Source organism: Streptomyces sp. NPDC000410 (assembly GCF_040300305.1).
GTDB lineage: Bacteria > Actinomycetota > Actinomycetes > Streptomycetales > Streptomycetaceae > Streptomyces.
The window spans coordinates 1-49,356 of sequence record NZ_JBEPDM010000001.1 but is presented as its reverse complement, the minus strand read 5'-3'; the positions used below and the strand labels follow the sequence as shown (position 1 = coordinate 49,356).

Here is a 49,356-nt window from a genome sequence, read left to right as displayed (position 1 = left end):
ATGACGCATCCATGCCGGCGCCGGGGCCGGCCCGCGGCGCGGGACTCGGAGACGGGCCCCATGACGCATCCGCACCCCTCGACCCCGAAACCGCCGTCACCCTCCTCACCTCCCCCCTCGGCGGCATGGACACCGCCGACCTCCGCCGCCTCGGGCGCGCCCTCCGCGACGAGGAGCGTGCCGCGGGCAACAAGATCCCGCCGCCGTCGGACACGCTCATCGCCCGTGCCCTCGCCGAGCCCGAGCGGCTCACCGTCCACGACTCCGCCTACACCCGCCGCGCCCACCACCTCGGCACGCTCCTGCGCAAGGCGCGCGAACTCCTCGACGGAGGCGGCACCGCCGAAGAGGCACTCTGGGAGCTCTGGAACGGCACCTCCTGGCCGCAGCGGCTCCAGCGCGCCTCCCTCCGCGGCGGCGCCGCCGGCCGCAACGCCGACCGCGACCTCGACGCCGTCTGCGCGCTCTTCGAGACCGCCGCGCGCGCCGAGGAGCGCACCGGTGGCCGCGGCGCCCTCAACTTCCTGGACGAGCTGGAGGCCCAGGACATCGCCGCCTCCACCCTCACCAGGAGGAGCTCACGCCCGGCCGCCGTACGCCTCATGACCGCCCACCGCTCCAAGGGCCTCGAATGGGGCCTCGTCGTCATCGCCGGCGTACAGGAAGGCCTCTGGCCCGATCTGCGCCGCCGCGGCTCCCTCCTCGAAGCCGACCGCATCGGCCGTGACGGCCTCGCCGAGCCCCTCACCCCCGGCGCCCTCCTCGCCGAGGAACGACGCCTCTTCTACGTCGCCGCCACCCGCGCCCGCCACCGCCTCGTCGTCACCGCCGTCAAGGCACCCGCCGACGACGGTGACCAGCCCTCCCGCTTCCTCACCGAACTCGGCCCGGAGCCGAAGGACGTCACCGGCCGCCCCCGCCGCCCCCTCGCCGTCGCCCCGCTCGTCGCCGAACTGCGCGCCACCACCGTCGACCCCGACGCCTCCCCCGCCCTGCGCGACGCGGCCGCCCGCCGCCTCGCCCGCCTCGCCGCGCTCACCGACGACGAAGGCCAGCCGCTCGTCCCCGCCGCTCACCCCCAGCGCTGGTGGGGATTGAACGAACCGACCCACAGCCGGGTTCCCCTGCGCGACCGCGATCACCCGGTCGCGCTCTCCGGCAGCGCCCTCGACCAGCTCGCCAACACCTGCGCCCTCCAGTGGTTCCTGGGCCGCGAGGTCAAGGCGGACGCCCCCGCCACCGCCGCCCAGGGCTTCGGCAACGTCGTCCACGTCCTCGCCGACGAGGTCGCGTCCGGCCGCACCCCCGCCGACCTCGCCGTCCTGATGGAGCGCCTCGACTCCGTCTGGGACGGGCTCGTCTTCGACGCCCCCTGGAAGTCGGCCCAGGAGAAGGAGCACGCCCGCGCCGCCCTCGAACGCTTCCTCCGCTGGCACGTCATGGACCGCGCGGGCCGCACCCCCGCCGCCACGGAGCACGGATTCGACGTGACCCTCGAAGCGGGTCCGTACGAAGTACGGATCCGCGGCTCCATGGACCGCGTCGAACAGGACGAGCACGGCCGCGCCTACGTCGTCGACTTCAAGACCGGCAAGCAGGCCCCGACCAAGGACGAGGTCGCCCACCACCCCCAGCTCGCCGTCTACCAGCTCGCCGTCCGCGAGGGCGCGGTCGACGATGTGTTCGACGGCCGCCGCCCCGAGCCCGGCGGCGCCGAGCTCGTACAGCTGCGCCAGCCCGCCCCCAAGAAGGAGGGCGGCGAAGCCCTGCCGAAGATCCAGTCCCAGGAGCCCCTCAGCGGGGAATGGGTCGGCGACCTCCTCGCCACCGCCGCCGGCCGCGTACTCGACGAACGCTTCACCCCCACCACGGGCACCCACTGCGGCCACTGCTCCTTCCGCGCCTCGTGCAGCGCCCAGCCCGAGGGCCGCCACACCGTCGAATGACGAGCCGGACGAGGAGCCGGACGACGAGCCGGGCGGCGAGCCGGGCGGCGGGCGCGGGATCACGGGCCGGAGAAAGACCGGTCGCGATGCAGACCGGTTGGATGCAGATCGGCCGGAGGAAGACCGGCCGGAGCAAGATCGGCCGAATGAGGATTGTCAGCGGGGCCCATTAGCCTCTTTGGGGTGTCCGCACACATCACCGACCCCGAGCAGCTCAAAGAGCTCCTCGACATCCCGTTCACCCCGGAGCAGACGGCCTGCATCACCGCGCCGCCCGCCCCGCAGGTCATCGTGGCCGGAGCCGGGTCGGGCAAGACGACGGTGATGGCCGCGCGCGTGGTGTGGCTCGTGGGCACGGGCCAGGTCGCCCCGGAGCAGGTCCTCGGCCTGACCTTCACCAACAAGGCGGCGGGCGAGCTCGCCGAGCGCGTCCGCGCCGCGCTCGTACGGGCAGGGGTCACCGACCCCGACGTGATCGACCCGGACAACCCACCCGGCGAGCCCCGCATCTCCACGTACCACGCCTTCGCCGGGCAGCTCCTCACCGATCACGGCCTGCGCATCGGGCTCGAGCCGACCTCCCGGCTCCTCGCCGACGCCACCCGCTTCCAGCTCGCCGCCCGAGTGCTGCGCGAAGCCCCCGGCCCCTACCCCGCGCTGACCAAGTCCTTCCCCTCCCTGGTCAGCGATCTGCTCGCGCTCGACGCCGAGCTCGCGGAGCACCTCGTACGCCCGGAGCGACTGCGCGCGTACGACTCCGACCTGCTGAGCGCCCTCGAATCCGCCAAACTCACCAACGCCGACCTGCGCAAGATCCCCGAGACCGCGGCCGCCCGCCGCGAGCTCCTGGACCTCACCGAGCGCTACCGCACGGCCAAGCGCGCCCGCGACCTCCTCGACTTCGGCGACCAGATCGCCCTGTCCGCCGAGCTCGCGCTCACCCGCCCCGAAGTGAGCCGCATCCTGCGCGAGGAGTTCCGCGTCGTCCTCCTCGACGAGTACCAGGACACCTCCGTGGCGCAGCGCCTGCTGCTCTCCGGCCTGTTCGGCGGGGGCACCGGCCATGCCGTGACCGCCGTCGGCGACCCCTGCCAGGCGATCTACGGCTGGCGCGGCGCGTCCGTCGCCAACCTGGACGACTTCCCGGAGCACTTCCCGCACGCGGACGGCAGCCCCGCCACCCGCTTCTCACTCAGCGAGAACCGCCGCAGCGGCGGCCGCCTCCTCGACCTCGCCAACGGCCTCGCCGAGCCGCTGCGCGCGATGCACGAAGGCGTCGAAGCGCTGCGGCCGGCCCCCGGCGCCGAGCTCAACGGCTCCGTACGGATCGCCCTGCTGCCCACCCACGCCGAGGAGATCGAGTGGCTCGCCGACTCGATCGCGCACCTCGTCCGCACCGGCAGGGAGCCGGGCGGGATCGCCGTCCTGTGCCGTACGGCAGGGGACTTCGCCGAGATCCAGGGCGCCCTGGTCGCCCGTGACATCCCCGTGGAGGTCGTCGGCCTCTCGGGACTGCTCCACCTCCCGGAGGTCGCCGACCTGGTCGCGGTCTGCGAAGTCCTCCAGGACCCGGGGGCGAACGCCTCGCTCGTACGGCTCCTCACCGGCCCCCGCTGGCGCATCGGCCCCCGCGACCTGGCCCTGCTCGGCCGCCGCGCCCGCCTCCTCGTGCACCGCGCGCAGGACGACGGCCAGGACCCCGACCAGCGCCTCGCCGCGGCCGTCGAAGGCACCGACCCCGCCGAGGTGATCTCACTCGCCGACGCGCTCGACACCTTCCTGGAGGCGGCCGAACCGGACGACGGCCTGCCGTTCTCCGCGGAGGCCCGCGTCCGCTTCGCGCACCTCGCCCAGGAACTCCGCGACCTGCGCCGCTCGCTGGCCGACCCGCTCATGGACGTCCTGCACCGGGTCCTGGCCACCACCGGCCTGGAGGTCGAGCTCTCCGCCTCGCCGCGCGCCCTGGCGGCCCGCCGCCGCGAGACCCTCGCGAACTTCCTGGACACCGCCGCCTCCTTCGCCGCACTCGACGGCGACGCCAGCCTTCTCGCCTTCCTCGGCTTCCTGCGCACCGCCGAGCAGTACGAGAAGGGCCTCGACAACGCCCTGCCCGGCGGGGACAACACGGTCAAGGTGCTCACCGCCCACAAGTCCAAAGGACTCGAGTGGGACGTCGTCGCCGTCCCCGGCCTCGTCACCGACCAGTTCCCGAGCACCCGAGCCCGCGAGTCCTGGACCTCCCAGGCCAAGGTCCTCCCGCACGCGCTGCGCGGCGACGCCGACACACTCCCGGACATCACCTCCTGGGACGCGAAGAGCCTCAAAGCCTTCAAGGAGGAGATGAAGAGCCATCAGCACACGGAGGAACTCCGCCTGGGCTACGTGACGTTCACCCGCCCCCGCTCGCTGCTCCTCGGATCGGCCCACTGGTGGGGCCCGACCCAGAAGCGCCGCCGCGGCCCCTCGGCCTTCCTGAACGCCCTGTACGACCACTGCGCGGCCGGCTTCGGCGAGATCGAGGCCTGGGCCGACGAGCCCGAGGAGGACGCGGAGAACCCGGCCCTCCACGCGACGACGGCGGAGTACGCCTGGCCCCTGCCCCTGGACCCCACGGCCATGGCCCGCCGCCGCAAGGCGGCGGACCTGGTCTTCGCGCACCTGAACGCCCCGGGCCCGGCCACGCCGTCCACGCCCGCACCGGAGGCGCCGGAGGAGGACCTGTGGGACGAACAGGCATGGGAGGAGGAATTCGCCCACGACCCCGAAGAGGCGTGGCCCGAGGAGCCCGACGCATTCGAGGACGCGTACGTATCCGGGGACGCGTACGTACCCGAGGACGGCGGCGCCCCCGAGGACGCCCACGCACCCGCGGACCGCGACGTACCCGAGGACGCCGACGCGCACGGCGATCGCGACGTACCTGCGGACCGCAACGCACCCGCCGACCGCGGCGTACCCGAGCGCCCCGACGACGAGCAGCTGTGGCCGTCCGACGGGCACGAGCATGCCCCCACCCCTCCCCGTACGCCCCATCTCCCCGCCCAGCGGGCCGAGCCGCTCACCCCTGAGGAAGCCCGCACCATCGCCTCCTGGGACCGCGATCTCGACGCGCTCACCGGCGAACTGCGCCGCGCCCGCGCGTCCGTGCGCGACGTGCTCGTACCGCCGTCGCTGTCCGCCTCCCAGCTGCTGCGGCTCGCCTCCGACCCGGACGGCTTCGCCCAGGAGCTGGCCCGCCCCATGCCGCGCCCGCCGCAGCGGGCGGCCCGCCGCGGCACCCGGTTCCACGCCTGGGTGGAGTCGCGGTTCGAGGAGCTGCCACTGCCCATGCTCGGCCCCGACGAGCTGCCGGGCCGCGACCCGGACGACCCGGACGAGGCGGAGATCGCCGATGAGCGCGACCTGGCCGTACTCAAGGAGGCGTTCGAGCGCACCCCGTACGCCCGGCGCACGCCGTACCGCGTGGAGGCGCCCGTCCAGGTCACGCTCGCGGGCCGCGTCATCAGAGGACGGATCGACGCCGTCTACCGGGACGACGCCACCGGTGCGTTCGAGATCGTCGACTGGAAGACCAGCCGGGCCCAGGACGCCGACCCGCTCCAGCTCGCCGTCTACCGACTCGCCTGGGCCGAACGCCACGGCCTGCCGCCCGACTCCGTGACGGCCGCCTTCGTGTACGTCCGCACAGGAGAGATCGTCCGCCCCGAGGAGCTGCCCGACCGGGCCGCCCTGGAGCGGCTGCTCCTCGACGACCCCGAGCCCGTGCGGGACCGGGCCGGCGAACCCGCCTCCGGCGCCGGTTAGGCTCAAGGCCATGAGCGCCACCCCGGACACCGCCGTCCGTACGTACATCGAGCAGCACAGCGCGGCCTTCCTCGACGACCTCGCCGCGTGGCTGCGCATCCCCTCCGTCTCGGCCCAGCCCGAACACGACGGGGACGTACGGCTCAGCGCAGAGTGGCTCACGGCCAAGCTCAAGGAGACCGGCTTCCCGACCGCCGAGATCTGGCCGACGGACGGCGCGCCCGCCGTCTTCGCCGAATGGCCCTCCACCGACCCGGACGCCCCGACCGTCCTCGTCTACGGCCACCACGACGTCCAGCCCGCCGCCCGCGAGGACGGCTGGCACACCGACCCGTTCGAGCCCGTCGTCAAGGACGGCCGGATGTACGCACGGGGCGCGGCCGACGACAAGGGCCAGGTCTTCTTCCACACCCTGGGCGTCCGCGCCCACCTCGCCGTCACCGGCCGCACCGCCCCCGCCGTCAACCTGAAGCTCCTCGTCGAGGGTGAGGAGGAGTCCGGCTCGCCGCACTTCCGCGCCCTCGTCGAGCAGCACCGCGACCGGCTCACCGCCGACGCCGTGATCGTCTCCGACACCGGCATGTGGTCCGAGACGACGCCCACCGTCTGCACCGGCATGCGCGGCCTCGCCGACTGCGAGATCGCGCTGTACGGCCCCGACCAGGACATCCACTCCGGCTCCTTCGGCGGCGCCGTACCCAACCCGGCCACGGTCGCCGCCCGCCTGGTCGCCGGGCTCCACGACGAGGACGAGCACGTCGCGATCCCGGGCTTCTACGACGGCATCGTGGAACTGACGGACGCCGAGCGCGCGCTCCTCGCCGAGCTGCCCTTCGACGAGGCCGAGTGGCTGCGTACGGCCAAGTCGTACGCGACCCTCGGCGAGGCCGGACACTCCACGCTGGAGCGCATCTGGGCCCGGCCGACCGCCGAGGTCAACGGCATCGGCGGCGGCTACCAGGGCCCCGGCGGAAAGACGATCATCCCGTCCTCCGCCCAGCTGAAGCTCTCCTTCCGCCTGGTCGCCGGCCAGGACCCGGACCGTGTCGAGGAAGCGGTCCGCGACTGGGTCGCCACTCGGATCCCCGCGGGAATCCGGCACGAGATCACCTTCGGTGCCGCGACCCGCCCCTGCCTGACCCCGCTGGACCACCCCGCACTCCAGGCGGTCGCCCGGTCCATGGGACGTGCCTTCGACGGCCGGAAGATCCGCTTCACCCGCGAGGGCGGCTCCGGCCCGGCGGCGGACCTCCAGGACGTGCTCGGGGCACCCGTACTCTTCCTGGGCATCTCCGTTCCGTCCGACGGCTGGCACGCGCCCAACGAGAAAGTCGAGCTGGACCTGCTGCTCAAGGGTGTCGAGACGACCGCCTACCTGTGGGGCGACCTCGCAGATGCCCTCCGCTGACCAGACACCCACCCGGGGGAGTTGGAAGTACCTGTGACCACCTTCGATCACGTCGTTGACCGCCGTCCCATCGGCCTCACCGCACCGAGCGGCATCGACCGCGCGGCGCACCACCGGCTCGACGAGGCCTGGCTCGCGGCGGCCTGGAGCCACCCGACGACCCGGGTGTTCGTGATCTCCGGCGGACAGGCGCTCATCGACGACACCCCCGACGGCGGTACCGAACTCGTCATGACGCCGGCCTTCGAGGCCCCCCTCACCGAGACCCACCGCTACTTCCTCGGCACCGACGAGGAGGGCGTCAGCTATTTCGCCCTGCAGAAGGACGCCCTGCCCGGACGCATGGACCAGTCCGCCCGCGCCGCCGGCCTGCGCGAGGCGGGACTGCTGCTCTCGCCGCGCGATGCCGGGCTGATGGTGCACGCGGTCGCGCTGGAGAACTGGCAGCGCCTCCACCGCTTCTGCTCACGCTGCGGCGAACGCACGGTCATCGCCGCCGCCGGACACATCCGCCGCTGCCCCGCCTGCGGCGCCGAGCACTACCCCCGCACCGACCCCGCGGTGATCATGCTGGTCACGGACGAGGAGGACCGCGCCCTGCTCGGCCGTCAGGTGCACTGGCCGGAGGGCCGCTTCTCCACGCTCGCGGGCTTCGTCGAGCCCGGGGAGTCCATCGAGCAGTCGGTGGTCCGCGAGGTGTTCGAGGAGGCCGGTGTCCGGGTCGGCGAGGTCGAGTACGTGGCCAGCCAGCCCTGGCCCTTCCCGTACAGCCTGATGCTGGGCTTCATGGCACGCGCCAGCTCGTCGGAGATCAACGTCGACGGCGAGGAGATCGAGGAGGCGCGCTGGTTCTCGCGGGAAGAGCTGGGTGCCGCCTTCGAGTCCGGGGAGGTGCTGCCTCCCTACGGAATCTCGATTGCGGCCCGCCTCATCGAGCTCTGGTACGGCAAGCCCCTGCCGAAGCCGTCGCACTGACGCCCCGGCCCGTTGAGCCGGTGCCCTGGGGCGTCCGGTGCAATGCGATGGTCTTTTCGTGTGCTTATCTCCCCGGAAGCGCGGTGCGGTCCCTGCCAGCGGGGAGTCTGTGCCTCGACACAGACCGCTTCGCAGAAAGGGAAAACCGCGAAATGGAATCCGAGCGCAGCCGCACGCCTCGTCGGCACAGCCCGGCCGGGCGCTTGGGCTGGACTGTCAGAACTCTGTCGGCAGTGACGGGTGCCGTCCTCGCAGGGGCCCTCCTGGTCCCGCAGGCAGCCGCCATGGGTATCGACGGGTACAAGGACAAGGACAAGCAGAAGAAGTGCGGAAAACTATCCACCAGCCTCGCGGTGGTCGACTTCGGTACGTCTTTCCAGGGCACAGAGTTCCGCGTCACATCCGACCGCGAGGGCGAGGCGTTCCTCAATGACGACCGCAACCCGGGCGTCTGGGTAGACCTCGACGTCGTCCCCGGTGCCCCGCCCTGTGTGGTGGACACCGCTGTGGCGGTGACCGAACCCGGCTCGGGCACCAACCCGCCCCGCACGGCTCAGCGCCTCCATGTGGACCTGCTGACCGACACGGGAATCCTCTACGAGGCCGAGTGCAGGTACGACGGGACTCCGTTCGACGCGTCGAACCTGGCGGCGGCTTGTGGGGCGGGGTTCACCCCGGTTCCGGGTACGCCCGTGTGACATAGGCCCCCCTCCCTGGTGGCCACACGGCACGAGGGCATGTGAAAGCCCCCGCCTCGGCGGGGGCTTCTCCATGCGTGAGGTCCACGTCATGGGTCAACGGGAGCGTCAGACGGCCAGGGCCTGCTTCACCTGGGCAAGGCTCGGGTTCGTCATCACGATCTCCGCGCCACCGTCGGCGGGAACCACCCGAACCGTCGGAACCGTCTGGTTTCCACCGTTCGCCTTCTCGACGAAGGCCGCGGACTGCGGGTCCTCCTCGATGTTGACCTCGACGTACGAGATGCCTTCCCGGTCGAGCTGGCTCTTCAGCCGACGGCAGTAGCCGCACCAGGTCGTGCTGTACATCGTCAGAGTTCCCTGCATGTCCGTCCCGCTCCTTCGACTCTTGGGGTGTCCGGGTAGTCGAACGTACGCGACCCCGGCCGCCATTCCCGGACACCCTCCCGGTGTCCTCTCCCGGCACCCGTACCTCCCGGCACCCGCATTAGTACGACCGCAACGGACCCGCTGTGGACAACGGTCTCGGTGATCTCACCGAACCTGGCAGCATGGCGGGGTGACAGCAGCAACGCACTCCACTCTCTTCCCTCAGGTCCCCGAGTCGGCGGACGCGGTGCTCGACGGGCTCGACCCCGAGCAGCGCGCGGTCGCCACGGCCCTGACCGGTCCGGTGTGCGTCCTGGCGGGCGCGGGCACCGGCAAGACGCGGGCGATCACCCATCGCATCGCGTACGGGGTGCGCGCCGGGATACTCCCGCCCGCGAGTGTGCTGGCCGTCACGTTCACCAACCGTGCCGCGGGAGAGATGAGGGGCCGGCTGCGACAGCTCGGCGCGGGCGGCGTACAGGCTCGCACCTTCCACTCGGCAGCCCTCCGCCAGCTCCAGTACTTCTGGCCGAAAGTCGTCGGAGGCGATCTGCCCCGACTGCTGGAACGTAAGATCCAGCTCGTCGCCGAGGCCGCCGCGCGCTGCCGCATCCGGCTCGACCGCAATGAGCTCAGGGACGTGACCAGCGAGATCGAGTGGGCCAAGGTCACCCAGACCGTGCCCGCCGACTATCCCGCCGCCGTCGCCAAGACGCTGCGGGACGCTCCTCGCGACGCGGCCGAGATTGGCCAGATCTACGCCATGTACGAGCAGCTCAAGCGCGACCGCTCGGTGATCGACTTCGAGGACGTCCTGCTGCTCACGGTCGGCATCCTCCAGGACCGCCACGACATCGCCGACCAGATCCGCCGCCAGTACCAGCACTTCGTGGTGGACGAGTACCAGGACGTGTCGCCACTCCAGCAGCGCCTGCTGGAGCTGTGGCTCGGCGACCGGGACAGCCTCTGCGTCGTCGGCGACGCCAGCCAGACGATCTACTCCTTCACCGGTGCCACCCCCGACCACCTGCTGAACTTCCGCACCCGCCACCCGGGCGCGACGGTCGTGAAACTCGTGCGGGACTACCGCTCCACCCCCCAGGTGGTGCATCTCGCCAACGGACTGCTGAGCCAGGCCCGGGGCCGCGCCGCCGAGCACCGCCTCGAGCTGATCTCCCAGCGCGACCCCGGCCCCGAACCGGCCTACACGGAGTACGCGGACGAGCCCGCCGAGGCCGAGGGCACCGCCCGCCGGATCCGCGACCTGATCGCCGCGGGTGTCCCGGCCGGTGAGATCGCCGTGCTCTACCGGATCAACGCCCAGTCCGAGGTCTACGAACAGGCCCTCGCCGACGCCGGCGTGCCCTACCAGCTGCGCGGCGCCGAGCGGTTCTTCGAGCGCGCCGAGGTGCGGGAGGCGGGCGTCGCCCTGCGCGGCGCTGCCCGGGCCGGCGGGAACGACACCCTCCTGGACGACGCCGAGGATCTGCCCTCCCAGGTCAGAGCGGTGCTCTCGACCAAGGGCTGGACCAGCGAGCCCCCGGCCGGATCCGGCGCGGTCCGCGACCGCTGGGAGTCGCTGGCCTCGCTGGTCCGGCTCGCCGAGGACTTCGCCCGGGCCAAGCCGGGGGCGAGCCTCTCCGATCTCGTCGCCGAACTCGACGAACGGGCAGCGGCCCAGCACGCCCCCACGGTCCAGGGCGTCACCCTCGCCTCGCTGCACTCCGCGAAGGGCCTGGAATGGGATGCCGTCTTCCTGGTCGGCCTCACCGAAGGCATGATGCCGATCACCTACGCCAAGACCGACGAGCAGGTGGAGGAAGAGCGCAGGCTGCTCTACGTCGGCGTCACCCGCGCCCGGCTGCATCTGTCGCTGTCCTGGGCCCTGTCCCGTGCACCGGGCGGCCGGGCCTCCCGCCGCCCGACCCGATTCCTGAACGGACTGCGCCCGGGCTCCGCGGCGCCCGGTGCACGCGGCGCGGGCGGTGGCGGCGGCGTCGAGCGCGGCAGCGGGTCCACCGGTCGGCGCAAGCGCCGCGGCCCGGTGCTGTGCCGGGTGTGTGGCAAGACACTCACCGACGCCGGTGAGATGAAACTGATGCGCTGCGAGGACTGCCCCTCCGACATGGACGAGGCACTGTACGAGCGCCTCCGCGAGTGGCGCTCCGACCAGGCGAAGGAGCTGGGCCAGCCCGCGTACTGCGTCTTCACCGACAAGACCCTGATGGCGATCGCCGAGGCGGTCCCCGGCAGCGAGGGGGAGCTGGCAGGCATCTCCGGGGTGGGCGGCCGCAAGCTGGAGCGCTTCGGAGCCGATGTCCTGGCCATCTGTGCAGGTCAGGAGCTTGGGGAGGGCGATGAAGAGGACTGATGCAAACTCGTCGAAAAAATAGTTTGCGCCCGCCCCAGTCATCCCCATAGGTTCTTAACCACGGGAACAGCGACTTCTCTGAAGCCCTGTCCTCGTGCTGTACTTATCCGAATACGCGTGACCGGCCCGGCCGGTCCCCGAGACGCCGAGAGGAGGCGATTCCAGTGATCAGCACCAACACCAGCTTCATTCGCACCACCGCCAAAATGACCGATCGCTCGGTCGTCTCCGCCTGCTCGCTCGGCCTCTCCGGTTCGGCGTTCATTGGCGCCGGTCTGTCCGGCTTCGCAGCCGTCCTTCCGGTCTCCCTTCCCACGGGTCTGCCCGTCCGGGAGCGCAATGAGCGACCGACCAAGGCACTGGAAGCAGGAGTAGCAGCAGCAGAGGCCAAGGCCTACGCGCTCGCGGCGGCCAGTGCCGAAACCCAGAAGCAGCAGACGACGCAGCACCACCACACGATGTGGGCCTTCCGTGGGCTCGAACCCTGGAGTGATCCAGCCTGATCCAGCATCAGGCCGGCGCCTTCAGGGCCGCGGAACCCCACCCGGGATCCGCGGCCCTTCTGTTTTCCCTGATGAGGAAGACGGAACGAAGGGGCCTCGGGACCAGCAAGACCCGGTACCAGCAGAAGCCCGGTCAACCGACCGGAACGACAGACGAGGAAAACACCACCGTGCAACTCGAAGCGCACGCCCCGTCCGTACCGCCTTCCGAAACGATCCCCCCGCCCGGCCTCACGGAGGACTCCGCCTTGATCCCGCTCACCGCGCTGACCGCGCTCGACGACGCCATCGAGAACCTCGGCGTACCCGTCCCCTGCCGTTCCTACGACCCGGAGGTCTTCTTCGCGGAGTCGCCGGCCGACGTCGAGTACGCCAAGTCCCTCTGCCGCACCTGCCCGCTGATGGAGGCCTGCCTCGCCGGTGCCAAGGAGCGGCGCGAGCCGTGGGGCGTCTGGGGCGGAGAGCTGTTCGTCCAGGGCGTGGTCGTCGCCCGCAAGCGGCCGCGTGGTCGCCCGCGCAAGAACCCGGTCGCGGCATGAACGCCCTGAAGCGCACCGGAACCATCGACCGTCCCCTCACGCACGATCCCCAGAAGCAGGCCCCGATGACCTCTTCCACCAGCGAGCCGTCCGGCTCCGCGACCCCAGCTGTCACCACCATCGGCGCGAACGCCTCGCGTCAGAACAGGACCCGTGAGATGCAACTCATTCCAGAAGCCCTGGCACGTGCTCATATGCATGAGCGCCTGCGGGAAGCCGGTGCGGAACGCCAGGCCGCGCGCCTGATCGCCGCCCGGCGGATGCAGCGGCGCGCCGAGCGCGTCTCCATGCGCGCCCGCCGCGCGCTCGCCATGGCCGTCATGCACTGAACCGACGACCCGGCAGCACGCACCGTGCACAGCTCCTACCGCGGGGGCCGGTCCGAACGGACCGGCCCCCGCGGTGCGTTGTCCCTGCCCCGGCCCCGTGCGGGTTTATTGTCACGAGGTGGACCAGCAGACTCATCACCCTGAGGAGCCGGGTGCCGAGAACGTCGTGTGTTCCCGGTGCGGCAAGGTTGCCGAGGGCCCTCCGCCAACCTGGATCTGTTCCGTGGAGAAGGGCCGGCGCCACTACTTCTGCGACGAATGCGCCCGCGCCAACATCAGGTCCATCGAGGGCCGCCTCGACTCCGCCTGGTGGTGACGCAGGGGGGCCCTCCCCCTCCCCCGCCGCCCTCCCCTCCCGGATGTTTCTAGGCCTGCGCGGCGACGTCATCCGGTTCCGGGAGGAAACCGGGGAGCCAGGCCTCCAGCTCGTCGCGGAGGCGTACCGTCGCGTTCAGCTGGCAGAGCACGCCGATCGTGCTCAGTGTCACGCGGTGGATCAGCAGATACGCGGGCGGCAGGTTGAGCTGCTTGCCCAGCTGGTGCGCGGGGGAGCGAGGATCGGCGATTCGCGCTGCCTGGGTGCGCAGCCAGCCGCGGGTGAAGGTGAAGGCATCAGCCTCGGCGGGCTCGATGATCGGCAGCAGATACTCCAGCACCGCGTCCGGGTCGAGTTCTATCGACTCCTTGACGAAGCCTTCCTCGCAGAGCAGCCCGTAGACCGTTTCGGCCTCGCCTTCCAGAGTCATCCGCAACGACTCGCCGATGGTCGCGGGCAGCCCGCCCGGCAGTCGGTCGACGGTGCCGAAGTCCAGCACGCCGAGGCGCCATTCGCCGTCGCCGTCGCCGTCGGCGGGGAGCAGTCGGAAGTTCCCTGGGTGCGGGTCCGCGTGCAGCAGGCCCGTGCGGGCGGGGCCGGAGAAGAGGAAACGGGCCAACAGCTGGCCCGCGCGGTCCCGCTGCTCGGGCGTGCCCTCGTTGATCACCTCGGACAGAGGTATCCCGTCGATCCACTCGGTCACCAGTATCTGGTCGGTCTGGTGCACCACCTCCGGCACGACCACATCGGGATCGTCCGCGAACTCCTCCGCGTGCTCCTGCTGGGCCTGTGCCTCCAGGGCGTAGTCCAGCTCCTCCGAGACCCTGTCGCGCAACTCGGTGATCAGCGGCTTGATGTCCATGCCCGGTATCAGTGGCCCGAGCAGCCGGGCGAACCGGCTCAACTGGGCCAAATCGGATAGAAGTGCCTCGCCGGCTCCCGGGTACTGCACCTTCACCGCGACCTCGCGCCCGTCGTGCCATACGGCGCGGTGGACCTGGCCTATCGAGGCGGCGGCCGCGGGCTTGTCCTCGAACTCCAGGAAGAGGTCCCGCCAGTCCTCGCCCAGCCGCTCCGCGAGCACCTCGTGAACGGTGCGCGTCGGCATCGGCGGAGCTGCCTCCTGCAGCTTGGTCAGCGCGGCCCGGTAGGGGCCGGCCACCTCCTCGGGCAGGGCGGACTCGAAGACGGACATGGCCTGTCCGAACTTCATCGCACCCCCCTTGAGCTCGCCCAGCACCTTGAACAGCTGCTCCGCCGTCCGCTGTTGCAGCTCACGGGCCACGATCTCCGCCGACTTGCCGCCGATGCGCTTACCCAGGCCCCACGTGGCACGGCCGGCGAAGCTCAATGGCAGAGCGGCCAACTTGGCGGTACGGGTGACCGCTTTCCGGGGAAGATCAGACATGCGCCCCTCCAAATCCCAGATGCCGTGCCGCGTGTGCCCAACGGCATGGCTCCGTTGGCAGCGGCTACCCGGCCATTGTGTCGTGCCTTGTCCCGGCACCCGAGGCGCGCTCCCCCTCAGTCTGCCCAGCCGCACCGCAGGGACAGTCGTGACGGGCGCCGATCTGCTCCGATCGCCAGCCCAGCAGGGGCAGCGACGTCTCCCACCGGGCACCCGTGCTCGTTGGCAGATCGCCGTCCAGGAACGACAGCGCGTGTGCGGCCGCCATGCCGGCGACCGCTGTGGCGAGGGCGAGGTCGCACCCCTCGGCCGCGGGCCGGCGCCCCGACCGCCACTGCGCCAGCATCCTCGGCCACACCGGATCCCGCTCTGCCCGGCCCAGCGCCAGACATCCCGCACAGGCCGTGCCGCCCGGTAGCACCAGAGGGCCCACCACCCCCGTGGCCTCCACAACCCCCGCGTACAGATGGGGAGTCCCAGAGGTGATCCAGCTCTCGGCCGCCGCCGGATCGGGGGCGTAGGCGGCGAGGCCGTCCCTGGGGGCGACGACGACCAGGGAAAGGGCCGGTTCGTCGGGAGCGCTGTCGTCCAGGGGCGGGCCGCCCGCCGGACGCCGTTTCGACCGTGGGGTCGTGCCCGGAGCGGACCGCCGCACCAGCTGCCGTGCCGCCGAGGCCCGGCGCTCACCCACCGCATCCGCCGGCAGCCCGCCGGGAGCCACGTCCCACGGCTCCGCACACCCTCCGTCCAGGACATCGACCCGGCCCACCCCGGAGGCGGACAGCACCGCCGCGATCGCCGCCCCGACCCGGCCCGCGCCCCGGACCTGGACCCGCATGGCACCGCGCGCCGCCAACCGGCGCATCCCGCCGCCCGGTTCCGGATGGACGACGCAGAGCGAGGCGAGATCGGCGCGCAGCCGGTCCAGCGCGCCGGTCCGCTGCCGTAACGCATCGGCCGGTGGGCCACCGCCCGTCGCGTCGTCGACCAGGCCGGCCGCGGTCAACCGGCCCAGCACCGCGTCCACGTGACCGTCGGGCAGACCTATCGCCCGGGCCTCCTCGCGCAGCCGGGGCAGTCCCCGGACCCCGTCGAACAGCGAGAGGAGACTTCCGGTCGCCGTGTCCACCGGGCCGACTAGCACCGCGTGCGCCGGTGCCACCCCGAACTGCACGTACTGAAGGTCCCGCCAGGCGCGCCGCAGCGCGGGCTTCACCATGGGATGCATATCCGTCCCCCGTTTCGTTCCCATCCGTTCCCGGCCGTTCCCAGCTCGGTTTGCTGCGTTGTCGCATCAGAATGCAGGGGACGGGCGGCGGGCGCGGAAAGTTATCCACAGGCAGGGGGTATTAGTCGTTCAAATGGTGCACGCCGTCGAGTGGATCACGTTCGAACCGGGCCGGAGGCGGGACTTCCCGCACTGACAGCGGGTAACGTCGGGGCGTGTCCGCCGACCCACCGCACAGCGCCGAGAGCCAGCAGCGCAGCGTGACCAGACATACCTCCCGTTCCTCCGCGACGAGCGCGGTCGAGGTCCGCAGAAGCACCCGGCGCAGCAGAACGGTCTCCGCGTACCGGGAGGGTGACCGGACCATCGTGCTGATCCCGGCGCGGATGTCCGAGGCGGAGGAGCGGCGCTGGGTGACGGTCATGCTCGACAAGCTCGCGGCCCAGGAGAGCAAGCGCACCCTGGGGGACGCGGAACTGGCCGAGCGCGCGGAGCGCTTGTCCGAGCAGTACTTCGACGGGCGGGCCCGGCCCACATCGGTGCGATGGGTGACCAATCAGAACACCCGCTGGGGGTCGTGTACTCCGGCGGAGGGCAGCATCCGCCTGTCGCACCGGCTGCAGGGCATGCCCGAGTACGTCATCGACTACGTGCTCGTCCACGAGCTCGCCCACCTGCTCGTGCCGGGCCACGGACCGCGGTTCTGGCGGCTGCTGGAGGCGTACCCCCGCACCGAGCGGGCCCGCGGCTACCTCGAAGGTGTGGTCGCGGCCGACCGGCTTCCGCAGCTGCCCGCCGCGCGCGAAGAGTGACTTCCGAGAGTGACGTTCGCCGATCCTGTACCGAATGTGTCCCGACTTGGCTGATTGTCGTTCCAAGCCGTTAGCCTGGCGCGACGGATTCGGATTCGGGATGGGGGACGGTCGTTACGCATGGCCAGGGAATTCCAACGCGGCCACAAGGCCAAGATCAGTGATCTTACTCCGGGTACCGATCTGTACGTAGGCGTGCAGATCGCGGCGCCCGGACTGACCTTCGACATCAGCTGCTTCGGCCTCGACGCCAATGAGCAGCTCTCGGACGACCGGTATTTCATCTTCTTCAATCAGCCGAAGTCGCCCGAGGAGTCCATCCAGCTGCTGGGCGCCCAGTCCGGCGACACCGAGTCGTTCCGCGTCACGCTGGACCGCATCCCGGAGAGCATCCAGAAGCTGTCCTTCACCGCGACCGTCGACGGTGCGGGCCAGATGTCGCAGGTCGGCCCGGGGTACATCCGGATCGTCGCGGGCGGTGAGGAAGTCGTCCGGTATGCGTTCACCGGCTCGGAGTTCACCACCGAGCGCGCCGTGATGCTGGGTGATTTCTACCTGAAGGACGTCTGGCGGTTCGCCGCCGTCGGCCAGGGCTTCGACGGCGGACTGGAGGCGCTGCTGAAGAACTTCGGCGGAGAGGTCGCCGAGGAGCAGCCCGCGGCGGCTCCGCAGCCGCAGCAGGGCGCCGCCGTCCCGGGGTTCGCCCCGCCGCCTCAGGCACCCCAACCCGCCCCGTCGTTCGGCGCGCCCGCCGCGCAGACTCCGGCGCCCGCCCAGGCCCCTGCCCCCGCGAGCCCGCAGATGCATGCCGCGCCGACCCTCGCCGCGCCCATGACCCCGCCCGTCGCCGTGCCCGCGCCCTTCGCGCCCGCAGCGCTGGGAGCACCGGGAGCGCCCGCGGCACCCGGAGCCCCCTTCGTCCCCGGCCAGCCCGGCCCGTTCGGCCCGCCCGGGGTGCCGGGACAGCCCTTCGGCGGCGCCCAGGCCATGGCCCCCGTCCCCGCCGAGGCCGGACTGCGCGTCGTCCTCACCAAGTACGCCGAGGTCGCCGTCGGCGACCGGTGGACCGAGCAGAACCCGCAGCAGGTCCGGGCCACCCTCGCCAAGGGCCAGTCCATCCTCGCCAAGCAGGGCAGCATGGTCGCCTACCAGGGCGACATCGACTTCGCCCACAAGGGCTCCGGGCTGCTGGGCAAGCTGACCGGTCAGCTCACCGGCCAGGGCATGTCCCTCATGCGCTGCTCCGGCGAGGGCGAGGTGTTCCTCGCGGACGAGGCCAGCCGGCTCTTCGTGATCCGGCTCGAAGGCGAGCAGCTCTACACCAGCGCCCACGGCGTCCTGGCCTTCGACGAGTCCCTGGACACCGAGATCCGCCGGATCGAGGGCGCGGGCCTGCCCGGCGGCGGTCTCTTCTCGATGCTCTTCTCCGGCACCGGCGCCGTCGTCGTCAAGACGCGCGGCATCCCGGTCGTCCTCCCGGTCGGCCCCGCCACGTACGTCGACGGCAATGCCGTGATCGCATGGTCGGCGGGCGCCCAGGCCGTCACCACGACCGCGCTGCGGCTGCGCCGATCCGGCTACGCCAGCAGCCAGTCGGAGGCGATCAACCTCCAGTTCCGGGGCGCCCCGGGCAATTTCGTCGTCGTCCAGCCCTTCGAGGTGTGAGGCAGGCCATGGATACGAACATGCTCAGCGCGCACCGCGCCGTGCCGACCGGCGTACGGATGGCCGTGCACAGCGCCAAGACGCTCAAGGTCACGATGGCCACCGGCCACGACCTGATCGCCAAGGCCGGATCGATGATCGCGTACGACGGCTACGTGCAGTTCGACGCGCCCCCCGCCACCCTGCGCCGCTCCGCCGAGGAGATGGTCACCGGAGAGGGCGGCAAGCTCATGCTCTGCCGCGGCGACGGCGACCTCTACCTCGCGGACTACGGGGCGGACGTCGTCGTGCTCCACCTCGCCGACGAGGCACTGTCCGTCAACGGCGCGACCCTGCTCGCCTGCGACGCCGCCCTCCAGCTCGCGATCGAGCCGGTCAAGGGCATTGCCAAGCTCTCCGGCTCCGGCCTGACGAACCTCGTCATCCGCGGCACCGGCTGGGTCGCCCTGGTCAGCCGCGGCATCCCGACCGTGCTCGACTGCGCCGAACGCGAGACGTACGTCGACCCGGACGCGCTCGTCGCCTGGACGACCGGTCTCGAAATGAAGGCCCGGCGCACCGTCAAGGCGAGCGCGCTGATCGGCCGCGGCAGCGGCGAGGCCCTGCAGATCGGCTTCAAGGGCCAGGGCTTCGTGGTCGTCCAGCCCAGCGAGGACACCGGCGACCGATTCAAGATCCGGGGCTGAGAGGAGCACCCATGCACAGCACACTCTTCGCGCACGTCCCGGTGGAGTCCACCGAGCGCTACACACTGCAGAACCCGCAGCTGCTCAAGGTCGATGTGAACCGGGGCAGCGGTGCGATCCTCGCCCGGCAGGGCGCGATGGTCGCCTTCGAGGGGCAGATCGAGTTCGACAGCCAGTACCGCAACCGCAGCTGGCGCAACGTCGAGCGGATGACCAACGAGCGCCTCGAACTGATGCGCTGCAAGGGCAGCGGCAACGTCTACCTGGCCAACTTCGCGCAGCACATCCATGTCATGGACGTCGGCCGGGGCATCACGGTCGACAGCTCGTCCGTCCTCGCGTTCGACGGAAGCCTCGGTGTCGGCATCGTCGCCATCGACAGCGCCGTGGGCGTGGCCTCGGCGGGCGCGTACAACCTGGAGCTCACCGGATCCGGCAAGGTCGCCCTGCTGACCTCCGGCGAGCCGCTGGTCCTCGAGGTCACCCCCGAGCGCAACATCTGTGCCGACGTGGACGCGGTGATCGCCTGGTCCACCTCGCTGCGCACCCAGATGCAGGCGCCCACCTCCACCTCTGCCGTCTGGCGCCGCAGGGGCTCGACGGGCGAGGGCTGGGAGATGCAGTTCCAGGGACAGGGCCACGTCCTCATCCAGCCCAGCGAGCTGCTGCCCCCGCAGCATCTGCGCAGCTCGGGTCTGCTCGGCCAGTTCGGCATGGGCGGTGGGGGGCTGCGGGGCAACTCCCTGGGCGGCTCCCGCAACTGACGGCACCGGGGACGGCATCCCCGTCGCCGACGGCGGAACACGACGGCCTACGAAGGGGCGGCCCCGCGCACAGCGCGGGGCCGCCCCTTCGCACGAACACGCTCCGCGGGCTCAGAGCCGGGCGCGGGCGGCTTCCACCAGCCGGACGACCGACGCGTCGGCCACGGCCGCCACCTCGTCGTACCCGAACCAGCGCAGGTCCAGCGACTCGTCACTGATCGCCGGGGCCGCGCCGGCCGGAGCCAGCGCCGCGTACTGCACATCGAGGTGCCAGGCACAGGGCGTCTCGTGCCGGTCGAGACGCACCAGCCCGCCGGGCAGCAGCGTCAGCCCCGCGATACCGGACTCCTCGGTCCCCTCGCGCAGTGCCGCGTCGGCGAGCGTGGCGTCACCGGGCTCGCAGTGCCCGCCCATCTGCAGCCACATCCGGAGCTTCCTGTGAAGCGTCAGGAGCACCCGCTCCCGCGACGGGTCGATCACCAGCGCGCTCGCCGTGATGTGCCCCTGCGCGCACGCCTTCCACATTCCGTCCGGGTGGGCCGCCAGGTGATCCAGATACGTCTGGCGCAGCTCTTCCTGCGCCTCGTACTCCTTGAGTACGCGTACGGCGTCGTCGTACAGGCTCACTTGCCGGAGTCTTCCTTGCCCTCGTCGTCCGGGCCCTTGGCGGCCTCGCCGAGCATCTTGTCCAGCTCCGAGAAGTCGAGCTGCTCGCGGTGCACGAAGCCGTCCGGGTCGTCCAGGTCGGACGCGGTCGGCAGCATGTCCGGGTGCTCCCACAGGCTGTCGCGGCCGTCGAGACCACGCGCGTCCGTGAGCGACGCCCACAGACGGGCGGCGTCCCGCAGCCGGCGCGGGCGCAGCTCGAGGCCGATCAGCGTGGCGAAGGTCTGCTCGGCGGGACCGCCCGACGCGCGGCGCCGGCGCAGCGTCTCGCGCAGCGCGTTCGCCGAGGTCAGCCGGTTCTTCGCGGCCTCGTGGACCACCGCGTCCACCCAGCCCTCGACCAGGGCGAGCGCCGTCTCCAGACGGGCCAGCGCCGCCTTCTGCTCCTCGGTGTCCTCCGGCTGGAACATTCCCTGCTGGAGCGCCTCCTGGAGCTGCTCGGGGTGTGTGGGGTCGAACTGGCCGACCACGTCCTCCAGCTTGGTCGTGTCGACCTTGATCCCGCGCGCGTAGCCCTCGACCGCGCCGAACAGATGTGCGCGCAGCCACGGCACATGGGCGAAGAGCCGCTGGTGGGCGGCCTCGCGCAGCGCCAGGTACAGCCGCACCTCGTCCTTCGCGACGCCCAGGTCCTTGCCGAACGCCTCCACGTTGAGCGGAAGCAGCGCGGCCTTGCCGACCGGGCCCAGCGGGAGCCCGATGTCCGTGGAGCCGACCACCTCACCCGCCAGGACACCGATGGCCTGCCCGATCTGCTGGCCGAACATGGCGCCGCCCATGGAGCGCATCATGCCGATCAGCGGGCCCGCCATCGCCTGCATCTCCTCAGGCAGTACGTCGCCCATGGCCAGGCCCACCCGCTCGGCCACCGGGTCGACGAGCTGCTGCCAGGCCGGGAGCGTCGCCTCGACCCACTCCGCGCGGCTCCACGCCACGGCGCTGCCGGCACCCGAGGGGAGCGGCGTCGCGCCGTCGAGCCACAGGTCGGCGAGGCGCACGGCCTCCTCGACCGCGGCGCGCTCGGCCGGGCCCACGCTCGCGTCCTTCGTGCCGTCCTGCGTGCCCTGGGAGACCGTCTGGCGGGCGATCTGCTTGGCCATGTCCCAGTTGACCGGCCCGCCCTCGTAGCTCAGCATCTGGCCGAGCTGCTGGAAGGCGGCCCCGAGATCGTTCGGATTCATGGAACCGAACATCGAGGCGAGGGGGTTGTCCGCACCGCCCGGGCCGCCGGGGAAACCGAACCCGAAGGGGTTCGCCTGACCGCCGCCTTGACCGCCGGATCCCTGCCCACCTCCGGCGGGGTCCTTCTTCTTGCCCTCGTCGCCGTTCTCCGGCTCCTCCGGCGGAAGGCCGAATCCGAATGGGGTGTCACTCACGGGTTTCCTCGGCTCGTAGGGCCGCCGGCTTCCTGCCGGCGGCGACTGCCCGACAACACCTCCAGCCTAAGCGGCGCCCGGCTGGCCGCGGCGGCCTCGCGGGCCCCGGCCCGGCCGGGAACCGCCCGACATCCGGGCCGTACAAGGGCTCGGTGCTCCGCCGGCGCTTGGCCTGCGGCAGGATGGACGCCACCTGGTACGCACGCGTCATTCACGTACGTACTGAAGACAACCGCTGGAGACGCCCGGTGAGTTCCCCAGATCCACAGGTTCGCGCAGCGCGAAACCTCTCAGCCCCGACCTCGTCGAGAGGTCCCGTCGTCGCGGTCACCGGTGCCGCCTCGGGCGTCGGTGACCTGCTGACCAGGCGCCTTGCCGCGTCGGACGAGATCAAGCAGGTCATCGCCATCGACGAGCGGCGCGGCGAGGTCTCCGAGGCGACGTGGCACATCCTGGACGTCCGTGACCCGGCGATCGCCGAGAAGCTGCGCGGCGCGGACGTCGTCGTCCACCTGGCACTCGACCTCGACCTGGAGACGGATCCCGCGGCCCGTACCGCGTACAACGTGCGCGGCACGCAGACCGTCCTCACCGCGGCCGCCGCCGCGGGCGTCCACCGGGTGGTCCTGTGCACCTCGGCGATGGTCTACGGAGCACTGCCCGAGAACGACATCCCGCTCTCCGAGGACGCGGAGCTGCGGGCCACGGCCGAGGCGACCGGCGTCGGTGACCTGATGGAGATCGAGCGGCTGGGCCGTCGCGCGCCCCGCGCCCACCCCGGTCTCAACGTCACGGTGGTCAGGCCCGCCGTCCTGGTCGGCGGCACGGACACCGCGCTGACCCGCTACTTCGAGTCGCCGCGCCTCCTGGTGGTCGCCGGATCCCGCCCCACCTGGCAGTTCTGTCATGTCGAGGACCTGGTGAGCGCCCTCGAGTACGCCGCTCTGGAGAAGGTCGACGGGGAGTTCGCGGTCGGCTGCGACGGCTGGCTGGAGCAGGAGGAGGTCGAGGAGCTCAGCGGCATCCGCCGGATGGAACTGCCGTCCGCTGTCGCCCTCGGAGCGGCGGCCCGGCTGCACCGCATCGGCCTCACCCCGTCCCCGGCGGGGGACCTCGCGTACACGATGCACCCGTGGGTGGTCAGCGTCGGACGGCTGCACGACGCCGGATGGCGGCCTCGGTGGACGAACGAGGAGGTGCTCGCGGCCCTGCTGGAGGAGGTCGAGGGCCGGCACACCGTCGCGGGCCGCAGGCTCGGCCGCAAGGACGCCACCGCCGCCGGTGCCGCAGGCGCGACCGTCGCTCTGCTCGGTACGGCCGCGCTCGTGCGGCGGGCCCGCAAGCGCCGGGGGCTGTGACGGGCAGGGGTCCGCAAGCCCCGGGGCCCGTGACGGGCCGAGGGGCTGTAGGAGGCTCCAAGCGCCACCGCGGCTGCCCGGTCGAAAACGCTATTCCGCGATGTCAGCGGCGTACGGCACGATGGGGTTATGGCACGTACGAACAACCACCCCGGTGAGCAGGCGGCGACGGACCCCATCCGCCTCCTGGAGATCCGCGACACCCCGCTCTCGCTGGACGAGGTGTTCCGCGCGGTCGGCGATCCGGCGGCCGGCGGCACGGCGCTCTTCGTCGGCACCGTGCGCAACCACGACGCGGGCGCGGACGTCGACGCGCTCGGCTATTCGTGCCACCCCACCGCGGAGGCGGAGATGCGCCGCATCGCGGAGAAGGTCGCCGCGGAGTACCCGGTCCGGGCACTGGCCGCCGTCCACCGCGTGGGTGACCTGGAGGTCGGAGATCTCGCCGTCGTGGTCGCGGTGTCGTGCCCGCACCGCGGTGAGGCGTTCGAAGCCTGCCGGAAGCTGATCGACGACCTGAAGCACGAGGTCCCGATCTGGAAGCACCAGCGGTTCGCCGACGGCACGGAGGAGTGGGTCGGCGCCTGCTGAGCGCCTGGCCGCCGCCGTCCGGCGGAGCAACCCGGTTGGCGGGCACCCGGGCCGATTTGCGTAACCGCCCCCCTGCCCCGAGCGTTGAACCGACGGATGGTTAATCTGCTGATCAGTCGGCTGTTGCAGCGTTTGCTCCAGCCCATGGGGTCGGGAGGTCGGAATGGCGGCACTTGCCTGGTTGCTGATTCCGCTTTTCGCTGCCGTCGGTGCAGCGATATGGGGAAGCTGGGCCTCGAGGAACCGAACTACCGGGGACATCGCGGAACTGGCGGGCTACGCCCGGTTCCGGGACGCGATGGAGAAGTCCCACTCCGGTACGGACATAGCCTGAGGCGGCCAGCCCCGTACGGACCGGCCCGGGGGGTGCACTGACAGACCCTTCCCGTACTGTCGTTCCATGCCACGCCGCACTGCGACGATGCTCGCCTCCACCCTCGTCCTCATCGTGCTGCTCTGCGTGGGCGTGTTCATGGCGCCTCCTTACTCCGAGATGACGCCGGGACCGACGTTCAACACGCTCGGCGAGTCGCGTGGGGAGCCGGTGCTGCAGATCTCCGGCCACAAGACCTATCCGACGTCCGGAAACCTGAACATGACAACGGTCAGGGTCACCGGCGCGGAATACCGGATGAACCTCGTCGAGGTCGTCTACGGCTGGCTGGCACACGACAACGTCGTGGTGCCGCACGACACGCTCTATCCGGACGGCAAGACGGAGGAGCAGTCCACCCAGGAGAACGCCGAGGAGTTCAGCCAGTCCCAGGAGACCGCCAAGGTCGCGGCGCTGAACGAGCTGAAGATCCCGGTGAAGTCCCGCGTCGTGGTCGCTTCCGTCCGCAAGAAGACCCCCGCGGAGGGCGCGCTCCACGCGGGCGATGTGATCAAGGCCGTCGACGGCACACCGGTCAAGCAGCCCGGTGACGTCTCCAAGGCCGTCACCAAGCACAAGCCCGGCGAGCAGGTGGTCTTCTCGATCGTCCCGGCGAAGGAGGCGGCCGCGGCGGAGAAGGCGGGCAAGGAGCCGTCGGCCGTGCAGGACGTCAAGATCGGGACGGTGAAGTCGGGGGAGTCGGGAGAGGGCCGTAACCGCGCGATCGTCGGCATCACCGCCGGTACGGATCACACGTTCCCGTTCACCATCGACATCAAGCTCGCCGATGTGGGCGGCCCGAGCGCCGGGCTGATGTTCGCCCTCGGCATCATCGACAAGCTCACGCCGGAGGACCTCACGGGCGGGAAGTTCGTGGCGGGTACGGGAACGATCGACGAAACCGGCAAGGTCGGCCCCATCGGCGGCATCGAGATGAAGCTGGTCGGCGCGCGGAACGCCGGTGCGGAGTACTTCCTGACACCCAGCGAGAACTGTGAGGCCGCCGCCTCGGACATCCCGGACGGGCTCACCCTGGTCAAGGTCAAGACCATCGCCGACGCGACGAAGGCCCTGAAGCAGATCCGCACCGGCGACACGGCGGGTCTCCCGAGCTGCACCACGGGCTGACCCGAGCCGCACCACGGGCCGACCCGACCCGCACCGACCCGCACCAGCGGCTGACCGGGCGCGGCCTTCGGGCTCCGCCCCGGGCGCAGGGCCCGGGGCGAGCGGGGCCGGGGTGTCCCCGCGGGGACACCCCGTACGAGCCCTCGGTCAGGACGCTGTCAGAACCGCCTCAGGCGCTACGCCTCGAACGTCGCCGAGAGCGCGTCGGCGAGACCGGGCACCAGGTCCGAGCCCGTGAGGACCTCCGTGGGGGAGTCCTTCTCCCGCAGCCGCAGAGCCGACTCGCGGGCGCCGTCGCGGAGCACGGCCACCGTCATCCGGACCTCCTGGCGGTCCGGGTGGGCGGCGACCCACTTGGCGAGGCCCGCCTCGTCGAGGCCCTTGGGGACGGCCGCCTCCGCCGACGGCGGCAGCATCAGGCGCTCCACGGTCAGCGCACAGCCGGCCACCGCGTCGGGCCAGGCGATCGTCGCGAGGAACTCGTCCAGCGCGGTGCCGGAGGGGATCTCGTCCTGCTCGACCGGGGTGAGCGGAGCGGCCGCCTCACCTTCGTCGAGACCGAGCTGGGCGGCGAGCGCCGGCTCCTGGGTACGCAGCTGCACGGTGTCGACGAGGGCGAAGAGCCTGGCCGGCTGGTCCCAGCCGAGGCCGGACGCGTACTCGTCGATTTCGAGCACCGCTCGTGTGAGCGGGCTCGCGGCCATCGGAGGACCGCTGGGGGAAACGTTGGACATGGTCAATATCCTGCCTCCTTCGGACCCGGAGTCGGGAACTAGGTAAAGCTTCAGTAAGTTGCATCAGTGGGCTCTACGATCGCTGGGGCCCGCAGCACACGTCTTCGGACGCACGACTTCGGACGCTTTAGACGACCGCGAACTCGAGGGGCGCACGTTGGCTTTCCAGATGCCGGACCGCGGCGGAGGCCCTACCGGGCCACGGATCAGAGTCGGCCGGCCGTCCCGGCGCGCCCGCACCCTGCTCATGACCTTGGGTGTGCTGGCCGTGCTGGCCATGGTCTTTGTCATGTTCGCCGGGTTCTGGACCGACTGGCTCTGGTACCGCTCGGTGAACTACTCGTCGGTGTTCACCACCACCCTGTGGACCAAGGTCGGCCTGTTCACGGTCTTCGGACTGCTGATGGCCACCGTGGTGGGGGTGAACATCTGGCTGGCGCACCGGCTGCGGCCGCCGCTGAGCGCGATGTCGCTGGAGCAGCAGAGCCTCGACCGGTACCGGATGGGCATCGCCCCGTTCAAGAAGTGGGTGCTCCTCGCGATCACCGCGCTGGTCGGTCTGATCGCCGGAGCCTCCTCGTCCTCCCAGTGGCGCACCTACCTGATGTGGGTCAACGGCGTGCCCTTCGGGCAGAAGGACCCCCAGTTCCACCTGGACGTGAAGTTCTACGCGTTCGATCTGCCCTGGTACCGGTTCCTGCTCGGCTTCGGCTTCGCCGCCATCGTGCTCGGGCTGATCGCCGCCGCACTCACCCACTACCTGTACGGCGGGCTGCGCATCACCAGCCCGGGCGCGCGGGCGACCGCCGCGGCCACGGGCCACCTGTCGGTGCTGCTCGGGCTCTTCGTCAGCCTCAAGGCCGTCGCGTACTGGCTCGACCGGTACGGCCTGGCCGTGAAGTCCAGTGACTTCAAGGCCGCCGGCAACTGGACCGGCCTCCGGTACGTCGACGCCAACGCGTATCTGCCGGCGAAGACCATCCTGTTCTGCATCGCCGTCATCTGCGCTCTGCTGTTCTTCGCCACCCTGTGGCGGCGTACGTGGCAGCTGCCGATGATCGGCTTCGGCCTGATGGTGCTGTCCGCCATCCTGATCGGCGGGCTGTACCCGGCGATCGTGCAGAAGTTCCAGGTCCAGCCGAACGAGCAGGCCAAGGAAGCCCCGTACATCCAGAAGAACATCGACGCCACGCGCAAGGCGTACGGCATCGACACGGCCAAGGCCGAGAACTACTCGGGCAAGGGCGACCCGAAGCGAAAGGCCGAGCAGCGCGAGGCCTCCTCCACGGCCGCCAGCTACCGGCTCGTCGACTCCAACGTCGTCTCGCCCGCCTTCCAGCAGCTCCAGCAGGAGCGCAAGTACTACCAGTTCCCCGCGACCCTGGACGTCGACCGGTACACCGGCCCGGACGGGAAGCCGCAGGACACGGTCATCGGTCTGCGCGAGCTCAACATCAAGGGCATCCCCAAGCGCAACTGGATCAACGACCACTTCACCTACACCCATGGCTACGGCGCGATCATGGCCAAGGGCACGAGCACGGTCACGGACCCCGACAAGGGCACGGTCGGCGCACCCGACTTCACCGAGTCCGGACTGCCGACGACCGGCCAGCTCAAGAAGTACGAGCAGCGGATCTACTACGGCGAGAAGACCGAGCAGTACTCGATCGTGGGCGGCCCGCAGAAGGAGCTCGACTACGAGAAGAACGGTGAGGAGACCACCAGCTACAAGGGCAAGAGCGGGGTCAACCTCTCCAACCCGTTCAACCGCGCCGCGTACGCGGTGGCGTTCAGCGAGCCGCAGATCCTCTACTCGGGAGCGATCGGCGACGGCTCGCGGATCCTCTACAACCGCACGCCCAAGGAGCGCGTCGAGGCGGTGGCCCCCTGGCTGACCATCGACGGCGACGCGTACCCGGCGGTGGTCGGCAACCGCATCAAGTGGATCGTCGACGCGTACACGACGACGGACGGCTACCCGTACGCGTCCCGTACGACGCTGGGCCAGACGACGGCCGATTCGCTGACCGACAGCCAGCGTGCCGTCGTCGCGCAGCAGAACCAGGTCAACTACATCCGCAACTCGGTGAAGGCCACCGTCGACGCGTACGACGGCACGGTCGAGCTGTACCAGTGGGACACCGAGGACCCGGTCCTCAAGACCTGGATGAAGGCGTTCCCCGGCACGGTGAAGGCGAAGTCCGACATCGGCCCGGACCTGAAGGCCCACCTGCGCTACCCGCAGGACATGTTCAAGGTCCAGCGCGAGCTGCTGACCCGCTACCACGTCACCGACCCCGAGCAGTTCTACAGCGGCAGTGACGCCTGGCAGGTGCCGGACGACCCGACGAACAAGGACAGCAGTGCGGTCCCGCCGTACTACCTGAGCCTCAAGATGCCCGGGGAGACGGCCCAGAAGTTCTCGCTGACGACGACGTTCACGCCCGCCGGGCGCCCGAACCTCGGTGCGTTCATGGCGGTCGACGCGGACGCGAACAGCAAGGGCTACGGCTCGATAAGGCTGTTGAGAGTCACCTCGACCGTGCAGGGCCCCTCGCAGGTGCAGAGTGAGCTCAACAGCGTGCCCGAGGTCGCGACGTTCGTCCGTGACCTGAGAGGTACGGACTCGGAGATCGACTACGGCAACCTGCTCACGGTGCCGCTGGACGGTGGGTTCCTCTACATCGAGCCGGTGTACGCGCGCGGTGGCGCCGCGAACTATCCGCTGCTGAAGAAGGTGGCCGTGTCGTACGGCGGCAAGCCGGTCTTCAAGGACAGTCTCGCGGAGGCGCTGAACGCGGTGTTCGGGGTGGACGGCGCGGAGCAGCCGCCCACGACGACGCCGCCGGACGATACGACGAAGCCACCGACGACCCCGCCGGCCACCGGCGACGCGGCGCTGAAGCAGGCGATCGCGGACGCGCAGAAGGCGTACGAGGACGGTGAGGCGGCGCTCAAGAAGAACGACTGGGCGGCGTACGGCAAGGCGCAGGAGGCGCTGCAGAAGGCGCTGGAGCGAGCGGCGGCAGCGGCTCCGAAGCCGGCCGGCGGCTCCGGAGGCTGAGTCCGAACGGCCTCTGACCAGGGCCCGAGCTGGGGCTTTGGTCAGGGGCCGCCCCGCGGCGTGGTACGGTTGTTCCACAACGACGCGGGGTGGAGCAGCTCGGTAGCTCGCTGGGCTCATAACCCAGAGGTCGCAGGTTCAAATCCTGTCCCCGCTACTGAAGACGAAGGCCCGGATCCATCAGGATCCGGGCCTTCGTCATGCGCCCGGCGCGCCAAGGGCGGCCGGGACGGGGTGAGTTGGGGTGAGGCGTGTTTGACTTGTCTCTCTGTGGGCATGTCGACAAAACGCTGAAGTGACCTCACTGGCTGCGGTATACCAGGTGTACGCGGGTTGCGGGTGGTGCAACGATGGAATTTATGGGGGACAGGGCAACTCTGTTGGAGACAGGGCGGTTTGTGCAGCGGCATGCCGGGACCGGCACCGCCGCTGGTGCGGTGGGTACCGATGCCGTGGACCCTGTCGGCTCTGTCTCTGCCGACCCGGTTGAGCAGATCGACCAGGTTGAGCACGTCGACCAGGTGGATCCTGTGGACGCGGTGGATTCCGCGGAGGCGGAGACCGAGGCCCGGCACCGTCGTGCCGCCGAGGACGGCGACACCGCGTCGATGAGCGTCCTCGGGGCACTGCTGCTGCGCCGCGGTGACCTCGACGGCGCGGAGCCGTACCTGCGCGCGGCGACCGCCGAGGGGGACCGCGCCGCGGCGAACAATCTGGGAGTACTCCTCCATCAGCGCGGGTACGCCGACGAGGCCGCCGGCTGGTGGCGCATCGCCGCCGTCGCGGGCTCCGCGGCCGCCGGGCACGCGCTGGGGCGGCACTACCGCGAGCGCGGGGACGAGCCCGCCGCCGAGTACTGGCTGCGCCAGTCCGCCGAGCAGGGCCATGCGCTGGGCGCGTACGCGCTCGCCGATCTGCTGGAGCACCGCAGCGAGCCGGGCGCGGAGCGGTGGCTCCGCGCGGCGGCGGAACAGGGCCACCGGGAGGCGGCCTACCGCCTGGCCCGCGCGCTGGAGCACCGGGCCATGGCCGCTGACGCCCAGGCGCTCGCGCCCCGCGGCATGACCCCCGCCGATCGCGCCCCCCGCGCGGCGTACGGGGACCCCGGCTCGGCTTCGCAGGAGCTCGGTACCGGGCGCGGCACGCGCCGTGACGGCGAGGACGTGGGCAACGGTGTGGGGTCCGGGCGGCTGTCGTCGGCCCCCGCAGCCGCGTCCCCGGGTTCGTCCGTTCCCTGGCCGTTCGACGGGGTTGGCGCCGAGACCTCCGGCGCGGGGGCGCCCGGGAGGCCGTCCGGCGCCGATGGGCCCAACGCGGACGGTCGCGGCGCCGCGCCGCGCGGCTATGCGGCACGGGCCGGTGGCGCCGGTGGCGCCGGCAGCTCGGGGGCCGCGGGATGCGGGGACGAGAGCACGGACGGGCTGTCGCCCGGTACCGGGATCGGTACCGGCACCAGGTTCGGTGCCGTTCCCGTTGCCGGTACCAGGTTCGGCACGGGTACCCGCAACGGGATCGGGGCCGGTACTGGTTTCGGCACCGGGACCGGTCCCAGCACTGGTACCGGGTTCGGTGCTGGGGCTGGCCCAGTCCCAGTCCCCGTCCCTGGCAACGGCAACAGCAACGGGGTCGGCACTGGTACGCGCACCGGCACCGGCCGTGGCAGCGGCCCTGGCATCGGCCTCGGCACGGGTGCCGGTACGGGGTTCGGCGCCGGGACGGGCACCGCCACTGGTCCCGGTCCCGGTCCCGGCCCTGGTACCCGGCTCGGAACTGGTACCGGCAACGGGAACGGCACCGGGACCCGGCTCGGAACTGGGGCTGGCCCCGGCACTGCCAACGGAACTGGCACTGGCACTGGCACTGGCCCCGGCGCCGGCAGCGGCAGCGGGATCGGCACCGGTACCAACATCGGGACCGGCTCCGGCACTGGCAACGCCACCGGCAGCGGAGCCGGTACTCGTGCCGGTACCGGGTTCGGCGCCGGCACCGCCACCACCGGCGCTGGCACCCGGCCCGGCGCAGGGACCCACACCGGTACCGGCCCCGGCACCCGGTCCGACGCCGGGGCCCGCACCGGCCCTGGCGCCGGCAGCAGGGTCGGCCCTGGCGTTGGCGCCGGGATCGGCACCGGCCCCGGTACTGGCCCTGGCGCCCGGTTCGGCGCCGGGACCCGCACGGGCACCGGCACCGGCAGCGCCATCCGCACCGCCAGGGCCACCTCCACCACCACCGGCGGAGCCGATGCCCGGCGGGAGGCCGAGCAGTGGTACCGGCAGGCCGCGGCGCGGGGGCATCGGCGGGCCGCGTTGTATCTCGGGGCGATCCTGGAGCGCCGGGGTGAGCTGAAGGAGGCCGGGCGCTGGTACCTCACGTCCGCCAAGGACGGTGAGGCCCGCGCCGCCTGCGCCCTCGGCTTCCTCCTGCGGGACGCCGGCGACGAGGAGAGCGCGGCCGTGTGGTGGCTGCGTGCCGCGCAGGACGGCGACGGCAACGCCGCCAACGCCCTGGGCGCGCTGCACGCCGCCCGCGGTGAGCAGCAGACCGCCGAGCGCTGGTACCGCGCCGCCATGGACGCGGGTGACGTCAACGGCGCGTACAACCTCGGCCTGCTCTGCGCCGCCCAGGACCGTACCGCCCAGGCCGAGCAGTGGTACCGCCGCGCCGCCTACGCCGGGCATCGCGAGGCCGCCAACGCGCTCGCCGTGCTCATCCTCCAGGCCGGTGACGCGACCGGCGCCGAGCCCTGGTTCTCCAAGGCCGCCGAGGCGGGCAGCGTGGACGCCGCGTTCAATCTGGGCATCCTGTACGCCGGCCGTGACGACGACCGTACGGCCCTGCGCTGGTACGAGCGCGCCGCCGCGGCCGGGCACACCGAGGCCGCGCTCCAGGTCGGCATGGCGTGCCTGCGCGACGGCGAGGAGCAGGAGGCGGAGCGCCATCTGCGGTGCGCGGCCGGTGGCGGCAGCACCGAGGCGGCGTTCCGGCTCGCGACGGTGCTCGACGCCCGCCAGCCGCCGCCCGGCCCGCCCGTGCTCGGTGAGCCGGTGAACGAGAAGACCGAGTGCGAGGAGTGGTACGAGCGGGCCGCCGAGCAGGGGCACCGCCGCGCCCAGGTGCGCGTCGGCATGCTGGCCGCCGCCCGCGGCGACAACGCCGACGCCGCCCGCTGGTACCGGGAGGCGGCGGAGGCGGGCAGCCGCAACGGCGCCTTCAACCTCGGGCTGCTGCTCGCCCGCGAGGGCAACGAGCGCGAGGCCGCCCTCTGGTGGTCGCGCGCCGCCCGCGCGGGGCACGGCCGCGCCGCACTCCGGCTCGCGCTGCTCGCCGCGCGCCGGGGGGAGCTCACCGAGGGGCAGCGCTGGTGCGCCCGCGCGGTGGAGCTCGGCCCGGCGGAGGTCGCCGAGCGGGCGGCCGCGCTCCGCGATGCGCTCCACCAGGAGCTCACCGCGTGAAGGGCCGGATACCGGACGGACCCCGGACAGGGCCCCGGACGGATACCGGTTTGCGCTGGTCCACGCCGTGACGTACTGTTGGGTTCACCGACGCGGGGTGGAGCAGCTCGGTAGCTCGCTGGGCTCATAACCCAGAGGTCGCAGGTTCAAATCCTGTCCCCGCTACTGAAACCGAAGGCCCGGGACCTGAAAAGGTCCCGGGCCTTCGGCGTGTGCGAGCAAACCATGTTTCGGCGATGGCACCGCGTGCTTCGCGCTTCGCGCAACGCGTATCAACGCCCATCCAGGCCCATCAGAGCCCATTAAGCCGACGATGCCGGGCGCGGAGCGCCCGGCGCGCACGTCGCGCTACGCCGTCGCGCAGTTCGGGCAGACGCCCCTGTACGTGACCTCGACGTCGGAGACCGTGAAGCCGAAGCGCTCGGAGTCCGGCAGGTCGGCCAGCGGGTTCCCGGCCGGGTGGACGTCGCGGATCGCGCCGCAGCGGCCGCAGACCAGGTGCTGGTGCGGCCGGTGCGCGTTCGGGTCGTACCGCTTGGCGCGGCGGTCCGTGGAGACTTCCAGGACCTCACCCAGAGTGACGAGCTCGCCCAGCGTGTTGTAGACCGTCGCCCGGGAGATCTCGGGCAGCCGCTCGACGGCGCGCGCGTGCACCTCGTCGGCGGTCAGATGTACGTGGTCCCCGTCGAGAACCTCGGCCACGACGCGACGCTGCGCGGTCATCCGCCAGCCGCGTCCGCGCAGTCGTTCCAACAGGTCACTCATGCCGACCAGCCTAACAGGGAGGGGGATCAAGTCCCGAACAGGTGTGGGTTTGGACCCTTGCTTGACTTAGACATTGTCTATTGTAGGATCGAGTTCGGCATTCGCCAAGGGACAGGACTTGCAGCAATGACGCAGGACACGCAGGAGGCGCACGTGACGCAGGGGCCGCTCACCACGGAGGCCGGCGCGCCGGTCGCCGACAACCAGAACAGTGAGACCGCCGGTGTCGGCGGTCCGGTCCTCGTGCAGGACCAGCTGCTGCTGGAGAAGCTCGCCCACTTCAACCGTGAGCGCATCCCGGAGCGCGTCGTCCACGCGCGCGGTGCGGGTGCGTACGGCACCTTCACGGTGACGGCGGACGTCACCAAGTACACCCGTGCGAAGTTCCTCTCCGAGGTCGGCAAGCAGACCGAGACGTTCCTGCGCTTCTCCACCGTCGCGGGCAACCTCGGTGCGGCGGACGCGGTGCGTGACCCCCGCGGCTGGGCGCTGAAGTTCTACACCGAAGAGGGCAACTACGACCTCGTCGGCAACAACACCCCGGTGTTCTTCATCAAGGACGCCATCAAGTTCCCGGACTTCATCCACACCCAGAAGCGCGACCCGTACACCGGCTCGACCGAGGCGGACAACGTCTGGGACTTCTGGAGCCTCTCGCCCGAGTCCACCCACCAGGTGACCTGGCTCTTCGGCGACCGCGGCATCCCGGCGTCGTACCGCCACATGAACGGCTACGGCTCGCACACGTTCCAGTGGAACAACGAGGCCGGCGAGGTCTTCTGGGTCAAGTACCACTTCAAGACCGACCAGGGCATCAAGAACCTCACCCAGGCCGAGGCCAACAAGCTCGCGGGCGAGGACCCGGACAGCCACCAGCGTGACCTGCGCGAGTCGATCGAGCGCGGCGAGTTCCCGACCTGGACCGTGCAGGTCCAGATCATGCCGGCGGCCGACGCGGCGAACTACCGCTTCAACCCGTTCGACCTCACCAAGGTGTGGCCGCACGAGGACTACCCGCCGATCGAGATCGGCAAGCTGGAGCTCAACCGCAACCCGGAGAACGTCTTCGCGGAGGTCGAGCAGTCCATCTTCAGCCCGGCACACTTCGTCCCCGGCATCGGTCCGTCCCCGGACAAGATGCTCCAGGGCCGTCTCTTCGCGTACGGCGACGCCCACCGCTACCGCGTCGGCATCAACGCCGACCACCTGCCGGTGAACCGTCCGCACGCCACCGAGGCGCGTACGAACTCCCGTGACGGTTTCCTGTACGACGGCCGCCACAAGGGCACCAAGAACTACGAGCCGAACAGCTTCGGCGGCCCGCACCAGATCGACCGCCCGCTGTGGGTCGGCACCCCGGTCACCGGTGTCACCGGCGACCAGGCCGCCCCTTCGCACTCCGAGGACAACGACTTCGTCCAGGCGGGCAACCTCTACCGCCTGATGTCCGAGGACGAGAAGGGCCGTCTGATCGAGAACCTGGCGGGCTTCATCGCCAAGGTCTCCCGTGACGACATCGCCGAGCGTGCGGTCGACAACTTCCGTCAGGCGGACGGAGACTTCGGCAAGCGGCTGGAGGCCGCGGTCCAGGCCCTGCGCGGCTGAATTCCAGCACTGGATCGCTTGTCGTAGGGAGAGGGCCGGATCCCCGTCGGGGGTCCGGCCCTTTTCCGTGCGCACCCGGGTCTCCGTGCCCGCCCGGGTGCCGGGACGAGCTAACCCGACAGCGTCGCCGCTGCCGCCCGGTGCCGGGCCGGGGCCCAGCAGCGGATGATGTCGCGTACGGACACGACACCGATCGGTCCATGGGCGTCGAGCACGATCAGGTGGCGGAAGCCGCCGTGCGTCATGGCCTCCGCGGCCTCCTCCAGGGTCCAGGAGGGTGCGGCGAAGACGACATCGGTGGTGGTGTGGGTGCCTGCGGTTTCGCGGTCCGGGTCCTGCCCCGCGCCGAGCGAGTTCAGGATGTCGCGTTCGGTGAGGATGCCGAGGCCACTGGTGTCGGTGTCGAGGACGACGGCCGCCCCGACACGGCGTGCGGCCATCAGCCGGGCGGCCTGCCGGAGGGTGTGCGCGGGTCCGATGGTGAGGACCACCGTGCTCATGGCGTCACGGACGAGCATGGATGGAGCCACCTCCTTCGTGAACCGTTCAACGAGAACCGATTCACAAATTCACAAATGGGGGGACTCTCAGAGTCGCAGTGATCCGCGGCATCAACAAGGGGGCCTGCGCGACGTACCGCGCAGGCCTCGGGAGCGCCGGTTCTCAGGAGCGCCGGTTCAAGTACTCCAGCAGTTCCTCGTGCAGCAAGCCGTTCGAGCCCGCCGCGTTCCCGCTGTGGGGACCCGGAACGCCGTCCAGGCCGGTGAAGGAGCCGCCCGCCTCCTGGACCACGATCGCGGGGGCAGCCATGTCCCACAGCGACAGCTCCGGCTCCGCGCAGATGTCCACCGAGCCCTCGGCGACCAGCATGTACGGCCAGAAGTCGCCGTACGCGCGCGTGCGCCACACCGACCGGGTCAGGTCCAGGAAGCCGTCGAGGCGCCCGTACTCCTCCCAGCCGCTGATCGAGGAGTACGCGAACGACGCGTCGGACAGCCGGGACACCTTGGACACCTGCAGCCGGGTCGCCGAGGCCAGGCTGCGGCCCGTGTACGCGCCCGCGCCCTTCGCCGCCCACCAGCGGCGGCCGAGCGCCGGGGCCGACACCACGCCGACGACCGGCTGGTAGCCGCCCTCGCCGGCCTCCATCAGGGAGATCAGCGTCGCCCAGACGGGCACGCCGCGCACGTAGTTCTTGGTGCCGTCGATCGGGTCGATGACCCAGCGCCGAGGGCCGGTGCCCTCGATGCCGTACTCCTCGCCCAGGACCGCGTCACGCGGCCTGGCCCGCTGGAGCTGGGAGCGGATCAGCTCCTCGGCCGCCTTGTCGGCCTCGCTCACCGGGGTCATGTCCGGCTTGGTCTCGACCTTGAGGTCGAGTGCCTTGAACCGGTCCATCGTCGCCGCGTCGGCGGCGTCCGCGAGGACATGGGCGAGACGCAGATCATCGTGATAGTCGGCCATGAACGGAACTCTATCCCCGCCCGCGCCGGGGCGGACCGGGCCGTCCATCCCCTGGGCCGGACCCCTGGCGCTCTTGACAGCGCGTGGCCGTGCGTCAACTCTGAGTGCAGTCGCAGCCGCAGCTGCCCGGGAGGCCCCATGCCCACAGCGCGTGAGTCACTGCTGAACGCCGCACTCGCCGCCCTGTCCGGCCTGCCCTGGTCCGCGGTGCGGATGGTCGACGTGGCCAGTGCCGCCGGGGTCTCCCGACAGACGCTCTACAACGAGTTCGGCAGCAAGGACGGCCTCGCCCGCGCGCTCGTGCGGCGTGAGGTCGACGCGTATCTGTACGGAGTCGACCGGCTGCTCGCGGAGCGAGCCGACCGAGGCGACCGGGCGGACCGTGGCCCGGCCGGGTGCGCCACGTCGCTCGTGTCCGTTGCCGAGTGGACCGTCGTCGAGGCCCGTGGCAGGCCGCTGCTGCGTGCCCTGCTCACGGGCTGCTGGGCCGAGCGGCTGCCCGCCCCGCGCCCCGTGCGCCCCGCCGCCCGTTCCGGCGTGCCCGCCCAGCGACGCGCGGACGCCGGACACCCGGCCCCCGCCGATCTGGTCGCGGTGGTGCGGGACCGCTCGCTGGCCGCCCTGGAGCAGGGCGGCACCCGCGGCCGCACGAAGGAAGAGGTGGCCGAGCTCGCGCAGCGCTGCGAACTGGCCGTGCGGCTCGCCCTCTCCTACCTCCTCGCGCCCACGCCCGAGGGGGTCGGTCAGCTGGTCCGTACCGCCCTCAATGGGCCGGGCTCGAGAGCTGCAGGCCGATGACGCCGGCGATCACCAGCGAGATCGAGACGATCTTCAGGGTCGAGACCACTTCGCCGAGGAAGATCATCCCGTAGATCGCGGTGCCCGACGCGCCGATGCCCGTCCACACCGCGTACGCCGGGCCGACGTCGAGTTTCCGCAGGGCCAGTGTCAGCAGTCCGAAGCTGCTCATGGCGAAGACGGCGAAGGCGATCGTCGGCCAGAGGCGGGTGAAGCCGTGCGACAGCTTGAGACAGATCGCGAACCCCGTCTCCAGGAGTCCGGCGACGACTACCAGCAGCCACGCCATGGTCAGTGCCTCCCGCGTCCCAGTACCGCGCCCAGTGACTCTCGTGACTGCTTCGTCTCACTTGGTGCGATTATGCACTTACCAGCGGCGACCGGTCGCAAACGTGCGCGGATCAGTCGCCTTCGCGTCGCTCGCGCGTGGCGAGCAGTCGCCTCAGTGAGTACAGACGCGCGGGATCGGCCTTCCCCTGAGCCACCCACTCGTCCAGCGCGCAGTCCTGCTCGTCGTGCGAACACGCGCGCGGACAGCCCTCCGTACCCGGTTCCAGGTCCGGGAAGGCGTGGATGACCCGGGACGGGTCCACGTGGTGCAGCCCGAAGGACCGCACGCCCGGTGTGTCGATCACCCAGCCGTCGTCGTCGCCCGCGAGGGGCAGCGCGAGCGCCGAGGTGGTGGTGTGCCGACCGCGGCCCGTCACCGCGTTGACCACGCCGGTGCTGCGCCAACGGTCCTTCGGGACCAGGGCGTTGACCAGGGTCGTCTTGCCGACGCCGGAGTGGCCGACGAACGCGGTGGTCCGGCCCCTGAGGTGCTCGTAGACCCGTTCCGCCGCGACGCCGCCCACGAACTCGTCGCGGGTGGTGACGACGTGGGGGACACCGAGCGCGCCGTACATCTCCAGCAGTTCGTCGGGCGGTGCCAGATCCGACTTGGTCAGCACCAGCAGCGGCTCCAGGCCTCCGGCGAACGCCGCGACCAGACAGCGGTCGATCAGCCGCGGGCGCGGCTCCGGGTCGGCCAGGGCCGTCACGATCGCCAGCTGGTCGGCGTTGGCGACGACGACGCGCTCGTACGGATCGTCGTCGTCGGCCGTACGGCGAAGCACGGACCGGCGTTCCCCGATCCGGACGATGCGCGCCAGGGTGTCCTTCTTGCCGGACAGATCGCCGACGAGCTCGACCCGGTCGCCCACCACGGCCGCCTTGCGGCCCAGCTCGCGGGCCTTCATCGCCAGGACCGTACGGTCGTCGACGAGACAGGTGAGCCGGCCCCGGTCGACGGTCAGGACCATGCCCTCCGCCGCGTCCTCGTGCTTCGGGCGGATGCTCGTACGGGGACGATTGCCCTTCGGGTTGGGACGCTGGCGGATGTCGTCCTCGTCGGTGTGCTTGCCGTAGCGGCGCATGTCTGCCGTCCCCGCTCAGTTGCCCGCGAGCATGTCGGTCCACATCCGCGGGAAGTCGGGCAGGGTCTTGGCGGTCGTCGCCACGTTCTCGATCTCCACGCCCTTGACGGCGAGGCCGATGATCGAGCCGGCCGTGGCCATGCGGTGGTCGTCGTACGTGTGGAAGACGCCGCCGTGCAGCGGGCGCGGGCGGATGTGCAGCCCGTCCTCGGTCTCCGCCACCTCGCCGCCGAGCTCGTTGATCTCCTTGGTGAGCGCGGCCAGCCGGTCCGTCTCGTGCAGGCGCAGGTGCGCCACACCGCGCAGCGTGGACGGGGAGTCGGCGAGGGCCGCGACCGCCGCGATGCCGGGGGTCAGCTCGCCGACCTCGCTCAGGTCGACGTCGATGCCGTGGATCCGTCCGGTGCCGGTGAACGTGAGACCCGCGTCGGTGAGCTCGCAGGAACCACCCATCTCGGTGAAGATCTCTCGCAGTGCGTCACCGGGCTGGGTGGTCCGCTCGGGCCAGTCGGGCACGGTGACCCGGCCGCCGGTGACCAGGGCCGCGGCCAGGAAAGGCTGGGCGTTGGACAGATCCGGCTCGACGGTCAGATCGCGGCCGAGCAGCGCGCCGCTGCGCACCCGCCAGACGTTCGGCTCGCCGCCGGTCTCGGGCTCGTCGACCCGCGCCCCGACCGCACGGAGCATGTCGACGGTCATCCGGATGTGCGGCATGGACGGCAGCGTCGAGCCCACATGCCGTACCTCCACGCCCTGGTTGAAGCGCGGCGCCGACAGCAGCAGGGCGGACACGAACTGGGACGACGAGGAGGCGTCGATCTCGACCGGGCCGCCGTCCAGCGCCCCGCCGCCGTGCACGGTCATCGGGAGCGCGCCGCGCCCGTCGTCGTCGATCCGGGCGCCCAGTGCGCGCAGGCTGCTGATCACGCCGCCGAGGGGACGCTCGTACGAGCGCGGGTCGCCGTCGAAGCGGATCGGGCCGTCGGCGAGGGCGGCGACGGGCGGCAGGAAGCGCATCACCGTGCCGGCGTTGCCGACGTCGACCGCGGCCGGGCCGTGCAGTCCGGCCGGGATGATCCGCCAGGCCTCGCCGCTGTCCGGGCCACCGGTGGAGGTGGAACTGGAGGAGACCTGCTCCTCGATGCCGACGCCCATGGCCCGCAGGGCCTCCGCCATCAGCAGGGTGTCGCGGGAGCGCAGCGGCCGGCGCAGCCAGCCGGGCTCGGCGGCCAGCGCCGCCAGCACCAGCCCGCGGTTGGTGACCGATTTCGATCCGGGCACGGTGACCGTCGCGTCGACGGGCCCGCTCGCGTAGGGGGCGGGCCAGAGGGCGGGCTGCACGGGGCTCTCGGTCATGGCCTTCACTTTAATGGGCCCGCGCGGCCCGAGCTGTTCCGCAACCGGTCACAGACCGAGCAGCCAGCGACCGCCACCGATCAGCGAGCACAGCGATACGGCATGGAAAAGGAAGAGCCACATCGCCGCCGGAACGTTCGTCAGCCGGGACAACTGGTCCGCGTCCGAGTCCGGCGCCCCGCCGTGCCGCCGCTTCGACTGGAGCTCGAAGGCCGGTCGTACGCCGCCGAGCAGCAGGAACCAGACGGCGGCGTACGCGAACACCGCCTGCACCATCGGCTCGGTCAGCCAGGAGACCAGCAGGAAGGCCGCGCCCGTGAGGATCACCGTCAGCGCCCCGTACGCGTTGCGGATCATCACCAGCATCGCGATCAGCAGCGCGGTCGCCACCCACAGCAGCAGGGTGATCCGGTGGTCGGCGAGCAGCCAGGCACCGCCGAGGCCGAGCAGCGACGGCGCGGTGTAGCCCGCGGCGGTGGTCAGGATCATGCCGATACCGGTCGGCTTGCCCCGGCTGACCGTGAGACCGCTGGTGTCCGAGTGCAGCCTGATGCCGTCGAGGCGACGGCCGGTGACCAGGGCTATCAGTCCGTGACCGCCCTCGTGGGCGATGGTGATCGCGTTGCGGGACAGCCGCCACAGCGAGCGCGGGACGACCGCGACCAGCGCGAGCGCGGCGGCGGCGGCGACCAGCCACTGCTCGGGCGCGGGCTGGGTGCCGAAGACTTCCGGGGGCATGGGCATATCCGGGGTGGCTCCTCGTGGCGGTGGGCGTCGTGGCAGTGTGGCACTTATGTGCGGACGGTATGCAGCGAGTCGCAGGCCCGAGGACCTCACGGGGCTCTTCCAGGTCGAGAAGTGGGAACCGGCGGAGAGCCTGGCCCCCGACTGGAACGTGGCCCCGACGAAAGAGGTCTACGCGGTACTCGAACGCCCTCTGAAGGACGCGGCGGACCGCCGTCCGGTTCGCCAGCTGCGCGCACTCAAGTGGGGACTCGTCCCGTCCTTCGCCAAGACCCCGGAGGGCGCGGCGCGGATGATCAACGCCCGCGCCGAGACCGTCCACGAGAAGCCCTCCTTCCGCCGGCCCTTCCAGGCCCGGCGCTGCATCCTGCCCGCCGACGGCTACTACGAGTGGGTCACCGGCGTCGACGAGCGGCAGCTGGAGGTCGAGGGCAAAAAGAAGCGGCCGCGCAAGCAGCCCTACTTCGTCACCCCGGCCGACGGGTCGGTCTTCGCGATGGCCGGGCTGTACGAGTTCTGGCGCGACCGGACGCTGCCCGACGGCCATCCGCAGTCCTGGTGGGTGACCTGCTCGGTGATCACGACGGAGGCGGAGACGAGCCCGCTGGCCGTCGCGCCCGCCGAGGGCCCGCGATCGCTGTCCGACATCCACCCCCGGATGCCGCTGATGCTCACCCAGGACCGCTGGGACGCGTGGCTCGACCCGGCACGTACGGACGTGGACGAGCTGCGCGGGCTGCTCGCGCCGCCCCCGCACGGTCTGATGCGGGCCTACCCGGTGGCCACGGCCGTCTCGAACGTCCGCAACAACGGGCCGGAGCTGCTGGAGGAGCTGGAGGCCCCCGAGGTCGGCACGCTCTTCTGAGGCTCCCGGGTCCGGCGTTCACGGGTCGGTCCGAGGCTCCTGGGGGCTTGTGGTGTGACACTGCTGACGTGACACACAGCGAGATCGTCGAGACCCCCGCCGGGGACGCCCGCATCACCTGGCACCCGGCCACCGGCAAGGCCCGCCTCGTCCTCGCCGTCAGCCACGGAGCGGGCGGCGGCATCGAGGCCCGCGATCTGCGGGCGCTCGCCGCCGAGCTGCCCGCCGACGGGGTGAGCGTGGCCCTCGTCGAACAGCCGTGGCGGGTGGCGGGCAAGAAGGTGGCGCCCGCGCCCGCGACGCTGGACAAGGGGTGGCGGGGCCTGTGGCCCGCGCTGCAGAAGCCGGGACTGCCGATCGTCGCGGGCGGGCGCAGCGCCGGCGCGCGCGTGGCCTGCCGCACCGCGCGCGAGCTCGGCGCCCGCGCCGTGCTGGCGCTCAGCTTCCCGCTGCACCCGCCGGGCAAGCCGGAGAAGTCACGGGCCGACGAGCTGCTGGGCGCCGGCGTGCCCGTACTCGTCGTCCAGGGCGGCAACGACTCGTTCGGGAAGCCGGACGAATTCCCCGAAGGGGCGTACGAGCTGATCGAAGTGGACTCCGCCGACCACGGGCTCTCCGTGCCGAAGCGGGCGGCACTGACCCAGGAGGAGGCGCTGGCGGCAGTCGTCGACGGCGTACGCAAATGGATCACCGCGCTGCGGGAATAGCGGAACGCCGGACCACTGTTGTGCCGGACGTCAGTGCAGCAGCCTGGAAAGGAAGTCCGTCGCATGGGTTCGACCATCTGCCCCAGTCGCTCGCACGCCGCTGACCTGGACTGGACGGTCATTCCGGCGGGCAAGACGGGTTCTATTCGGGCGGCGGGCGGAGCGGTTGGTCGTCTATCCTCCGATTCGAGTGGGTCCGCTTTCGGTCCCACCACAGCGTTGGAGGAGGTGGGTCCGGTCACTGGGACCGACGACGGCCGCAACACGGAAGAGACGGCCGCCGAGCGCAACGCACGATTCGAGCGGGACGCTCTTGGCTACCTCGACCAGATGTACTCGGCCGCTCTGCGCATGACGCGCAACCCGGCCGATGCCGAGGATCTCGTACAGGAGACCTACGCGAAGGCGTACGGCTCCTTCCACCAGTTCCGCGAGGGCACCAACCTCAAGGCCTGGATGTACCGGATCCTCACGAACACCTTCATCAACTCGTACCGGAAGAAGCAGCGCGAGCCGCAGCGCAGTGCCGCCGAGGAGATCGAGGACTGGCAGCTCGCGCGCGCCGAGTCGCACATGTCGACCGGACTGCGCTCCGCCGAGTCCCAGGCGCTCGACCATCTGCCGGACTCGGACGTGAAGGAAGCGCTGCAGGCGATCCCCGAGGAGTTCCGCATCGCCGTCTATCTCGCGGATGTAGAGGGCTTTGCGTACAAGGAGATCGCGGACATCATGGGAACACCCATCGGTACGGTGATGTCCCGACTGCACCGGGGCCGCCGCCAGTTGCGCGGCATGCTCGAGGACTACGCCCGTGAGCGCGGGCTCGTTCCCGCGGGCGCCGGGGAGTCGACGAACGATCGGAAAGGCTCGGGCTCATGAGCTGCGGAGAGCCGCACGAGACTGATTGCGCTGAGGTCCTCGATCATCTCTACGAGTTCCTCGACCATGAGATGCCCGACAGCGACTGCACCAAGTTCGAGTCGCACTTCGAGGAATGCTCTCCCTGCCTGGAGAAATACGGCCTGGAACAGGCGGTGAAGAAGCTCGTCAAGCGCTGCTGCGGCCATGACGACGTTCCGGTCGATCTGCGGGCCAAGGTCATGGGCCGGATCGAGCTGATCAGGTCGGGCCAGGCCGTGCCGGACCACGATGTGACGGCGACGACCGGGCTCGCCGGGGCGGATCTGCCGGGCGCGGCGGCCGACTGACGCCGTCCGGCCGGGCTCGCTGATCGCGTGGAGGACTTCGAGGGGCGCACCGTACGGCGCGCCCCTCGCCCATGTCACCGGCCGTGTCACTCGATGGTGCTAACCACGCGCATCCGGCCTCCGTGGAACCTTCAACTGGCTAGCCTTTCGCTCACTTTGACGTCGGCCGGGGAGGGGTTGAGGGCGGGTGAGAGGTGTTCCGGGCGGGGCGCGTGCGTTGATTCTCTGCGCGGTGGTCTGCGCCGGAGCGGGCGCGCTGCATGCGGTGCTGCCCGGCGCGCGCGTCCCCTGGAGCACCGTCGCACAGCTGGCCGTGCTGTACGCGGTGTGCGAGATGCCCGCCCGCTGCCCCGTCATCAGCCGGTTCGCCGGCGGGGCCGTACCGATGAGTGCCGGATCGTTCTTTCCCGTGCTGCTCGCGGCGGCCCTGCTGCTGCCGCCCGCCGCGGCGGCGCTGGCCGCGGTGCCCGGCGCGCTCGTCGCCCGCGTCGAACAGCGCCCCGCGGGCGCCCGGCGCGTCTGGCGGGCCGCCCAGATCGCCCTGGCCGCTTGGGCGGCGTCGGGTGCCGCCGCGCTGTCCGGTGGGATGGGCGAGGCCGCCTTCCCCCGGGTGCTGCTGCCGGCGGGGGCGGCCGCGCTGGCGTTCTGCCTGGTGCTGACCGCGCTGGACGGGGCCATCCTGGTCACCGCCGAGCGCGTGCCCGCCCGCGCGGCCTGGCGGGGCCTGCTGCCGCGCGCGCTCGCGCCGCACGCCGTGCACGGGCTGGCCGGGCTGATGATGGCCGTGCTGTGGAGCAGCCCGTACGGGCCGGTGTCCGCGCTCTTCGTCCTGCTGCCGATGGTCATCTCCTGCTGGGCCTTCGGGCAGTACCACCGCGAGCGCGGCGCCCACCGCTCCACCATCCGCGCCCTGGTGCAGGCCGTCGACATCAAGGACCGGTACACCCGCGGCCACAGCGAGCGCGTCGGACAGGCGTCCGTGCTGATCGCGCGCGAGCTGGGCATGGACGAGGAGCGGCTGGAGGTGCTCCGGTTCGCCGGGATCCTGCACGACGTCGGCAAGCTCGGCGTGCCCACACGCGTGCTGCGCAAGGACGGGCCCCTGACGGCGGACGAGCGGCGGGTGATCGAGCTCCATCCGGAGTACGGCCATGAGATGGTGCGCGGAATCGGCTTCCTCGGCGAGGCCAGGGCGGCGATCCTGCACCACCACGAACGCCTCGACGGCACCGGCTACCCGTACGGCCTCGCCGGCCGCCAGATCCCCGAGTTCGCCCGCGTGGTGGCCGTCGCCGACGCCTTCGACGCGATGACCTCGACCCGCTCGTACAGCCGGGCGCGTCCCGTCGCCACCGCCGTCGAGGAGCTGAAGCGGTGCTCCGGTACCCAGTTCGACCCCTGTATGGTCCGCGCCCTCGTCCGCGCCCTCGACCGCCACGGCTGGCAGACAACGGTCACCGCCGACGAGCCCTTACCCGGCCGCCCGCCCGCCGCCGAGGCCCCCGGCCCGGAACCCGGCGCCCGAATCCCGCGTCCCGACGACGCCCCGCCGCGGGCACCCGAGCCCGCCACCGGGCGCCGCACGGCGGAGAGGCGTGGCGGATGAAGGCGCCGGCCCCGCGCCGTCCCGGCCGAGGCGGGGAGCCGCACCGCCCAGAGGCGGGGTGGAGGAGAGCGCGCTTCCCGCGCCGGGAGCCGCGCCGTGGAGAGGCGGCGGCGGTGGAACCGGGTGGGCCGTTCGCCGGTGTGGCGGGGCGGGGCGGGGCGGGGTGGTGTGGGTGAGACCGCGCTTCCCGCGCCGTCCCGAGCGCCCCCGCGTCCCGTTCGCCGTCGTCTGTGTCTACGGGGCCGCCGCCGCGCTGGGTGGGGCCGGGATCGGGTGGGTCGGGGGGAGCGGGGTCGAGCAGCCGGGGACCGCGGTCGCGTTCGGGGTGCTCATCGCCGTGGGAGAGCTCGCGCGCTGGGGTGCGCCGGAGCCGCGGGACAGGGAGCCCGCGCCGCTCGGCTTCGCCGGCGCGCTCGCGTACGCGCTGCTCGGCGAGTGCGCCGGGCTGGCCACCACGCACGGGGTCTGCCAGGTCGTCGCGGTCGTCGTCGCGGGCACCCTCGTCGGGGCCGTGCCGCACATCGCCCGGGGCCGCGGCGCCGCGCCCGACCACGTGGCGCGCCGGGTGCTCACCGTCGGGTTCGCCGCGGCCTGCTTCCAACCGCTCTACAACTCCGGCACGTTGGCCGACCGGCTCGGCCAGGGCCCGTACTACGCCCTCTACCTGCTGCTCCTCCTCCTGCTCACCGCGCTCTGCGACGCCGTCGTCGCCGCCCTGATGCTGCGCGCCCGCACCGGATATCCGTTCGGCCCACTCCTGCGCGACGAACTGCGCGCGCTCCTCGGCATCGGCTCCGCCGTCTGCGCGACCGGTGTCGTGATGGCCCTGGCCACCGCCGTCGCCGGGCTGTGGGCGCTGCCCGTCTTCTGCGTACCGCTCCTGCTCACCCAGCTGGCGCTGCGCCGGTACGCCGCCGTACGCACCACCTACCGCCAGACGATCGCGTCACTCGCCCGGGCCACCGAGATCGCGGGCTACACCCCCCACGGCCACGCCCACCGGGTGGCCGCGCTCAGCACGGCCGTCGGCCGGGAGCTGGGGCTCTCCGGGCCCGAACTGACCGTTCTGGAGTACGCGGCGCTGATGCACGACATCGGGCAGCTCTCCCTCGTCGACCCCGTCCCCCGGGGCGCCACCGCCCTCCTCCCGGCCGCCGAGCAGCGCCGGATCGCCCTGCTGGGCGGCGCCGTGGTCCGCCAGACCGGAGTCCCGGCTGCCGTCGCGGTGGTCGTGGAGCGGCAGGCCGACCCGTACCGGGAGCAGCCGCTGCCCGCCCGTATCGTCCGGGCCGTCAACACGTACGACGATCTCACCGGTGAAACCGGGCAGGGCGGGCAGGGAGCGCTCGGCGCCCTGGAGCGGCTGCGCCTCGGCACCGGCCACGACTACCAGCCTGAGGTCGTCGAATCACTGGCCAGGGTCCTGGCCCGGGGTGGCCTGACCCCGTCCCCACCTGGGTAACCCATGGGTAATGAGCGAGCGTCCGACCGGGCATGGTTGGATGCGAAGGAGAGGTGTCGGGGGGCAATGACCCGAGCGACCGGCAGGCGGGAATCGTGAGGATCTTCGGGAAGGTACGGCATCGGCCCTCCGCCTCGTGGCGGCAGGCCACCGACCGCGCGTTCACGCTGATCGGCGACGGCCGGTACGAGGACGCGGGCGCGCTGCTGACCCGCGCGGCGGATCTGGAGCCCTGGCTCTCGGAGTCCTGGTTCAATCTGGCGCTGCTGCACAAGTTCCGGCACGACTGGGAGCAGGCGCGCGCCGCAGGCCTGCGGGCCGTCGCGCTGCTCGACAAGGAGACCGGCGCCCCCGACTGGTGGAACGTCGGGATCGCCGCCACCGCCCTGCAGGACTGGCCGCTGGCCCGCCGCGCCTGGCAGGCGTACGGCCTGAAGGTGCCCGGTGAGGCCGCCGCGAACGGCGAGCCCGTCGGCATGGAGCTCGGCAGCGCCGCCGTACGGCTGTCGCCGGAGGGCGAGGCAGAGGTGGTGTGGGGCCGCAGGCTCGACCCCGCCCGGATAGAGGTCCTGTCCATCCCGCTGCCCTCGTCCGGCCGCCGCTGGGGCGAGGTCGTGCTGCACGACGGCGTACCGCACGGCGAGCGCACCACCGTCGCGGGACACAGCTTCCCCGTCTTCGACGAGATCGAGCTCTGGGCGCCCTCACCCGTCCCCACCTGGGTGGTGCTGCTGGAGGCCGCCACCGAGGAGGACCGGGACGCGCTGGAACAGCTCGCGGCCGACGCCGGTTTCGCCGCCGAGGACTGGTCCTCCTCCGTGCGGCTGCTGTGCCGGGCCTGCTCGGAAGGCAGCATGCCGAGCGCCGAGGGCGACGGCGAGCACCTGGACCCGCACGACCACAGCGAGCCGGGCCACCCCGGTCCGCTCGGCCACCGCACGGCCGGCGACCTCTGGGTGCCGGAGCGCGAATGCGGTATCGCGGCGCCCGCCGGGCTGGTGCGCGGGCTGCTCGACGGCTGGGTCGCGGACAGTCCGGACAGCCGCGAGTGGCGGGATCTCGAAGAAGTCTGCTGAGCCGCTTTCGGGGGGCCGTAGGCTGTACGGGACACCGAGACCGGGTTTGCAGGAAGGCGTACGGCGGAATGGCGCAGCAGGAGACGGACGAGCACGAGCAGATCAGCGCGGGTGACGACGGCTTCGTCGTCGACACCGAGGACTGCGAGGAGCGTGAGCAGGCGTACCGCGAGCGCGGCACGGCCCGTCCCATCACCGTCGTCGGCAATCCGGTGCTCCACAAGGAGTGCAAGGACGTCACCGAGTTCGACGACAAGCTCGCGGCGCTGATCGACGACATGTTCGCCAGCCAGCGGGCGGCCGAGGGCGTGGGCCTGGCCGCCAACCAGATCGGTGTGGACCTCAAGGTCTTCGTCTACGACTGCCCGGACGACGAGGGCGTACGGCACACCGGCGTCGTCGTGAACCCGGTGCTCCAGGAGCTGGCGCCGGAGCGCCGCGTCCTCGACGACTCGAACGAGGGCTGCCTGTCCGTCCCGACGGCGTACGCCGCGCTCGCCCGCCCCGACTTCGCCGAGGTCCACGGACAGGACGCCGAGGGCAAGCCGATCAAGGTGCGCGGCACCGGCTACTTCGCCCGCTGCCTCCAGCACGAGACGGACCACCTCTACGGGCGCCTGTACATCGACCGGCTCTCGAAGCGCGACCGCAAGGACGCGCTGAAGCAGATGGCGGAGGGCACGCCCCGCTACGAGACCGTGCCCAACGACTGATCATTCGCCGGACACACGGCAAAGCGGCACCGCTCCTGGACGGAGCGGTGCCGCTGTCATGCGTGGTGACTAGCCCCGCTGGTCGTCAGGCCGGAGCCGAACCCCAGCCGCTGTCGGCCGGAGTCGAACCCCAGCCGCTGTCGGCCGGGGCCGAGCCCCAGCCGCTGTCGGCTGGAGTGGAACCCCAGCCGGAGTCGGCCGGGGCCGAGCCCCAGCCGGAGTCGGCCGGGGCCGAGCCCCAGCCGGAGTCGGCGGAGGCGGTCGCGGCCGCCCCGCCCACCATCAGGGCGGCGAACGCCGCGGTCGTGATCACTCGTGCTGTGCGAGACATGAGACCCCCAGTACGTCGATGCTGCGGTCGGCCGGGACCGGGGCGGGCTCAGGCCCCCCACCGTCCCCGTTGATCACACCGTACGAAGGCCTTCTGTCGGCTTCCTGTCAGCGTTCTGTCGGCCGGCACGAGTGGATGATCACAACCAGTTCGGCGACAAACCGAGTTGACTCTTCATCAGGCCGCCTGCGGACCCCGGAAGGTGCGCCGGTAGGCGTTCGGCGTGGTGCCGAGCGTCCGCAGGAAGTGGTGGCGCAGCGCCGCCGCGTTGCCGAAGCCGCTGCGCCCCGCGATCGTGTCCACCGTCTCGTCCGTCGACTCCAGCAGCTCCTGGGCGAGCAGCACCCGCTGCCGGAGCACCCAGCGGTACGGGGTCGTGCCGGTCTCCTGCAGAAAGCGGCGGGCGAACGTACGCGGTGACATGTGCGCGCGCTCGGCGAGCTGCTCCACCGTGATCTCGGTGTCGAGGTGCCGGGACATCCAGCCCAGCACCTCGCCCACCTTGTCGCAGCTCGTGTGCGGCAGTGGACGCTCGATGTACTGAGCCTGAGCCGTACGGAGTGCTGATGGTGAACCGTCCCTAGTGACCTGGTTCGGAGATCCTGTCGCAGTAGCGGCAGATCCGGTCGAGGATCTGGTCGGCGGTCTTGGTCCACTTGAAGGGCCGGGCCTCGT

The 49,356-nt window shown here is 71.6% G+C and carries 42 protein-coding genes, 2 tRNA genes and 1 pseudogene; 30 read left to right on the top strand and 15 right to left on the bottom strand.

The genetic code is table 11. From position 1 onward, the window contains the following. The 5 genes from ABT342_RS00230 to ABT342_RS00210 form a co-directional block, all read left to right on the top strand. Positions 1 to 1,946: PD-(D/E)XK nuclease family protein (locus ABT342_RS00230; RefSeq protein ID WP_351564639.1), on the top strand; the 1,946-nt coding region annotated here is incomplete at its 5' end. A gap of 183 nt (positions 1,947 to 2,129) precedes the next feature. Continuing rightward, positions 2,130 to 5,750 (top strand): ATP-dependent helicase, encoded by a 3,621-nt coding sequence (locus ABT342_RS00225; RefSeq protein ID WP_351564636.1) that lies wholly within the window; start codon positions 2,130 to 2,132, stop codon positions 5,748 to 5,750. 10 nt (positions 5,751 to 5,760) lie between these two features. After that, complete coding sequence (locus tag ABT342_RS00220) at positions 5,761 to 7,158, top strand: dipeptidase (RefSeq protein WP_351564634.1); 1,398 nt, start codon at positions 5,761 to 5,763, stop codon at positions 7,156 to 7,158. Positions 7,159 to 7,191: 33 nt separating this feature from the next. Beyond that, positions 7,192 to 8,133 (top strand): NAD(+) diphosphatase, encoded by a 942-nt coding sequence (nudC, locus tag ABT342_RS00215; protein WP_351564632.1) that lies wholly within the window; start codon positions 7,192 to 7,194, stop codon positions 8,131 to 8,133. 233 nt (positions 8,134 to 8,366) lie between these two features. Then, complete coding sequence (locus ABT342_RS00210; protein WP_351564630.1) at positions 8,367 to 8,831, top strand: hypothetical protein; 465 nt, start codon at positions 8,367 to 8,369, stop codon at positions 8,829 to 8,831. A gap of 108 nt (positions 8,832 to 8,939) precedes the next feature. On the opposite strand, the gene ABT342_RS00205 is transcribed toward ABT342_RS00210, so the two are convergent. Next, positions 8,940 to 9,197: a mycoredoxin gene (locus ABT342_RS00205; RefSeq protein WP_351564628.1), complete on the bottom strand. Its 258-nt coding sequence runs from the start codon at positions 9,195 to 9,197 to the stop codon at positions 8,940 to 8,942. 193 nt (positions 9,198 to 9,390) lie between these two features. Between ABT342_RS00205 and ABT342_RS00200 the strand changes: the two genes are divergently transcribed. From ABT342_RS00200 to ABT342_RS00185, 4 genes are all read left to right on the top strand, one after another. Further along, positions 9,391 to 11,571, top strand: coding sequence for an ATP-dependent DNA helicase UvrD2 (locus ABT342_RS00200; RefSeq protein ID WP_351564626.1), 2,181 nt, complete (start codon positions 9,391 to 9,393; stop codon positions 11,569 to 11,571). A gap of 164 nt (positions 11,572 to 11,735) precedes the next feature. Further along, complete coding sequence (locus tag ABT342_RS00195) at positions 11,736 to 12,074, top strand: hypothetical protein (RefSeq protein WP_351564623.1); 339 nt, start codon at positions 11,736 to 11,738, stop codon at positions 12,072 to 12,074. Positions 12,075 to 12,244: 170 nt separating this feature from the next. Next, on the top strand, positions 12,245 to 12,613 hold the full coding sequence (locus ABT342_RS00190; RefSeq protein ID WP_351566263.1) for a WhiB family transcriptional regulator: 369 nt from the start codon (positions 12,245 to 12,247) through the stop codon (positions 12,611 to 12,613). Next, complete coding sequence (locus ABT342_RS00185; protein WP_351564620.1) at positions 12,610 to 12,942, top strand: putative WhiB-interacting protein; 333 nt, start codon at positions 12,610 to 12,612, stop codon at positions 12,940 to 12,942. Before ABT342_RS00190 ends, ABT342_RS00185 begins: the two co-directional genes overlap by 4 nt. Positions 12,943 to 13,307: 365 nt before the next feature. On the opposite strand, the gene ABT342_RS00175 is transcribed toward ABT342_RS00185, so the two are convergent. Then, the gene (locus ABT342_RS00175) at positions 13,308 to 14,666 is read right to left on the bottom strand and encodes an ABC1 kinase family protein (RefSeq protein WP_351564614.1); all 1,359 of its coding nucleotides are present in this window, start codon (positions 14,664 to 14,666) and stop codon (positions 13,308 to 13,310) included. Between the two features lie 64 nt (positions 14,667 to 14,730). After that, on the bottom strand, positions 14,731 to 15,894 hold the full coding sequence (locus ABT342_RS00170) for a ThiF family adenylyltransferase (protein ID WP_351564611.1): 1,164 nt from the start codon (positions 15,892 to 15,894) through the stop codon (positions 14,731 to 14,733). A 215-nt stretch (positions 15,895 to 16,109) separates the two neighbouring features. On the opposite strand from ABT342_RS00170, the gene ABT342_RS00165 reads away from it, so the two are divergent. The 4 genes from ABT342_RS00165 to ABT342_RS00150 all read left to right on the top strand — a co-directional run bounded on the left by ABT342_RS00165 (position 16,110) and on the right by ABT342_RS00150 (position 19,821). After that, positions 16,110 to 16,706, top strand: coding sequence for a M48 metallopeptidase family protein (locus ABT342_RS00165; RefSeq protein ID WP_351564608.1), 597 nt, complete (start codon positions 16,110 to 16,112; stop codon positions 16,704 to 16,706). A 120-nt stretch (positions 16,707 to 16,826) separates the two neighbouring features. Further along, entirely contained in the window at positions 16,827 to 18,371 is a 1,545-nt protein-coding gene (locus tag ABT342_RS00160) for a TerD family protein (RefSeq protein ID WP_351564605.1), read from the top strand. Positions 18,372 to 18,379: 8 nt separating this feature from the next. Beyond that, positions 18,380 to 19,057 carry an AIM24 family protein gene (locus tag ABT342_RS00155; protein WP_351564602.1) on the top strand — a complete coding sequence of 226 codons (678 nt, stop codon included), beginning with the start codon at positions 18,380 to 18,382 and terminating at the stop codon, positions 19,055 to 19,057. A gap of 11 nt (positions 19,058 to 19,068) precedes the next feature. Continuing rightward, a complete protein-coding gene (locus ABT342_RS00150) occupies positions 19,069 to 19,821 on the top strand; it encodes an AIM24 family protein (RefSeq protein WP_351564599.1) in 753 nt (250 codons plus the stop codon). A gap of 111 nt (positions 19,822 to 19,932) precedes the next feature. On the opposite strand, the gene ABT342_RS00145 is transcribed toward ABT342_RS00150, so the two are convergent. Continuing rightward, entirely contained in the window at positions 19,933 to 20,448 is a 516-nt protein-coding gene (locus tag ABT342_RS00145; RefSeq protein ID WP_351564596.1) for an NUDIX hydrolase, read from the bottom strand. Beyond that, the gene (locus ABT342_RS00140; protein WP_351564594.1) at positions 20,445 to 21,863 is read right to left on the bottom strand and encodes a zinc-dependent metalloprotease; all 1,419 of its coding nucleotides are present in this window, start codon (positions 21,861 to 21,863) and stop codon (positions 20,445 to 20,447) included. Before ABT342_RS00140 ends, ABT342_RS00145 begins: the two co-directional genes overlap by 4 nt. Before the next feature lie 248 nt (positions 21,864 to 22,111). On the opposite strand from ABT342_RS00140, the gene ABT342_RS00135 reads away from it, so the two are divergent. The 3 genes from ABT342_RS00135 to ABT342_RS00125 all read left to right on the top strand — a co-directional run bounded on the left by ABT342_RS00135 (position 22,112) and on the right by ABT342_RS00125 (position 25,313). After that, entirely contained in the window at positions 22,112 to 23,221 is a 1,110-nt protein-coding gene (locus ABT342_RS00135; protein WP_351564592.1) for an SDR family oxidoreductase, read from the top strand. 129 nt (positions 23,222 to 23,350) lie between these two features. Further along, positions 23,351 to 23,812: a molybdenum cofactor biosynthesis protein MoaE gene (locus tag ABT342_RS00130; protein WP_351564589.1), complete on the top strand. Its 462-nt coding sequence runs from the start codon at positions 23,351 to 23,353 to the stop codon at positions 23,810 to 23,812. A 400-nt stretch (positions 23,813 to 24,212) separates the two neighbouring features. After that, a complete protein-coding gene (locus ABT342_RS00125) occupies positions 24,213 to 25,313 on the top strand; it encodes a YlbL family protein (protein ID WP_351564586.1) in 1,101 nt (366 codons plus the stop codon). Positions 25,314 to 25,489: 176 nt separating this feature from the next. On the opposite strand, the gene ABT342_RS00120 is transcribed toward ABT342_RS00125, so the two are convergent. Next, positions 25,490 to 26,047, bottom strand: a complete 558-nt coding sequence (locus ABT342_RS00120) for a PPA1309 family protein (RefSeq protein WP_351564583.1) — start codon at positions 26,045 to 26,047, stop codon at positions 25,490 to 25,492. Between the two features lie 169 nt (positions 26,048 to 26,216). On the opposite strand from ABT342_RS00120, the gene ABT342_RS00115 reads away from it, so the two are divergent. From ABT342_RS00115 to ABT342_RS00100, 4 genes are all read left to right on the top strand, one after another. Further along, entirely contained in the window at positions 26,217 to 29,114 is a 2,898-nt protein-coding gene (locus ABT342_RS00115; protein ID WP_351566260.1) for a UPF0182 family membrane protein, read from the top strand. A gap of 83 nt (positions 29,115 to 29,197) precedes the next feature. Next, positions 29,198 to 29,271 (top strand) — tRNA-Met (locus ABT342_RS00110). 373 nt (positions 29,272 to 29,644) lie between these two features. Then, positions 29,645 to 32,566 carry an SEL1-like repeat protein gene (locus ABT342_RS00105; protein WP_351564580.1) on the top strand — a complete coding sequence of 974 codons (2,922 nt, stop codon included), beginning with the start codon at positions 29,645 to 29,647 and terminating at the stop codon, positions 32,564 to 32,566. 91 nt (positions 32,567 to 32,657) lie between these two features. Beyond that, positions 32,658 to 32,731, top strand: a tRNA-Met gene (locus ABT342_RS00100). A 183-nt stretch (positions 32,732 to 32,914) separates the two neighbouring features. Here the strand turns inward: ABT342_RS00100 and ABT342_RS00095 are convergent. Further along, positions 32,915 to 33,331 carry a Fur family transcriptional regulator gene (locus tag ABT342_RS00095; RefSeq protein WP_351564577.1) on the bottom strand — a complete coding sequence of 139 codons (417 nt, stop codon included), beginning with the start codon at positions 33,329 to 33,331 and terminating at the stop codon, positions 32,915 to 32,917. Positions 33,332 to 33,457: 126 nt separating this feature from the next. Here ABT342_RS00095 and ABT342_RS00090 point away from each other — a divergent pair, with 126 nt between their 5' ends. Next, on the top strand, positions 33,458 to 34,936 hold the full coding sequence (locus tag ABT342_RS00090) for a catalase (RefSeq protein ID WP_351564574.1): 1,479 nt from the start codon (positions 33,458 to 33,460) through the stop codon (positions 34,934 to 34,936). A gap of 110 nt (positions 34,937 to 35,046) precedes the next feature. Here ABT342_RS00090 and ABT342_RS00085 read toward each other — a convergent pair whose 3' ends face one another. Both ABT342_RS00085 and hisN read right to left on the bottom strand, forming a co-directional pair. Then, positions 35,047 to 35,454: a CBS domain-containing protein gene (locus ABT342_RS00085; RefSeq protein ID WP_351564571.1), complete on the bottom strand. Its 408-nt coding sequence runs from the start codon at positions 35,452 to 35,454 to the stop codon at positions 35,047 to 35,049. A 145-nt stretch (positions 35,455 to 35,599) separates the two neighbouring features. Next, the gene (hisN, locus tag ABT342_RS00080; RefSeq protein ID WP_351564568.1) at positions 35,600 to 36,400 is read right to left on the bottom strand and encodes a histidinol-phosphatase; all 801 of its coding nucleotides are present in this window, start codon (positions 36,398 to 36,400) and stop codon (positions 35,600 to 35,602) included. Between the two features lie 138 nt (positions 36,401 to 36,538). Between hisN and ABT342_RS00075 the strand changes: the two genes are divergently transcribed. Next, positions 36,539 to 37,198 (top strand): TetR/AcrR family transcriptional regulator, encoded by a 660-nt coding sequence (locus ABT342_RS00075; RefSeq protein WP_351564565.1) that lies wholly within the window; start codon positions 36,539 to 36,541, stop codon positions 37,196 to 37,198. Here ABT342_RS00075 and ABT342_RS00070 read toward each other — a convergent pair. The 4 genes from ABT342_RS00070 to ABT342_RS00055 all read right to left on the bottom strand — a co-directional run bounded on the left by ABT342_RS00070 (position 37,164) and on the right by ABT342_RS00055 (position 40,713). Continuing rightward, a complete protein-coding gene (locus ABT342_RS00070; protein ID WP_351564562.1) occupies positions 37,164 to 37,487 on the bottom strand; it encodes a DMT family transporter in 324 nt (107 codons plus the stop codon). The two genes, ABT342_RS00075 and ABT342_RS00070, sit on opposite strands and share 35 nt — an antisense overlap. A 112-nt stretch (positions 37,488 to 37,599) precedes the next feature. Beyond that, positions 37,600 to 38,613 (bottom strand): ribosome small subunit-dependent GTPase A, encoded by a 1,014-nt coding sequence (gene rsgA / locus ABT342_RS00065; protein WP_351564559.1) that lies wholly within the window; start codon positions 38,611 to 38,613, stop codon positions 37,600 to 37,602. 15 nt (positions 38,614 to 38,628) lie between these two features. Then, positions 38,629 to 39,969, bottom strand: a complete 1,341-nt coding sequence (aroA, locus tag ABT342_RS00060) for a 3-phosphoshikimate 1-carboxyvinyltransferase (protein WP_351564556.1) — start codon at positions 39,967 to 39,969, stop codon at positions 38,629 to 38,631. Between the two features lie 48 nt (positions 39,970 to 40,017). Beyond that, positions 40,018 to 40,713: a M50 family metallopeptidase gene (locus ABT342_RS00055; protein WP_351564553.1), complete on the bottom strand. Its 696-nt coding sequence runs from the start codon at positions 40,711 to 40,713 to the stop codon at positions 40,018 to 40,020. Positions 40,714 to 40,762: 49 nt separating this feature from the next. Between ABT342_RS00055 and ABT342_RS00050 the strand changes: the two genes are divergently transcribed. The 8 genes from ABT342_RS00050 (at position 40,763) to def (ending at position 48,350) form a co-directional block, all read left to right on the top strand. Beyond that, entirely contained in the window at positions 40,763 to 41,578 is an 816-nt protein-coding gene (locus tag ABT342_RS00050) for an SOS response-associated peptidase (RefSeq protein ID WP_351564550.1), read from the top strand. A 68-nt stretch (positions 41,579 to 41,646) separates the two neighbouring features. Beyond that, positions 41,647 to 42,285, top strand: coding sequence for an alpha/beta hydrolase family protein (locus tag ABT342_RS00045; RefSeq protein ID WP_351564547.1), 639 nt, complete (start codon positions 41,647 to 41,649; stop codon positions 42,283 to 42,285). 228 nt (positions 42,286 to 42,513) lie between these two features. Next, entirely contained in the window at positions 42,514 to 43,164 is a 651-nt protein-coding gene (locus ABT342_RS00040) for a sigma-70 family RNA polymerase sigma factor (protein ID WP_502965430.1), read from the top strand. Beyond that, positions 43,161 to 43,493: a mycothiol system anti-sigma-R factor gene (rsrA, locus tag ABT342_RS00035; protein ID WP_351564541.1), complete on the top strand. Its 333-nt coding sequence runs from the start codon at positions 43,161 to 43,163 to the stop codon at positions 43,491 to 43,493. Before ABT342_RS00040 ends, rsrA begins: the two co-directional genes overlap by 4 nt. 187 nt (positions 43,494 to 43,680) lie before the next feature. Further along, on the top strand, positions 43,681 to 45,099 hold the full coding sequence (locus ABT342_RS00030) for an HD-GYP domain-containing protein (RefSeq protein WP_351564538.1): 1,419 nt from the start codon (positions 43,681 to 43,683) through the stop codon (positions 45,097 to 45,099). 172 nt (positions 45,100 to 45,271) lie between these two features. Continuing rightward, the gene (locus ABT342_RS00025) at positions 45,272 to 46,561 is read left to right on the top strand and encodes an HD-GYP domain-containing protein (protein WP_502965429.1); all 1,290 of its coding nucleotides are present in this window, start codon (positions 45,272 to 45,274) and stop codon (positions 46,559 to 46,561) included. Between the two features lie 95 nt (positions 46,562 to 46,656). Further along, positions 46,657 to 47,637, top strand: coding sequence for a tetratricopeptide repeat protein (locus ABT342_RS00020; RefSeq protein WP_351564535.1), 981 nt, complete (start codon positions 46,657 to 46,659; stop codon positions 47,635 to 47,637). Between the two features lie 68 nt (positions 47,638 to 47,705). Further along, entirely contained in the window at positions 47,706 to 48,350 is a 645-nt protein-coding gene (def, locus tag ABT342_RS00015) for a peptide deformylase (RefSeq protein WP_351564532.1), read from the top strand. An 85-nt stretch (positions 48,351 to 48,435) separates the two neighbouring features. Here the strand turns inward: def and ABT342_RS00010 are convergent, their stop codons facing one another. Continuing rightward, complete coding sequence (locus ABT342_RS00010; RefSeq protein ID WP_351564529.1) at positions 48,436 to 48,681, bottom strand: 5'-nucleotidase; 246 nt, start codon at positions 48,679 to 48,681, stop codon at positions 48,436 to 48,438. Between the two features lie 177 nt (positions 48,682 to 48,858). Further along, positions 48,859 to 49,233 (bottom strand): annotated as a pseudogene (locus tag ABT342_RS00005) (GlxA family transcriptional regulator); the annotation flags it as partial. Positions 49,234 to 49,356 lie beyond the last annotated feature (123 nt).

Excerpts from the sequence above, each read along its gene's own strand:
- ABT342_RS00220 (WP_351564634.1), top strand. The coding sequence starts at position 5,761 with ATGAGCGCCACCCCGGACACCGCCGTCCGTACGTACATCGAGCAGCAC.
- ABT342_RS00205 (WP_351564628.1), bottom strand. The coding sequence starts at position 9,197 with ATGCAGGGAACTCTGACGATGTACAGCACGACCTGGTGCGGCTACTGC.
- ABT342_RS00185 (WP_351564620.1), top strand. The coding sequence starts at position 12,610 with ATGAACGCCCTGAAGCGCACCGGAACCATCGACCGTCCCCTCACGCAC.
- ABT342_RS00175 (WP_351564614.1), bottom strand. The coding sequence starts at position 14,666 with ATGTCTGATCTTCCCCGGAAAGCGGTCACCCGTACCGCCAAGTTGGCC.
- ABT342_RS00170 (WP_351564611.1), bottom strand. The coding sequence starts at position 15,894 with ATGCATCCCATGGTGAAGCCCGCGCTGCGGCGCGCCTGGCGGGACCTT.
- ABT342_RS00160 (WP_351564605.1), top strand. The coding sequence starts at position 16,827 with ATGGCCAGGGAATTCCAACGCGGCCACAAGGCCAAGATCAGTGATCTT.
- ABT342_RS00155 (WP_351564602.1), top strand. The coding sequence starts at position 18,380 with ATGGATACGAACATGCTCAGCGCGCACCGCGCCGTGCCGACCGGCGTA.
- ABT342_RS00150 (WP_351564599.1), top strand. The coding sequence starts at position 19,069 with ATGCACAGCACACTCTTCGCGCACGTCCCGGTGGAGTCCACCGAGCGC.
- ABT342_RS00130 (WP_351564589.1), top strand. The coding sequence starts at position 23,351 with ATGGCACGTACGAACAACCACCCCGGTGAGCAGGCGGCGACGGACCCC.
- ABT342_RS00125 (WP_351564586.1), top strand. The coding sequence starts at position 24,213 with ATGCCACGCCGCACTGCGACGATGCTCGCCTCCACCCTCGTCCTCATC.
- ABT342_RS00120 (WP_351564583.1), bottom strand. The coding sequence starts at position 26,047 with ATGTCCAACGTTTCCCCCAGCGGTCCTCCGATGGCCGCGAGCCCGCTC.
- ABT342_RS00115 (WP_351566260.1), top strand. The coding sequence starts at position 26,217 with ATGCCGGACCGCGGCGGAGGCCCTACCGGGCCACGGATCAGAGTCGGC.
- ABT342_RS00095 (WP_351564577.1), bottom strand. The coding sequence starts at position 33,331 with ATGAGTGACCTGTTGGAACGACTGCGCGGACGCGGCTGGCGGATGACC.
- ABT342_RS00090 (WP_351564574.1), top strand. The coding sequence starts at position 33,458 with ATGACGCAGGACACGCAGGAGGCGCACGTGACGCAGGGGCCGCTCACC.
- ABT342_RS00085 (WP_351564571.1), bottom strand. The coding sequence starts at position 35,454 with ATGCTCGTCCGTGACGCCATGAGCACGGTGGTCCTCACCATCGGACCC.
- hisN (WP_351564568.1), bottom strand. The coding sequence starts at position 36,400 with ATGGCCGACTATCACGATGATCTGCGTCTCGCCCATGTCCTCGCGGAC.
- ABT342_RS00075 (WP_351564565.1), top strand. The coding sequence starts at position 36,539 with ATGCCCACAGCGCGTGAGTCACTGCTGAACGCCGCACTCGCCGCCCTG.
- ABT342_RS00070 (WP_351564562.1), bottom strand. The coding sequence starts at position 37,487 with ATGGCGTGGCTGCTGGTAGTCGTCGCCGGACTCCTGGAGACGGGGTTC.
- rsgA (WP_351564559.1), bottom strand. The coding sequence starts at position 38,613 with ATGCGCCGCTACGGCAAGCACACCGACGAGGACGACATCCGCCAGCGT.
- aroA (WP_351564556.1), bottom strand. The coding sequence starts at position 39,969 with ATGACCGAGAGCCCCGTGCAGCCCGCCCTCTGGCCCGCCCCCTACGCG.
- ABT342_RS00055 (WP_351564553.1), bottom strand. The coding sequence starts at position 40,713 with ATGCCCATGCCCCCGGAAGTCTTCGGCACCCAGCCCGCGCCCGAGCAG.
- ABT342_RS00050 (WP_351564550.1), top strand. The coding sequence starts at position 40,763 with ATGTGCGGACGGTATGCAGCGAGTCGCAGGCCCGAGGACCTCACGGGG.
- rsrA (WP_351564541.1), top strand. The coding sequence starts at position 43,161 with ATGAGCTGCGGAGAGCCGCACGAGACTGATTGCGCTGAGGTCCTCGAT.
- def (WP_351564532.1), top strand. The coding sequence starts at position 47,706 with ATGGCGCAGCAGGAGACGGACGAGCACGAGCAGATCAGCGCGGGTGAC.
- ABT342_RS00010 (WP_351564529.1), bottom strand. The coding sequence starts at position 48,681 with ATGTCTCGCACAGCACGAGTGATCACGACCGCGGCGTTCGCCGCCCTG.